This is a genomic window from Micromonospora sp. NPDC049101 (assembly GCF_040648675.1).
Classification (GTDB): domain Bacteria; phylum Actinomycetota; class Actinomycetes; order Mycobacteriales; family Micromonosporaceae; genus Micromonospora.
This window is the reverse complement of record NZ_JBEZED010000023.1, coordinates 55,865-113,535: the sequence shown is the minus strand read 5'-3', so window position 1 is coordinate 113,535 and position 57,671 is coordinate 55,865. Positions and strand designations below refer to the sequence as shown.

49 protein-coding genes, 1 tRNA gene and 4 pseudogenes (2 of these 54 running past the window's edge) are annotated in these 57,671 nt (G+C 70.9%); 26 read left to right on the top strand and 28 right to left on the bottom strand.

The genetic code is table 11. From position 1 onward, the window contains the following. Positions 1-172: the 5' end (the start) of an adenosylcobinamide amidohydrolase gene (locus AB0B57_RS27065; protein ID WP_357075536.1), read on the bottom strand. It extends 491 nt beyond the left edge of the window; only the first 172 of its 663 coding nucleotides appear in the window; the start codon lies at positions 170-172; its stop codon lies beyond the left edge, outside the window. A gap of 143 nt (positions 173-315) precedes the next feature. Between AB0B57_RS27065 and AB0B57_RS27060 the strand changes: the two genes are divergently transcribed. The 3 genes from AB0B57_RS27060 to AB0B57_RS27050 all read left to right on the top strand — a co-directional run bounded on the left by AB0B57_RS27060 (position 316) and on the right by AB0B57_RS27050 (position 4,263). Next, positions 316-993 carry a Crp/Fnr family transcriptional regulator gene (locus AB0B57_RS27060; RefSeq protein WP_110563686.1) on the top strand — a complete coding sequence of 226 codons (678 nt, stop codon included), beginning with the start codon at positions 316-318 and terminating at the stop codon, positions 991-993. Positions 994-1,130: 137 nt separating this feature from the next. Then, positions 1,131-1,874 carry a metallophosphoesterase family protein gene (locus AB0B57_RS27055; RefSeq protein ID WP_357075533.1) on the top strand — a complete coding sequence of 248 codons (744 nt, stop codon included), beginning with the start codon at positions 1,131-1,133 and terminating at the stop codon, positions 1,872-1,874. 208 nt (positions 1,875-2,082) lie between these two features. After that, positions 2,083-4,263 carry a hypothetical protein gene (locus tag AB0B57_RS27050; protein ID WP_357075530.1) on the top strand — a complete coding sequence of 727 codons (2,181 nt, stop codon included), beginning with the start codon at positions 2,083-2,085 and terminating at the stop codon, positions 4,261-4,263. Between the two features lie 106 nt (positions 4,264-4,369). Here the strand turns inward: AB0B57_RS27050 and AB0B57_RS27045 are convergent, their stop codons facing one another. Then, the gene (locus AB0B57_RS27045) at positions 4,370-6,127 is read right to left on the bottom strand and encodes a helix-turn-helix domain-containing protein (protein WP_357075527.1); all 1,758 of its coding nucleotides are present in this window, start codon (positions 6,125-6,127) and stop codon (positions 4,370-4,372) included. A gap of 228 nt (positions 6,128-6,355) precedes the next feature. Here AB0B57_RS27045 and AB0B57_RS27040 point away from each other — a divergent pair, with 228 nt between their 5' ends. From AB0B57_RS27040 to AB0B57_RS27010, 7 genes are read left to right on the top strand one after another with little or no spacing between them, the layout of a single operon-like run. Then, entirely contained in the window at positions 6,356-6,961 is a 606-nt protein-coding gene (locus tag AB0B57_RS27040) for a TetR/AcrR family transcriptional regulator (RefSeq protein ID WP_357075524.1), read from the top strand. A 38-nt stretch (positions 6,962-6,999) separates the two neighbouring features. After that, the gene (locus tag AB0B57_RS27035) at positions 7,000-7,797 is read left to right on the top strand and encodes a TIGR03084 family metal-binding protein (protein ID WP_357075521.1); all 798 of its coding nucleotides are present in this window, start codon (positions 7,000-7,002) and stop codon (positions 7,795-7,797) included. Beyond that, positions 7,794-9,464, top strand: a complete 1,671-nt coding sequence (locus tag AB0B57_RS27030; RefSeq protein ID WP_357075518.1) for an acyclic terpene utilization AtuA family protein — start codon at positions 7,794-7,796, stop codon at positions 9,462-9,464. The genes AB0B57_RS27035 and AB0B57_RS27030 overlap by 4 nt, the downstream gene beginning before the upstream one ends. 25 nt (positions 9,465-9,489) lie before the next feature. Then, positions 9,490-10,737, top strand: coding sequence for an acyl-CoA dehydrogenase family protein (locus tag AB0B57_RS27025; RefSeq protein ID WP_357075515.1), 1,248 nt, complete (start codon positions 9,490-9,492; stop codon positions 10,735-10,737). Continuing rightward, entirely contained in the window at positions 10,734-12,335 is a 1,602-nt protein-coding gene (locus tag AB0B57_RS27020) for a carboxyl transferase domain-containing protein (protein ID WP_357075512.1), read from the top strand. Before AB0B57_RS27025 ends, AB0B57_RS27020 begins: the two co-directional genes overlap by 4 nt. A 12-nt stretch (positions 12,336-12,347) precedes the next feature. After that, on the top strand, positions 12,348-14,318 hold the full coding sequence (locus AB0B57_RS27015) for a biotin carboxylase N-terminal domain-containing protein (RefSeq protein ID WP_357075509.1): 1,971 nt from the start codon (positions 12,348-12,350) through the stop codon (positions 14,316-14,318). Then, entirely contained in the window at positions 14,318-15,508 is a 1,191-nt protein-coding gene (locus AB0B57_RS27010; RefSeq protein ID WP_357075506.1) for an acyl-CoA dehydrogenase, read from the top strand. The genes AB0B57_RS27015 and AB0B57_RS27010 overlap by 1 nt, the downstream gene beginning before the upstream one ends. Before the next feature lie 122 nt (positions 15,509-15,630). Here the strand turns inward: AB0B57_RS27010 and AB0B57_RS27005 are convergent, their stop codons facing one another. From AB0B57_RS27005 to AB0B57_RS26990, 4 genes are read right to left on the bottom strand one after another with little or no spacing between them, the layout of a single operon-like run. Continuing rightward, a complete protein-coding gene (locus AB0B57_RS27005) occupies positions 15,631-16,644 on the bottom strand; it encodes a hypothetical protein (protein ID WP_357075504.1) in 1,014 nt (337 codons plus the stop codon). Then, on the bottom strand, positions 16,641-16,988 hold the full coding sequence (locus AB0B57_RS27000; protein WP_357075501.1) for a PadR family transcriptional regulator: 348 nt from the start codon (positions 16,986-16,988) through the stop codon (positions 16,641-16,643). Before AB0B57_RS27000 ends, AB0B57_RS27005 begins: the two co-directional genes overlap by 4 nt. Positions 16,989-17,037: 49 nt before the next feature. After that, on the bottom strand, positions 17,038-18,228 hold the full coding sequence (locus AB0B57_RS26995) for a hypothetical protein (RefSeq protein ID WP_357075498.1): 1,191 nt from the start codon (positions 18,226-18,228) through the stop codon (positions 17,038-17,040). Continuing rightward, positions 18,225-19,166 carry a transporter substrate-binding domain-containing protein gene (locus tag AB0B57_RS26990; protein WP_357075495.1) on the bottom strand — a complete coding sequence of 314 codons (942 nt, stop codon included), beginning with the start codon at positions 19,164-19,166 and terminating at the stop codon, positions 18,225-18,227. Before AB0B57_RS26990 ends, AB0B57_RS26995 begins: the two co-directional genes overlap by 4 nt. A gap of 158 nt (positions 19,167-19,324) precedes the next feature. Here AB0B57_RS26990 and AB0B57_RS26985 point away from each other — a divergent pair, with 158 nt between their 5' ends. Beyond that, positions 19,325-19,666: a hypothetical protein gene (locus AB0B57_RS26985; RefSeq protein WP_357075492.1), complete on the top strand. Its 342-nt coding sequence runs from the start codon at positions 19,325-19,327 to the stop codon at positions 19,664-19,666. On the opposite strand, the gene AB0B57_RS26980 is transcribed toward AB0B57_RS26985, so the two are convergent. From AB0B57_RS26980 to AB0B57_RS26950, 7 genes are all read right to left on the bottom strand, one after another. After that, positions 19,653-21,149: a serine/threonine-protein kinase gene (locus AB0B57_RS26980; RefSeq protein WP_357075489.1), complete on the bottom strand. Its 1,497-nt coding sequence runs from the start codon at positions 21,147-21,149 to the stop codon at positions 19,653-19,655. The genes AB0B57_RS26985 and AB0B57_RS26980 overlap by 14 nt on opposite strands. 30 nt (positions 21,150-21,179) lie before the next feature. Then, positions 21,180-21,683 (bottom strand): hypothetical protein, encoded by a 504-nt coding sequence (locus AB0B57_RS26975; protein ID WP_357075486.1) that lies wholly within the window; start codon positions 21,681-21,683, stop codon positions 21,180-21,182. Positions 21,684-21,861: 178 nt separating this feature from the next. Beyond that, positions 21,862-25,488: an adenylate/guanylate cyclase domain-containing protein gene (locus AB0B57_RS26970; protein ID WP_357075483.1), complete on the bottom strand. Its 3,627-nt coding sequence runs from the start codon at positions 25,486-25,488 to the stop codon at positions 21,862-21,864. Further along, positions 25,485-26,321 carry an MBL fold metallo-hydrolase gene (locus AB0B57_RS26965; RefSeq protein WP_357075480.1) on the bottom strand — a complete coding sequence of 279 codons (837 nt, stop codon included), beginning with the start codon at positions 26,319-26,321 and terminating at the stop codon, positions 25,485-25,487. The genes AB0B57_RS26970 and AB0B57_RS26965 overlap by 4 nt, the downstream gene beginning before the upstream one ends. Before the next feature lie 115 nt (positions 26,322-26,436). Continuing rightward, positions 26,437-26,898 (bottom strand): RidA family protein, encoded by a 462-nt coding sequence (locus AB0B57_RS26960; protein ID WP_357075477.1) that lies wholly within the window; start codon positions 26,896-26,898, stop codon positions 26,437-26,439. Then, the gene (locus AB0B57_RS26955; protein WP_007466198.1) at positions 26,895-27,050 is read right to left on the bottom strand and encodes a DUF4177 domain-containing protein; all 156 of its coding nucleotides are present in this window, start codon (positions 27,048-27,050) and stop codon (positions 26,895-26,897) included. The genes AB0B57_RS26960 and AB0B57_RS26955 overlap by 4 nt, the downstream gene beginning before the upstream one ends. Positions 27,051-27,096: 46 nt before the next feature. Beyond that, complete coding sequence (locus AB0B57_RS26950) at positions 27,097-27,579, bottom strand: hypothetical protein (RefSeq protein ID WP_357075474.1); 483 nt, start codon at positions 27,577-27,579, stop codon at positions 27,097-27,099. Between the two features lie 691 nt (positions 27,580-28,270). Here AB0B57_RS26950 and AB0B57_RS26945 point away from each other — a divergent pair. The 3 genes and pseudogenes from AB0B57_RS26945 to AB0B57_RS26935 form a co-directional block, all read left to right on the top strand. Next, positions 28,271-28,723: pseudogene (locus tag AB0B57_RS26945) on the top strand (hypothetical protein); the annotation flags it as partial. Between the two features lie 26 nt (positions 28,724-28,749). After that, positions 28,750-29,727: an ArsA-related P-loop ATPase gene (locus tag AB0B57_RS26940; protein ID WP_357075471.1), complete on the top strand. Its 978-nt coding sequence runs from the start codon at positions 28,750-28,752 to the stop codon at positions 29,725-29,727. Positions 29,728-29,781: 54 nt separating this feature from the next. Further along, positions 29,782-30,933 carry an ArsA-related P-loop ATPase gene (locus AB0B57_RS26935; protein ID WP_357075469.1) on the top strand — a complete coding sequence of 384 codons (1,152 nt, stop codon included), beginning with the start codon at positions 29,782-29,784 and terminating at the stop codon, positions 30,931-30,933. Between the two features lie 6 nt (positions 30,934-30,939). On the opposite strand, the gene AB0B57_RS26930 is transcribed toward AB0B57_RS26935, so the two are convergent. After that, positions 30,940-31,260 (bottom strand): WhiB family transcriptional regulator, encoded by a 321-nt coding sequence (locus tag AB0B57_RS26930; RefSeq protein WP_030328078.1) that lies wholly within the window; start codon positions 31,258-31,260, stop codon positions 30,940-30,942. A 407-nt stretch (positions 31,261-31,667) separates the two neighbouring features. Between AB0B57_RS26930 and AB0B57_RS26925 the strand changes: the two genes are divergently transcribed. Continuing rightward, entirely contained in the window at positions 31,668-34,097 is a 2,430-nt protein-coding gene (locus AB0B57_RS26925; RefSeq protein WP_357075466.1) for a transglycosylase domain-containing protein, read from the top strand. A gap of 117 nt (positions 34,098-34,214) precedes the next feature. On the opposite strand, the gene AB0B57_RS26920 is transcribed toward AB0B57_RS26925, so the two are convergent. Then, a complete protein-coding gene (locus AB0B57_RS26920) occupies positions 34,215-34,670 on the bottom strand; it encodes a GatB/YqeY domain-containing protein (protein WP_357075463.1) in 456 nt (151 codons plus the stop codon). Positions 34,671-34,695: 25 nt separating this feature from the next. Between AB0B57_RS26920 and AB0B57_RS26915 the strand changes: the two genes are divergently transcribed. Then, on the top strand, positions 34,696-35,589 hold the full coding sequence (locus AB0B57_RS26915; RefSeq protein ID WP_357075460.1) for a metallophosphoesterase: 894 nt from the start codon (positions 34,696-34,698) through the stop codon (positions 35,587-35,589). Between the two features lie 149 nt (positions 35,590-35,738). Next, a tRNA-Pro gene (locus AB0B57_RS26910) sits at positions 35,739-35,815 on the top strand. A gap of 67 nt (positions 35,816-35,882) precedes the next feature. Here the strand turns inward: AB0B57_RS26910 and AB0B57_RS26905 are convergent. The 3 pseudogenes from AB0B57_RS26905 to AB0B57_RS26895 form a co-directional block, all read right to left on the bottom strand. Then, a pseudogene (locus tag AB0B57_RS26905) lies at positions 35,883-36,266 on the bottom strand (tyrosine-type recombinase/integrase); the annotation flags it as partial. Positions 36,267-36,398: 132 nt separating this feature from the next. Further along, positions 36,399-38,102, bottom strand: a pseudogene (locus AB0B57_RS26900) (P-loop NTPase fold protein); the annotation flags it as partial. A gap of 213 nt (positions 38,103-38,315) precedes the next feature. After that, positions 38,316-39,152, bottom strand: a pseudogene (locus tag AB0B57_RS26895) (serine/threonine-protein kinase); the annotation flags it as partial. A 333-nt stretch (positions 39,153-39,485) separates the two neighbouring features. Between AB0B57_RS26895 and AB0B57_RS26890 the strand changes: the two are divergent. The 6 genes from AB0B57_RS26890 to AB0B57_RS26865 all read left to right on the top strand — a co-directional run bounded on the left by AB0B57_RS26890 (position 39,486) and on the right by AB0B57_RS26865 (position 45,634). Next, positions 39,486-40,535: a hypothetical protein gene (locus tag AB0B57_RS26890; protein WP_357075456.1), complete on the top strand. Its 1,050-nt coding sequence runs from the start codon at positions 39,486-39,488 to the stop codon at positions 40,533-40,535. Between the two features lie 466 nt (positions 40,536-41,001). Continuing rightward, the gene (locus AB0B57_RS26885) at positions 41,002-41,877 is read left to right on the top strand and encodes a GNAT family N-acetyltransferase (RefSeq protein WP_357075453.1); all 876 of its coding nucleotides are present in this window, start codon (positions 41,002-41,004) and stop codon (positions 41,875-41,877) included. Positions 41,878-41,920: 43 nt separating this feature from the next. Continuing rightward, positions 41,921-42,439, top strand: a complete 519-nt coding sequence (locus tag AB0B57_RS26880) for a hypothetical protein (RefSeq protein WP_357075451.1) — start codon at positions 41,921-41,923, stop codon at positions 42,437-42,439. Between the two features lie 234 nt (positions 42,440-42,673). Next, positions 42,674-43,240, top strand: a complete 567-nt coding sequence (locus AB0B57_RS26875) for a SigE family RNA polymerase sigma factor (protein WP_357075448.1) — start codon at positions 42,674-42,676, stop codon at positions 43,238-43,240. Then, on the top strand, positions 43,237-44,700 hold the full coding sequence (locus AB0B57_RS26870) for a hypothetical protein (protein ID WP_357075445.1): 1,464 nt from the start codon (positions 43,237-43,239) through the stop codon (positions 44,698-44,700). The genes AB0B57_RS26875 and AB0B57_RS26870 overlap by 4 nt, the downstream gene beginning before the upstream one ends. A 109-nt stretch (positions 44,701-44,809) precedes the next feature. After that, positions 44,810-45,634 carry a class I SAM-dependent methyltransferase gene (locus AB0B57_RS26865; RefSeq protein WP_357075443.1) on the top strand — a complete coding sequence of 275 codons (825 nt, stop codon included), beginning with the start codon at positions 44,810-44,812 and terminating at the stop codon, positions 45,632-45,634. A 191-nt stretch (positions 45,635-45,825) separates the two neighbouring features. Here the strand turns inward: AB0B57_RS26865 and AB0B57_RS26860 are convergent, their stop codons facing one another. After that, positions 45,826-46,299: a hypothetical protein gene (locus AB0B57_RS26860; protein ID WP_357075440.1), complete on the bottom strand. Its 474-nt coding sequence runs from the start codon at positions 46,297-46,299 to the stop codon at positions 45,826-45,828. Positions 46,300-46,449: 150 nt separating this feature from the next. Here AB0B57_RS26860 and AB0B57_RS26855 point away from each other — a divergent pair, with 150 nt between their 5' ends. Next, positions 46,450-47,733: an MFS transporter gene (locus AB0B57_RS26855; protein WP_357075437.1), complete on the top strand. Its 1,284-nt coding sequence runs from the start codon at positions 46,450-46,452 to the stop codon at positions 47,731-47,733. A 232-nt stretch (positions 47,734-47,965) separates the two neighbouring features. Here AB0B57_RS26855 and AB0B57_RS26850 read toward each other — a convergent pair whose 3' ends face one another. Next, entirely contained in the window at positions 47,966-49,672 is a 1,707-nt protein-coding gene (locus AB0B57_RS26850) for a bifunctional metallophosphatase/5'-nucleotidase (protein ID WP_357075434.1), read from the bottom strand. Between the two features lie 258 nt (positions 49,673-49,930). Here AB0B57_RS26850 and AB0B57_RS26845 point away from each other — a divergent pair, with 258 nt between their 5' ends. After that, entirely contained in the window at positions 49,931-50,728 is a 798-nt protein-coding gene (locus AB0B57_RS26845; protein WP_357075431.1) for an alpha/beta fold hydrolase, read from the top strand. Between the two features lie 55 nt (positions 50,729-50,783). On the opposite strand, the gene AB0B57_RS26840 is transcribed toward AB0B57_RS26845, so the two are convergent. From AB0B57_RS26840 to AB0B57_RS26815, 6 genes are all read right to left on the bottom strand, one after another. Beyond that, entirely contained in the window at positions 50,784-51,443 is a 660-nt protein-coding gene (locus tag AB0B57_RS26840) for a histone deacetylase (RefSeq protein ID WP_357075428.1), read from the bottom strand. Positions 51,444-51,453: 10 nt separating this feature from the next. Beyond that, positions 51,454-52,233, bottom strand: a complete 780-nt coding sequence (locus tag AB0B57_RS26835; protein ID WP_357075425.1) for a phosphodiesterase — start codon at positions 52,231-52,233, stop codon at positions 51,454-51,456. A gap of 88 nt (positions 52,234-52,321) precedes the next feature. After that, positions 52,322-52,822, bottom strand: a complete 501-nt coding sequence (locus tag AB0B57_RS26830; protein ID WP_357075422.1) for a hypothetical protein — start codon at positions 52,820-52,822, stop codon at positions 52,322-52,324. Further along, positions 52,819-53,409, bottom strand: coding sequence for a CDP-alcohol phosphatidyltransferase family protein (locus AB0B57_RS26825; protein WP_357075419.1), 591 nt, complete (start codon positions 53,407-53,409; stop codon positions 52,819-52,821). Before AB0B57_RS26825 ends, AB0B57_RS26830 begins: the two co-directional genes overlap by 4 nt. Beyond that, positions 53,406-53,633: a hypothetical protein gene (locus AB0B57_RS26820; RefSeq protein ID WP_357075416.1), complete on the bottom strand. Its 228-nt coding sequence runs from the start codon at positions 53,631-53,633 to the stop codon at positions 53,406-53,408. The genes AB0B57_RS26825 and AB0B57_RS26820 overlap by 4 nt, the downstream gene beginning before the upstream one ends. Continuing rightward, positions 53,634-53,975: a helix-turn-helix domain-containing protein gene (locus AB0B57_RS26815; RefSeq protein ID WP_357075413.1), complete on the bottom strand. Its 342-nt coding sequence runs from the start codon at positions 53,973-53,975 to the stop codon at positions 53,634-53,636. A gap of 206 nt (positions 53,976-54,181) precedes the next feature. Between AB0B57_RS26815 and AB0B57_RS26810 the strand changes: the two genes are divergently transcribed. Then, positions 54,182-55,591 (top strand): sensor domain-containing diguanylate cyclase, encoded by a 1,410-nt coding sequence (locus AB0B57_RS26810; protein ID WP_357075410.1) that lies wholly within the window; start codon positions 54,182-54,184, stop codon positions 55,589-55,591. Between the two features lie 195 nt (positions 55,592-55,786). On the opposite strand, the gene AB0B57_RS26805 is transcribed toward AB0B57_RS26810, so the two are convergent. Together AB0B57_RS26805 and AB0B57_RS26800 are read right to left on the bottom strand one after the other, a co-directional pair. Further along, positions 55,787-56,848 carry an aspartate-semialdehyde dehydrogenase gene (locus tag AB0B57_RS26805; protein ID WP_357075406.1) on the bottom strand — a complete coding sequence of 354 codons (1,062 nt, stop codon included), beginning with the start codon at positions 56,846-56,848 and terminating at the stop codon, positions 55,787-55,789. A 5-nt stretch (positions 56,849-56,853) separates the two neighbouring features. Beyond that, positions 56,854-57,671, bottom strand: partial view of an aspartate kinase gene (locus AB0B57_RS26800; protein ID WP_357075403.1) — the 3' portion only. The gene runs 448 nt beyond the window's last position; only the last 818 of its 1,266 coding nucleotides appear in the window; its start codon lies off the right edge, out of view; it ends in the stop codon at positions 56,854-56,856.

The window sequence follows — 57,671 nt, the reverse complement described above, 5'->3', positions numbered from 1 at the left end:
CCCGGTCGTACGACATCGACACCGTCGCGTTCAGCACCCAGTGCCGAGCCCCGATCCCCCCGCCGAGCGGGGCACTGCTGACCGCCCGCAGGGGCCCGTCGGCGCGCCAGACGAGCAGCGGCGTGTCCCGCCCGTCCTCGACACGACTGGTCAGAGTTGGCTCGCTTAGCACGTCGGGCAGGTTACGCCCAACGATCAAGATTCCAGGGGCGACCTCGGATTCATGCTCACGTGCGCCTAGACTTGGCGGCGCGCGAGGGGATCAGCGGACGGCGGCCCCGGCCGACGGACGGCACGCGCAACCGGAGGTGCGCGATGGACGAGGTACTGGCCCGCAGCGGGATCTTCCAGGGTGTCGACCCGGAAGCTGCCGAAGCGCTTGCCAAGGAGATGGAGACGATCGAGGTCCGCAAGGGCGAGATCGTTTTCAATGAGGGCGAGCCCGGTGACAGCCTCTATATCCTGCTGTCCGGGAAGATCAAGGTTGGTCGCCGCGCAGCGGACGGCCGACAGAACCTGATCGCGGTGATGGGGCCGTCGGACATGGTCGGTGAGCTGTCGCTCTTCGACCCGGGTCCGCGTACGGCGACCGCCACCGCGGTGACGGACACCCGGCTCGTACGACTGCGCAAGCAGGCGCTGCGGCCGTGGCTGGCCAACCGCCCGGAGATCGCCGAACAACTGCTCCGGGTGCTCGCCCGGCGGCTGCGACGGACGAACGACTCGCTCGCCGACCTGATCTTCACGGACGTGCCGGGTCGGGTCGCCAAGAACCTGCTCCAGATGGCTGGCCGGTTCGGCACCCGCGACGGTGGCGTCCTGCGGGTGACCCACGACCTCACCCAGGAGGAGATCGCCCAGCTCGTCGGCGCCTCCCGGGAGACGGTCAACAAGGCGCTCGCCGACTTCGCCTCGCGCGGCTGGCTGCGACTGGACGGCAAGAGCATCATCATCCTGGACCCGGAGCGCCTGGCCCGGCGCGCCCGCGTCTGATCCGGCGCGCCGGGCTACCACCCCGGCGCCCGTGACGTTCCGGCCCGGCCCGCGGCACGCGGACCGGGCCGGATTTCGCCGTCTGCCCGTAGCGGAATCGCTGGACTCGGCGCAGCGCCAGCAACCAGGGTGAGCGGATGCCGAACCGGGTTGCTGTCCTCTCCGACATCCACGCGGTGCTGCCCGCGCTGGAGGCCGTGCTGGCCGAGCCGGACGTCGCCGCCGCCGATCTGATCGTGCTCACCGGGGACATCGCGGCCGGTCCACAACCGGTCGAGGTGCTGGACCTGCTCGCTGATCTCGGCGACCGGATCTGCTGGGTGGGCGGCAACGCCGACCGGGAACTCGTCGAGGCCCGCGCCGGCCGCCCCGCCTCCATCGAGGTGTCGAACTGGGCCGCCGAACAGCTTCGCGACGACCAGGTGGATCGGCTGGCCGCACTCCCGCTGACGGTGACCCTGGAGATCGACGGCCTGGGCCCGGTGCTCTTCTGCCACGCCACCCCCCGCGACGACGAGGAGGTCGTTCTCGTCGACACCCGGATGGGGCGCTGGGCGGAGGTGTTCGCCGCGGTGCCGGCCGAGGTGACGACAGTGGTCTGCGGCCACACCCACATGCCCTTCACCCGGCTGGTCGACCGACGTCTGGTCGTCAACCCGGGCAGCATCGGCATGCCGTACGGCGGCGCGGGGGCGTACTGGGCGCTGCTCGGACCCGGCGTGCAGCTTCGCCGTACCCGCTTCGACGTCGACGCCGCCTGCGCCCGGGTGGCAGCCGACTCGACCTTCCCGGACGCCGCCGAGTGGGCCGACGAATACCTGCGATCCCGGCACGGTGACGCCGAGGCGCTCGCCGTCTTCGCTCCCCGCGACGGCCGCTGAGGCCGGGTCTGACCCGGCTACCTCTTGCGCCGGACCCTGTCCGGGACTGTCCCGACCTGCGGCCGCTCTTCCCGGACGTGGTGGGGACGGCTGTCATGGAACGAGTGAGCGCCGGCCGCGATGTCGGCGCCCACCGGCCCGGTCGTGATCCGGGCCGGCCGCCCTGGGCGGCGGGTGACCGTGGCAGGCGAAGGTTTGGAGGGCAGTGATGGGTACCACGCGTGCGGGATGCCGTTCCCCGCGGACCGGCTGGCTGTTGGCGCGGTGGGCGGTGGTGGGGCGCGGTTGGCTGGTGCCGCTTGTCGCGGTGGTCGCCGTCGCGGCGAGCCTCATGCTTGTCGCCCCGGCGCCGGCGGCGTCGGCTGCCCCCGGAGAACCGGACGAGCGCCCGGCGGCGGCCAGCCCGACACCGGATCCGGCCGAATCCCGCAACGCGATGTCGCGAGCCCGTCGGATGCTCGCGCAACTCGGTTACGACATCTCGGCCCTGGGCTCACCGACCCCGGACGACCCGAACTACATGAAGAAGATCATCGCGGACCAGGTCATCAACCGGGTCCAGGGGTGGGTGGCGGAGGGCAAGACCGGCTTCAGTCTGAAGGACCTCTACCCCCTGCTCCAAGACGGCGAGGCGGTCTACCGCAAGGCGCAGAAGCGCCTTACGGCCCAGAGGAAGAAGCTTGAGAGAAGCGAACGAAAGCTGAAGAGGCTGACGGAGATCGCGACGGACACCACCCGCTCGCCGAAGCAACGGGCCAAGGCAGCGGCCAAGTTGCCGAAGATGCGGAAGGACGTGGCCAACAACCGTCGCAGCCTCCGCGATGCGACGCCCAGCAAGCCCGACTACGACGGGAACGTCAAACGGCTGCGGAACACGCTCAAGGATCTGGACGGAAAAATCGCCAAGGCCGAGCGGAGGGGTGCTCTGCCGGGCGCCAAGAAGGAGCTGGCGAAGAAGCGCGACGCCGTCCAGAAGGAACTGGCCGAGGCCGAGGCGGAGAAGGCCGACTATGACCGTCGCAGGGGCGACGACGGCGACACCTCCGGCACCACGGCCCGTCGCCCGAAGGGGCCGAACAAGCCACCGACCGGCGCGACCAGGACCGCGCCGAAGGGACTCCAGTCCGCCGGCCCGAAGGTGACGCGTCCATGGTCCTCGGTGCTCGGGCGGCGCGGCCCGCGGGTCGACAGCGGGGCCGGCGAGCTGATCGGCCAGGGCATCGCCGACGAGATCCGCAAGCACGGCCAGGTGGAGGACGAGAAGCTGCTGCACCGCGCCATGGAGGATCCGGCGCTGCGCCAGCGCATCATCGACGACTACCGCGAGTATCCGGAGCGCAGCCCGTGGGAGAAGACCAGGCGTGACTTCGACAGCTCGAAGGGCTTCCGGCAGACCGAGGCCCTGCGGATCGGGCCGGCGCTGATCAAGTACGAGGAGGCCGAGAACATCGCGAAGCGGTCCAGGAACGACCGCAACTACCTCCAGGCCCAGCGGGAATGCGGCGGCTACGACACCTGTGTCACGGATCGCACCCGCAAGCTCCGCGAGCTGAACACCAAGCTCAAGAAGCAGACCGACCGATCCAACAACGACCCCGCCTACCTCCAAGCCCGCAAGGAATGCGGCGGCTACGACACCTGCGTCACCGAACGCACCCGCAAACTCCGCGAGCTGAACACCAAGCTCAAGAAGCAGACCGACCGATCCAACAACGACCCCGCATACCTCCAAGCCCGCAAGGAATGCGGCGGCTACGACACCTGCGTCACCGAACGCACCCGCAAACTCCGCGAACAGAACGCCCGCAACACCAACAACGGACCCAGCACCAAGAAGACCACCACCGGCAACAAGACCACGCCCAAGAAGACCACCACCACCAAGAAGACCGACACCAAGAAGACCACCACCAGCACCAAGCGCGCCAACCAATCCAACAACGACCCCGCCTACCTCCAGGCCCGCAAGGAATGCGGCGGCTACGACACCTGCGTCACCGAACGCACCCGCAAACTCCGCGAACAGAACGCCCGCAACACCAACAACGAGCCCAGCACCAAGAGAACCACCACCGGCAACAAGACCACGCCCAACAAGACCACCACCACCAAAAAGACCGACACCAAGAAGACCACCACCAGCACCAAACGCGCCAACCAATCCAACAACGACCCCGCCTACCTCCAGGCCCGCAAGGAATGCGGCGGCTACGACACCTGCGTCACCGAACGCACCCGCAAACTCCGCGAACAGAACGCCCGCAACACCAACAACGGACCCACCACCAAGAAGACCACCACCGGCAACAAGACCACGCCCAAGAAGACCACCACCACCAAGAAGACCGCGGACACCGACAAGGGCGCCAAGAAGACCGGTGGCAAGTAGGGCGGGAACAGGCGGTCAGGAGCAGCCCATGGTCGTTCTTCGCGGGGCATCGCCTCGACCGACCACGACCACCAACCGGGACGTCCGAGTGGCTGGCCGGAGTGCATCACCTGAAAAGGAATACCTGCATGTTGTCGCTGGAGCACGACACCTGGGCGATGGCCGTGCCCGCGGCCCGGCCGCCGCCGATCGGACCGATGCACCTGTTCGGTGCGGTCGTGGCGTGCAGCCGGTAACCCTGGCCCCCGCTCGCCTGGACCGGTTCGAGGATGAAACGTTGGTCCGGGCGGTTGCAGTAGCTGCGTGGTGCCACCAACTGCCCGTCGACGGTCGACGGTTCGCCGCTCGGGTCGGGGTCGACCTGCAGGCAGCCACCACCTCCGGACGGGTGTGCCCAGTAGATCTGGTACGTGTTCGAGCCGACCTTCCGCAGCTCGCTGGTGGCCGGCTCGGCCTGGGCACAGGAAACGAGCGTCGCCACCTCCGGGCGGTCGTTCCCCGGCTCCGGACCCACGCCCACGCAGTACGACTGCCCGACGGTGGCTGCCGGCATCATCCGGTACTGCCCCGCGGCGGGCAGCGTGGCGGCCGCCTTCGTCTGCGCCGCCTGGGGTGCGCTCGACCTGGGTGCACTCGACCTGGGTGCACTCTGCGCGGGGCTGGTGACCGCCGGCGCGGCGCTGGTCGGGGGCGGGCTCAGGCTCGGGCTCGGGCTGGATGTCGGCGCGCCAGCGTCGGCGGGTGGCAACTGCACGTCGACGTCGAGGCTGGCCGTCGGCTCGGCGAGCACCGGCGGGGGACCGTCCCCGGCGTCGGGATCGCGCAGGGTCCGGATCACGATGCCACCGGCCACCACGATCAGCAGCAGCACCAGTACGCCGAGGAGTGCGCGTGTCGGCCGGCCGAACCGGAAGGCCAGCGGCGGCACGAAGTCCCGCAGCCGCAGTGGCGCGGCGGCAGCGTCGACGTTCGGGGCACGTTTGCGGTGCAACCCCGCCCAGGCGTTGTTGCGCCGGCCCTTCACGGCGGTCGCCAGCGGCCCATCGGCGTACAGCAGGGGACGGACCGGCTGGTCCTCGGTCGGCGTCGACTCGTCGGCGGCCGGCTCGGGCCGCCCGCCCGCCGGGTCGGGCTCGCGGCTCAGGGCGGACTCGTCACCCGGCGAGCGCTCGCCCGCGACAACCGGACTCGGCCCGGCCGCGACCGACCCGTGCGACGCGCCGATGCTCGCCGTGGCGGCGACAAGCCGGTCGGCGGCACCCCGCGCATCCGCGACAGGCTGCCCACCCGCACCCCGCACCCCCGCAACGAGCGCGCCGGCAGCCGCCGTGGCGGCGACGGGCTGCCCACCGGCCGCCGGTTCGCCGGTGCGATCCGCGGTCTCGGCTGCCGGCGGCGTCGGGCCGTCGAGCCCCCAACCGGGTTCCGACGCCAGCTCGGCCGGCAGGGGTGGAACCGCGTCGAGCAACCCCCACGGCGGGCGGACCCTCGGCTCGTCGACGAACGAGTCGGCATCGGCCATGCCCGGGTCGGCGGCGACGGTGACCGGCTCGGGCTGACCGGCGGTGGCCGCGGCAAGCACCTTGCGCGCCGCGACCCAGTGGTCCACCGTGGCCTGATCGCCTCCGCAGGCACGGACGAACGCCGCGACAAGCGTCTCCCTCGGCAGGTGGGCCCGGCCCAGGGCGGTGTTCAGGGTGCTGTGTGGGAGCACGTCGCCGGCGTCCCGCGCCCTCTTCGACACCTGTCGAATGGTCAACCCGGACCACTGCCGCAGCGCGCGCATCTGGGCCACGAACTCGGCAGCCGAACCGGCGGTCGCCGGGTCAGGTGCGGTGCCGTCGGTGTACTGATCGTTCGCCATTGACCGTTCGTCCCCCGCGTCTCTGCCAGCGCGCCCACAGCCATGCGGACCCGATTCAAGCCGATCGTTCGGCGTACCGCTACCTCGTCCGGCTCAAACCAGAACAACCTCCGCAACCAGGACAGTCGCCGCTGACCGCTGTGGCACGGGCGTGTCGGCGACGAGAGGGAACGGCAGCCAGAAAAAGTCAGTCTTGACTGTTTGTTTCGGAGGGCGCAGGCTGTTCCCGTGTCCACCACATCGACGCGTGTCCCTCAGCAGGAGCGCAGCCGGGCCACCCAGGCCCGCCTGCTGGAGGCGACAGTCGACTGCCTGGTCGAGCATGGCTGGTCCGGCACCACCACCACCGTCGTCGCGGCCCGGGCCGGGGTCTCGCGCGGCGCCCAGTTGCACCACTACCCGACCAAGGCCGCGCTGGTGACAGCCGCCGTGGCACATCTCGCCGAGCGCCGGGCCGACGAGTTGCGGGTGGAGGCCGAGGCACTGCCGGCCGGCCCACAGCGGCTGGACCGGGTGATCGACCTGCTCGGCGTGGCGTTCACCGGGCCGCTGTTCGTGGCGGCTCTGGAGCTCTGGGTCGCTGCCCGCACCGATCGCGAACTACGGGACGCCCTGGTGCCGCTGGAGGCCACCGTCGGCCGGGAGATGCATCGGCTCACCGTCACCCTGCTCGGCGTCGACGAGCGCCGCCCCGGGGTCCGAGAGGCGGTGCAGGCCACCCTCGACCTGCTCCGCGGGCTCGGGGTGGCCAACCTGCTCAACGACGACTCGACCCGCCGCACCGCACTGCTGAGCACCTGGAAGCGTCAACTCGCCACCCTGCTCACGCCCTGACCGCTGGCCGCGCCGGCCAAGACCGACCGGAGGCACCCATGGTCGACCAGACCGACCTGCTCGCGGACCTGGCCGCCGAGTCCGCGCAACTGGACAGCCTGGTGGCGCCGCTACCGGCGGTCGACTGGGCCCGACCGACCCTCGCGCCGGGCTGGAGCATCGGGCACCAGATCGCCCACCTCGCCTGGACCGACCAGGTGTCGCTGCTGGCAGCCACCGACCCCGAGGCGTTCCTCGCGACGGTGACGGCCGCGCCGGACGTGACCCGAATGGCCGACGCCGGTGCCGAGGAGTTCCTCGCCCCGCCCGCGGAGCTGCTCGCCCGTTGGCGGGCCGGCCGGACGGCGCTCGCCGACGCGCTGGCCGCCGTCCCGACCGGCGAGAAACTGCAGTGGTTCGGCACCCGGATGTCGGCCACCTCGATGGTGACCGCCCGGATCATGGAGACCTGGGCACATGGTGTGGACGTGGCCGACGCGCTCGGCGTCGTCCGGCCGGCCAGCGACCGGCTCCGGCACGTCGCGCACCTCGGTGTGCGTACCCTCGGGCACGGCTTCGCCGCCCACGGCCGGGACATCCCGACGACGCCGGTCCGGGTCGAGCTGGTCGGGCCCGGCGGCGACATCTGGGCCTGGGGGCCGGCGGACGCCGCCGACCGGCTGAGCGGGCCCGCCCTGGACTTCTGCCTGCTGGTCACCCAGCGCCGACACCGCGCGGACCTCGCCCTGGTCGCCACCGGGCCGGTCGCCGACGAGTGGCTGGACGTGGCGCAGGCGTTCGCCGGGCCGCCGGGTGGCGGCCGGCAGCCGACCGGCCGACACGGAGTGCCGGCATGATCCGGATCGGCAACGCCTCCGGCTTCTACGGCGACCGGTTCACCGCCTGGCGGGAGATGCTCGACGGCGGTGAGCTGGACGTGCTGACCGGTGACTACCTGGCCGAGCTGACCATGCTGATCCTCGCCCGGGACCGGCTGCGCGACCCCGACCTGGGCTACGCGAAGACGTTCCTGCGTCAACTGGAGACGTGCCTCGGCACCGCGCTGGAGCGCGGGGTGCGGATCGTGACGAACGCCGGCGGGTTGAACCCGGCAGGCCTGGCCGCCGCCATCACCGCACTCGCCGCCCGGCTCGGCCTGCCGGCCCGGATCGGGTACGTCGAGGGCGACACCATCCAGCGGCCGGACGCGTTGAGCGCGAACGCCTACCTCGGCGCGTTCGGCATCGCGGCCTGCCTCGACGGCGGGGCGGACGTGGTGGTCACCGGTCGGGTCACCGACGCCTCGCTGGTCGTCGGTCCGGCCATCGCCCGGTACGGGTGGAGCCGCGACGACCTCGACGAGCTGGCCGGGGCGACAGTCGCGGGGCACCTCGTCGAGTGCGGCGCACAGGTCACCGGTGGCAACTTCAGCTTCTTCACGGAGCTGCCCGACGGCGGGCACCGACCCGGATTTCCGATCGCCGAGGTGCACGCCGATGGTTCGACGGTGCTCACCAAGCATGCCGGCACCGGTGGTGCGGTCACCGTGGAGACGGTCACCGCCCAGCTGCTCTACGAGATCGGGGGGCCGGCGTACCTGGGGCCGGACGTGGTGACCCGACTGGACACGGTGACACTGCGCCCCGACGGGCCGGACCGGGTGCGGGTCTCCGGTGTCCGGGGTACGCCGCCGCCGGCCACGCTCAAGGTCGGCGTCAACAACCTCGGCGGTTTCCGCAACTCAATGACGTTCGTCCTCTGCGGGCTCGACATCGAGGCGAAGTCCGCACTGGTCCGGGGGCAGGTCGAGGAGGCGGTGGGCAAGGACGGGTTGGAGTTCACACTGGCCCGGACCGACCACGCCGACGCCGCCGACACCGAGGCCGCCAGCGCGCTGCTGCACGTACACCTGCGCGACGGCGACCGGGGGCGGGCCGGACGGGCCTTCTCGGCCGCCGCGGTGGAGTTGGCGCTAGCCTCCTACCCGGGCTGCACGCTGACCACCCTGCCGGGCGACGCGACACCGTACGGCGTCTTCACCGCCGACGCGGTGCCGCAGACCGCGGTGGCGCACGTCGCGGTACTGCCCGGCGGTGAGCGGGTGCCGATCGCCCCGCCGATCCGCACCGCCGCCGATGCCGCCGCCGCGGACGGGACTGTCCCGTACGGCGCCGCGGCGGTCGATGGTCCGACCCGGCGCGGGGCGCTCGGCGAGGTGGTCGGCGCACGCTCCGGGGACAAGGGTGGGGACGCCAACCTCGGTGTCTGGGCGCGAACCGACGCCGGGTACGCGTGGCTGCGCACCTGGTTGACCGTCGAGCGGTTGGCCACGCTGTTGCCGGAGACCGCGCCGTTGTCGGTGCGGCGCTACGAGTTGCCGAACCTGCGCGCGCTCAACTTCGTGATCGAGGGACTGCTCGGGGCGGGGGTGGCCGCGTCCACCCGCTTCGATCCGCAGGCCAAGGCGCTCGGCGAGCTGCTGCGCGCCCGGATCGTCGACCTACCCGCCGCGGTGGCGCCGTGAACGCGCGGAGTGGGCTGGTCGCGCCGTGAGCATCGTGGACACGCCGGAGCGGCGGCAACTGCGCGAGCTGACCCGCTCGTTCGTGACCCGGGAGGTGCTGCCGCACCTGGACGACTGGGAGCGGGCCGGCGAGGTGCCCCGGGCGCTGCACGCGAGCGCCGCGAAGCTCGGCCTGCTCGGCGTCGGCTTTCCGGAGTCGGTCGGCGGCAGCGGCGGTGACCTGCTCGACTCGATCATCGTGACCGAGGAGGTGATCCGCTCCGGCGGCTCGTCCGGTCTGGTGGCGGCCCTGTTCACGCACGGCATCGCGTTGCCGCACATGGTGGCGGCGGCCGGTGCCCGCTCCGGTGGCTCGCTGGGCGGCCGGCTCGGCGGCACCGCGTCCCCGGGCGACGACGGTCTGATCGAGCGGTACGTGCGGCCCACCCTGGCCGGCACGATGATCGGCGCCCTGGCCATCACCGAGCCGGACGGCGGCTCCGACGTGGCCGGCATCCGCACGACCGCCCGCCGCGACGGCGACCACTACGTGGTGAACGGGTCGAAGGCGTACATCACCAGTGGGCACCGGGCCGACTTCGTCACCACGGCGGTCTGCACCGGCTTTCCCGGCAGCGGCGAGCTGACCCTGCTGGTCATCGACAAGGGGCTGCCCGGGTTCACCGTGGGACGCCGGTTGGAGAAGCTGGGCTGGCACTGCTCGGACACCGCCGAGCTGTCGTTCGTCGACGTGCGGGTGCCGGTCGCCAACCGGATCGGCGCGGAGAACACCGGCTTCCTGGCGATCATGCAGCACTTCGCGGCGGAACGGCTGTCGCTGGCGACCCAGGCGTACGCGACCGCGCAGCGCTGCGTCGAGCTGGCGACGCGCTGGTGCCGGGACCGGGAGACCTTCGGGCGTCCGCTGGCCAGCCGACAGGTGGTCCGGCACCGGTTGGCCGAGATGCACACCCGGGCGGAGGTGGCCCGGTCGTACGTGCACGAGGTGGCCACCCGGGTGGCTCGACCACTCCAGCTCGGCGCGTCTGACGCCGCGCCGCGACCCGGAGCAGTCGCAGGCGAGCCGGTGGTGACCGAGGTGGCGATGGCCAAGAACGTGGCGGTGGCCGCCTGCGACCAGGTCGTCGACCAGGCGTTGCAACTGCACGGTGGCTTCGGCTACCTGCGCGACGCGGAGGTGGAGCGGCACTACCGCGATGCCCGGATCCTCGGCATCGGCGGCGGCACCACCGAGATCATGAACGAGATCATCGCGAAGGGCATGGGCCTGTGAGCATTCTGGACAGCGCGATCGACCCGGCGGCGCCCGGGTACGTGGCGAACCGGACGGCACTGCTGGAACGCCTGGCCGAGCTGGATGCCGCGCTGGACCAGGCGCGAGCCGGCGGTGGCGAGAAGTACGTGGCCCGGCACCACGAACGCGGCAAGCTGCTCCCCCGCGAGCGGATCGAGCTGCTGGTGGACGCGGACAGCCCGTTCCTGGAGTTGTCGCCGGTCGCCGCGTACGGCACCGACTTTCCGGTCGGGGCCAGCGTCGTCACCGGCATCGGGGTGGTCGAGGGCGTGGAGTGTCTGATCGTCGCCAACGACCCGACGGTACGCGGCGGTGCGGTCAACCCGTGGTCCCTCGCCAAGACCCGGCGGGCCGGTGAGATCGCCCTGGCCAATCGGCTGCCGATGGTCAATCTGGTCGAGTCGGCCGGGGCGGACCTGCCCAGCCAGGCGGAGATCTTCATTCCGGGTGGGCGGGTATTCCGCGATCTGACCCGGCTCTCGGCGGCGGGCATCCCCACGGTCAGCGTGGTCTTCGGCAACGCCACGGCCGGTGGCGCGTACGTGCCGGGGATGTCCGACCACGTGATCATGATTCGGGACCGGTCACAGGTCTACCTGGCCGGGCCGCCGCTGGTGCGGATGGCCACCGGTGAGGTCACCGACGACGAGTCGCTGGGTGGGGCCGCGATGCACGCCGGCACGTCCGGGCTGGCCGACTACCTGGCCGAGGACGAGCGGGACGGCATCCGGCTGGCCCGGCGGTGCGTACGTCGGCTCAACTGGCGCAAGCAGGGCCCGTCGCCGCGCACGGCGGTGCCGCAACCACCGAAGTACGACCCGGAGGATCTGCTCGGCATCGTCAGCGCCGACCTGAAGGTGCCGTTCGACCCGCGCGAGGTGCTGGCCCGGATCCTGGACGGCAGCGACTTCGACGAGTTCAAGCCGGCGTACGGGGACGCGTTGGTCACCGGCTGGGGCGAACTGCACGGCTACCCGGTGGGCGTGCTGGCCAACGCCCGGGGGGTGCTGTTCAGCGCGGAGGCGCAGAAGGCGGCCCAGTTCATCCAGCTCGCGAACGCCTCCGACACCCCGTTGGTCTTCCTCCAGAACACCACCGGTTACATGGTCGGCACGGAGTACGAGCAGCGCGGCATCATCAAGCACGGCGCACTGATGATCAATGCGGTGTCCAACTCGACGGTGCCGCACCTGACGGTCAACCTGGGCGCCTCGTACGGGGCCGGCAACTACGGCATGTGCGGCCGGGCGTACGAGCCGAGGTTCCTGTTCACCTGGCCGAACGCGAAGTCGGCGGTGATGGGCCCGGCGCAGCTCGCGGGGGTGCTGTCCATCGTGGCCCGGCAGGCCGCCGCCGCCCGGGGGCGCTCCTTCGACGAGGAGTCCGACACGGCGATGCGGATGATGGTCGAGCAGCAGATCGAGTCGCAGTCCGGCGCGCTCTTCCTGTCCGGCCGGCTCTACGACGACGGGGTGATCGATCCTCGGGACACCCGTACCGTCCTCGGGTTCTGCCTCTCGGCGATCCACAACGGACCGGTGCGGGGCGCCGATGGTTTCGGCGTCTTCCGGATGTGAGGGGTTAAAACTGTGATCACCAGACTTCTCGTCGCCAACCGGGGCGAGATCGCCCGTCGGATCTTTGCCACCTGCCGGACCCTGGGCATCACCACCATCGCGGTGTACTCCGACGCGGACGCCGACGCGCCGTTCGTCGCCGAGGCCGACCTGGCCGTGCACCTGCCCGGGAACACGCCCGCCGAGACGTACCTGGACATGGCGCAGATCCTGCGGGCGGCCCGCCGGTCCGGCGCGGACGCCGTGCACCCCGGCTACGGCTTCCTCGCCGAGAACGCCGAGTTCGCGACGCGGGTCGCCGACCACGCCGGGCTGACCTGGGTCGGCCCGCCGGCCAAGGTGATCGCCGCGATGGGCGACAAGGTGGCCGCCAAGGCGCTGCTCGCCGACGTGGGCGTGCCGATGCTGCCCACCTGGACCGAGACCGACCAGGTCACCGATTACCCGGTGCTGGTCAAGGCCGCCGCGGGTGGCGGCGGCCGGGGCATGCGGGTGGTCCGCGACCCGGACGGGCTCGCCGAGGCCGTCGCTTCCGCGCGCCGCGAGGCGGCTGCGGCGTTCGGCGACGGCACGGTCTTCGTGGAGCGGTACGTCGAGCGCGGCCGGCACGTCGAGGTGCAGATCTTCGGCGACACCCACGGCACGGTGGTGGCCCTCGGGGCGCGCGACTGCTCGATCCAGCGCCGGCACCAGAAGATCGTCGAGGAGGCTCCCGCGGTCCTGGCCCCGGAGCTGCGGGCCCGCCTGCACGAGGCGGCGGTGGCCGCCGGCCGTGCCGTCGACTACGTGGGCGCCGGCACTGTCGAGTTCCTGCTCGCCCCCGACGGACAGTTCCACTTCCTGGAGATGAACACCCGTCTCCAGGTCGAGCACCCGGTCACCGAGGCGGTCACCGGGCTGGACCTGGTCCGGCTGCAACTGCTGGTCGCGGAGGGCGAGCCGCTACCGCTCACGACGACTCCGCCGGCCGACGGCCACGCGATCGAGGTGCGGCTCTGCGCCGAGGACCCGGCCCAGAACTTCCGCCCGGCCACCGGCACCCTGCACCGGTTCGCGATCCCCGGGTTGTCCGGCGAGTTCACGCCGACGAAGGGCCTGCGCCTGGATTCCGGCGTGCTGGACGGCTCGACCGTGAGCGTGCACTACGACTCGATGCTGGCCAAGCTGATCGCGTGGGCGCCGACCCGCGCCGAGGCGGCCCGGGCGTTGGCCGGCGCGCTCGCGCGGGCCGAACTGCACGGCGTGGCCACCAACCGGGATCTGCTGGTGCGGGTGCTGCGCAGCCCGGATTTCGGCGCGCTGGAGGTCGACACCGGCTTCCTCGACCGACATGCGGAGGTCTTCGCCCCACTGCTGCCCGCCGACCTGCTGTCGGTGGCGGCGCTGGCCGCCGCGCTCGCTTCGGCCGCCGCGCGGCGGGCGACCGCCCCCGTGCTCGCCGGGCTCCCCTCGGGTTGGCGCAACGTGCCGGCGTTTCCGCAGGTGGCCCGGTACGCCGACCGGGCCGGGCAGGAGCTCGAGGTTCGCTACCGGTTGGACCGGGATGGCAGCCTCGCCGAGTGGTCGACGGATCCGGCCGGCGAGATCCCGGCCCGGTTGGAGGAGGCCACCCCGGACCGGGTGGTGCTCACCGTGCTGGAGAGCCGCTGGCAGTTGCGCGTACACCGGGTGGGGTCCGAGGTCTTCGTGGACGGCCCGGTGGGGGCGGCGAGCCTGGTCGAACTGCCGCGTCTCCCGCTGCCCACGGCGGAGGTGGCGGCCGGGTCGCTGCTCGCGCCGCTGCCCGGCGCGGTGACCCGGGTGCACGTCGAGGTCGGCCAGCGGGTCGCGGCCGGCGATCCGCTGCTCACCCTGGAAGCGATGAAGCTGGAACATCCCGTGCTCGCCCCGACCGACGGCGTGGTCGCCGAGTTGCCGGTGCCGGCCGGTGGTCAGGTGCGCACGGGTGCCGTGCTGGCCGTTATCGAAGAAGAGGACGCCTGATGACCTTCGACCTCACCCCTGAGCAGGACCAGTTGCGCGACGCCGTGCGGGCGTTGGGCCGCCGCTACGGCCACGGCTACTTCGTCGAGAAGGCGAAGGCCGGCGAACACACCACCGAGCTGTGGGCGGAGGCGGGACGGCTCGGCTACCTGGGGGTCAACATCCCCACCGAGTACGGCGGCGGTGGCGGCGGCATCACCGAGCTGGCCATCGTCTGCGAGGAGTTGGCCGCCGCCGGCTGTCCCCTGCTGCTGCTGGTGGTCTCCCCCGCGATCGCGGGCACCGTGCTCACCCGGCACGGCACCGAGGAGCAGCGCAAGCGGCACCTGCCCGGCCTCGCCGACGGCTCCCAGAAGATCGTCTTCGCGATCACCGAGCCGGAGGCCGGTTCCAACTTCCACCGGCTCGGCACGGTGGCCCGCCGCGACGGCGACGGCTGGCTGCTCAACGGACGCAAGTGCTACATCTCCGGCGTCGACGAGGCCGGCCACGTGCTGGTGGTGGCCCGTGTCGCCGTCGAGGACGGCCCGGCCGGTTCAGGGGACGCCGCTGGGCAGCGGCTGAAGCCGGCGCTGTTCCTCGTGCCGACCGACGCCGCCGGGCTGACCCGCTCCAAGCTGGACATGGAGATCGTGTCCCCGGAGAACCAGTTCCTGCTCTACCTGGACGACGTGCGCGTGCCCGCCGACGCGTTGCTCGGCGAGTCGCTGGACGCCGGCCTGCCGGCGCTCTTCGCCGGGCTCAACCCGGAGCGGATCACGGTGGCCGCGATGGGTGCCGGCACCGGCCGGTACGCCATCGAGCGGGCCAGCGGGTACACCGCCACCCGCAAGGTCTGGGGTGGCCGCAGCATCGGCTCCCACCAGGGCGTGTCACATCCGCTGGCACACGCGGCGGTGCAGGTGGAGCTGGCCCGACTCATGATCCAGAAGGCCGCCACCCTGTACGACGCGGGCCGCGACCTGGAGGCCGGGGTGGCCGGCAACATGGCCAAGTACGCGGCCGGGGAGGCCGCCGCGCTCGCCGTGGACACCGCCGTGCAGGTGCTCGGCGGGGCCGGCATGACCACCGAGTACGGGGTGGCGACCCTGCTCGGCGCGGTCCGGGCCGGCCGGATCGCCCCGGTCAGTCGAGAGATGATCCTCAACTTCGTGGCCCAGCACGTCCTCGGCCAGGACAAGTCCTACTGACGCCGCCGACCGTCCGGCCCGCCCGGTGATCGACTCGGTCTCCTTGAATCCGGGGTGTCCGAGGCCCAACGATGCCCCGACTTCAGGAAAACCGAGTCGATCACCCACCGCCCGTTCCCTGCCTACGCCGGCTCCGAGCGCGGACGCTCGCGGTGGTGCAGGATGGCCACGGTCACCGCGAAGAGCAACGCGGGCATCAGTGCCAGGGTCGACCACTGCGCCCAGGTGAGCGCGTCGAGGACACCGTCGTGGGTGGACCGTTCGAGGTAGGTGCCCGTGGTCCCGAGCCCCACCCGGGTGAGCAGCAGCGTGACGCCCACCGGGACGACGAGCGCGAGCAGGCGCAGTCGGAGCACCGTCGGCGTCGACAGGATGACGAGGGCGAAGAGCAGGTATCCCGCGGTCAGCAGGATCGCCTCGACCCGGCCGACGCCGACCGTGAAGATCCACGTGCCGTAGATGGGCGACGTCGAGTCGTCGGCGCCGGTCAGCATGGCGATGCTCGGAGCACCGACGCTCACCACCGTCGCCGCCGCGAGTGTGCCGAGCCGCCAGCGGGCGAGGACAGCCGTTACGGAACGGGGAGCGCGGAGGGCGAGTGCCAACGGGACCATCGCGGCGAGCACGGCGGGCCAGAGGTTGCGGACCGTCGAATACTGCCCGTATGCCTCGGCGACCCGAACCACCTCGTACGCCGCGCCGCCGACGGCGATCGCAGCCGCCACCCGCCCCCACCCGAGTGCGGCGAACACCGCCACGACGAGCCAGAGCGCCGCCAGGGGACCACCCGGCCAGAGGACGAACGGTTCACCGATCCCGTCCGGATAGCTCTGCGCGTACATGCTGAGGTGCAGCACCGGAACGCGCGCGGCGCGCACGAACAGCAGCAGCGCGGCGATCAGGCCCAGCACCTGCGCCGCGTCCCGCCACGCGTCGACCGACAACCGGGCGCCAACCTGGCGTACGTGCGCCCGAAACGCCCCACCGAGCAGGGCGGACACGTCCCGTGCGGCGGGCCTGCGCTGGCCCGGCGCGGCGTCGTCCAGCAACACCCCGATCATCTCGTCCTCGTACTGCCGCCGGTACGCACGCGGATAGCAGGCCAGCAGCCGCCGGTAGACCTGGTGCAACGTCACGCCGCACCGCCCTCGACGATGAGGCCGGCACGACGCAGCCGCACGCTCGCCGCGTCGGCGTTGCTCCGCAGGCGTGCCGACTCCTCGGCCAGGCGTTGCACCCCGGCGGCGGTGAGTCGGTAGTAGCGGCGCAACCTGGACTGCACCTGCTCCTCGCGCTCGATGTCGACGAGGCCCTCGGTACGCAGCCGGTCCAGCGCCGCGTAGAGGGTGCCGGCGCGCAGGTCGACACGCCCGTCGGAGATCCGGCGGACCTCGTCGAGGATGGCGTATCCGTGCCGTGGGGCGTCGATGAGCGCGGTGAGGATCAGATAGGTCGATTCATGCAGGGAAGCCTTAGCCATCCTCGCAGCATATACAGTCGGACTGTATATGCGGGGACCCTGGACGACATCAGTCCGGGATCCGGCAGGCGGCGTCGATGCGGTGCACCGGGCGGACCCGGCGGCCCATGCCCTCCAGCAGCGAGTCCTCCACGTGGAAGTCGCGGATGCGCAGCCGGTACCGGGGCAACTCCTCCTCGCTCGGGCAGAGCACCTGCGCGCGGACCAGATCGACAGGCACGTACCGCACGCCACCCCGCTCCTGGAGGATCACCATGTTGACGTCGTCGGTGGTGATCACGTGCCCGCGTACGTCCTCGGTGGGTCCGCTCTCCACGCCCACGGTCGTGACCGTCAGCGGCAGCACCGGTGTGCTGATCACCGGCACCGCGGCCCAGACCAGCATGGCCAGCACCGCCACCTCGGTCACCGATGCCAGCGGTCGGATCACCAGACCGGGCAACGGCCCCGCGACGAACAGGGCCAGCAGCGGTGGTACCGCGAGAAGCGCCAGCACCAACAGCTCCCCCTGCCTACCGGCGTCGCGCAGCGTGGGCAGCAGCAGCCAGGCGTACCCGGCGAGCAGCGCGACGATCATGAGCAGCCGGGGCACCACCTGTTCGTGCAGCCGCCCGGGGCGGAGCTGAAACGCGGCCGCGAAGGCCGGCAGCAGCAGCGGCAGGTAGAGCAACGGCCAGGTGATCAGGGCGAGCAGGAAGCTGGCCAGCACCACCCAGGCCGGGGTGAGGTCGGCCCAGCGGGCGAAGAGCGGACGCCGGCGGGTCCCCGGTGGCAGCCGGTCCGCACCGACGGCCAGCACCGCCCCGAGCGCGAAGACGGCGACCATTCCGGTGGAGAGCAGCCGAGCCGCCGTGGTCAGGAAGCCGGCGAGCAGGTTGACCGGCCCGACGTTGGCCACCAGCAGCAGCGTCGTCTGCAGCTCGCCGCCCGCCTCCACCCCGAGGCGGAGCACCGAGAAGATCGCCGGTACGCCCACCAGCGCGGTCCAGAAGGACTGGCTGGCGCGGGCCCGCCGCTCGGCCGGATCCCAACGGACCCGCCCGGGCTCGACCTCGGCGATGACCGGGTCGGCTGGTGCGGCGACCGGCACGCCGACCGGCCAGCCGGCAGGATCGGCACCAGCAGCCGGTACGGCCGCGGCCGTACCGGCGAAGGCCGGCGACACCTCGGCGCCCGGCACGGACGCGCGGGGTGGCGGCACCGGGCCGTCGGCGCCGGTCGCGGTCGGCGCCGTGCTCACGTCGAGGGCGCCTTGTCGTCGAAGTCGACAAGCTTCGGCACCTTCAGCGGCTGGGGCTGGCGTTTCTCCACGTTCAGCCACGGGCCCAGGGTGCGGTTGTACGCGCTCTGCCAGGGGCTCGCCTGCCCGTTGCGGCCCTGCTCGTAGCTCTTCTGCAGGAAGTACGCGACCAGGTCACGCAGGGCGGGGTCGCCGATCGGCACGCCGATGCCCAGCAGCTCGCTGGTGCCGAAGGGCATGTCCACGACCTCGAACTCCTTGGGGTAGGTGGCCAGGAATCCGGCGAGGATCGTCTCGTCCGAGCTGACCGCGTCATAGCGGCCGCCGCGAATGCCGTCGACGCAGTCCTTGACGTCCTTCACCACGAACGTCTTGACCCCGTGCTTCTCCAGCTCGGCCTCGGTGGTGGAACCGCCGCTGGTGCAGACCTTGTAGGCCGGCTCGCGCAGGTCCTCGATGGTGCGGATCTTGTCCTTGAGACGGACTGGCACCATCACCTCCTGCGTGGTCACGAAGTACGGGCCGGCGAAGCTGACAAGCTTTTCGCGCTCCTCGGTCATGGAGAAGCTGGACACCACGAGGTCGACAGTGCCGCCCTGCAACGCCGGGATCCGACTCTCGGTGGCCACCGACACGAACTCCAGCCGCTGCTCGCCCTCGTAGCCGAGGGAGGCGGCGATGTACCTGCCGATCTCGACGTCGAAGCCGACGTGCTGACCGTTGCGCAGGTCGCCCATCAGCGGTTCCTTGGTGGCGACGCCGATGCGCAGCTGTGACTGCCGGTAGATGTGCGACTCACGGATCTTCTGCTGCACGGACGGCAGGTCGGGTTCCCGCCGGCTGTCGCAGCCGGCGGCGGCTGCCAGGGTGAGGGTGAGGGCGACCGCCAGTGTCGTCGCGACCGAGCGGAGCCGGGATCGGGAACTGCGCACGTTCATGGATGACCTCGCTGACGGACCAGCCTGCGGAACACCCAGGGTAGCGACCCAAAGCTTCTGCGTAGCGATGCCGACCGGGCACGTCGGACGGACCGGTCGACCGGCGCGGCGACCGGCTCTCCGGTTGACAGCCGCCGATGTCACGACATGCTGGACGGGTGAGTCGATTGTCCAGGCCCGATGCGCGGACGGTGGCGGTGCTCGCGGCGCTGGGGGCCCTCGCGCCGCTGGCCCTGCTCGTCGTCTGGCGCCGACAGGATCTTCTCGGCGTGGTCCTCGCCCTGCTCTGCGTCCTGCTCACCATGGTCGCCGGGGTCGCCTTCTCCGCTGCCCGGCAGGCCGACGGTCCGGAGCCGGAGGACCGGCCGGCGACCACCGGGCCGGCCGAGCTGATGCCGTACGGGATCGACGCGGACACCCTCGACGCCCTGGACAGTCGGGACGCCCTGCGGGCGGTGCGGGACCGGCGACGCGGGTCGGACGGCGTCAGCGGTCGGTGAGAGTGGGCGCGGCGAGCGCGTCCACGCCCCGCCCGGCCAGGCACCGGTAGGTCCGGTCGATGCTGCCGTCGACCGGCGGGAGCACCTCCAGGTGCCAGCCGCTCGGCTCGGCGATCCCGGTGGTCACCCGGAACGTCGTGGCGCTGCACACCTGTCGCACCGGCGCGGCGGTGACCACGTCGTCGTAGGCGGCGCCGACCAGGGACACCGGCAGGATCCCCTCGGCGTACGTCTCCCAGGTGTGCCGACCGGTGCAGGACAACCGAACCGCCTCGGCGCGGTTGCCGCGAATCCGCATCGGACCGAAGCACTCCAGCTCGGGCAGGCACCGGGCGCCCTCGGGCAGGGCGGTGGGCGTACCGGGGCCGGTCGTGCAGCCCGGCAGCGGCCCGGTCGCCGGTGCGGCGACCTGGCTGACCGTCGGGTTCGGGATGGGCGTCGACCCGTGGTCGGCGAACCAGGCCCCGGCGGTCGCCGAGCCGGCGAGCGCGAGCACGCCGGCACCGCCGAGGAACCAGCGCCGCCAGCGCCTGCCACCGGGGAGCACCCGCTGGGTGTCCTCGATGGGCGGTCGGGGTGCCGGTTTGCTGGCCGCGTACGGGCCGGGGCGGGTCGCGCCACCGCTGACCGGCGCGCCGCTGACCGGGGCCGACGGTGGACCGAGCGGCAGGTTGACGAGCAGGTCGTGCAGTTCGAGGGCGGAGGGCCGCTCGGCCGGGTCGTTGGCCATGCCGGCGCGCAGCACGTCGATCAGCTCGTCCGGGACACCCGGCAGGGCGGGGAGCGGCTGGTTGAACATCTCCAGGACGGTGACCAGGCTCGGGTTGCGCTCGGACTGCCAGCGGGGCGGCCGACCGTGCATCACCGCGTAGAGGGTGGCGCAGAGCGCGTACACGTCGACGGCCGGTGACGGCGGGCTGTGGCTGAACATCTCCGGCGGCGCGTACGCCGGGGTGAGCACCTCCAGGGTCACCGAGGCGTCCCGGTGCTCGGCGAGCACGGCCAGCCCGAAGTCGGCGAGCACCGCCGAGTTGAAGGGCGAGTGCAGGATGTTCGCTGGTTTCACGTCTCGGTGCAGCACCCCGGCCGCGTGCGAGTGGGCCAGCGCATCGGCGATCTTGATGCCGAGGTCACGGGCCTCCACCGGGTCGAGCGGCGAGGTCCGCATCCGTTCGGCGTACGAGCCGTCGCAGAGCTCCATGATCAGGTAGGGGTGCTGGTCGACGGTGACCCCGACGTCGAAGAGGTCCACCACGTGCGGGTGTGACGACATCCGTCCGGCCGCCCGCGCCTCGCGCAGGAAGCGGGCCTGATCCCGCTCGCTGTCCAGCGTCCGGTTCTCCACCTTGACGGCGACCTCGCGACCCACCGAGATCTGGGTGGCCTGGTAGACGGTCGCGTACCCACCTCGGGCAAAGACCCGCAAATCGGTCAGACCTGGCACGATCGGCACCGGCAGGCCGCCGGTCGGAGTGTCGGTCACCGCTCGAAAATACCCAACCCGGCCGGCGACTCAGCGCACCGCGTCCGCCGGAGCGGCACCGGCCGGACCGGTACCCTCCGCGGACCGGGCAACCGTCCCGGCACCGTCGGACGAGACGTCTCCACCGGCCGACGCTCCCCGCCGGGCGTCCAGACGCAGGCCGACGGCGGTGGCCAGGGCTCCCAGGCCCTCCCAGGCCGCCACCCCGAAGAACCCGCCCGGAGCGATGTCGGAGAGCACGGCGATGGTGAAGACGGTGAACGTGACAAGTCGGAAGACCACGGTGAACCGGTAGAACGCCCGCCACTCGGTGATCGTGGCGAGCAGGTAGTAGACCCCCATGTTGAACGCCGCCATCGAGGACGCCACCAGGAACGTGCCGGTGTAGTCACCGACGGCACGCGTCTGGGGGACCTCAAGCCCGAGCATGCGCAACTGCCCCTCCGGCCAGAGCAGCCCGACCGCACCCATCACCAGCGCCAACACGCCGAAGACCGCGATGGTCCAGCCCGCGATGGAACGCGGCAGCTTCATGAAGGGCCTCCCCAGGCACGGCGACGGTCAGCACTGTGGACCGGCACACGGTGGTGACACGCTAGCCCCTCACCCCGACCGCCACATCCCCAGAACCGGCAAAAACCCTGCCCGCACCCCGACACCAGATTGATCAAGAGCTTTCGGTCACCGGCGGGCCACTTTCCGACGAGAAAAGTCAGGCCAGGCGGGCGCGGAGGGCGTTGGCGGCGGCGCGTTCACTGCGCTGCTCGGTCGCGTACGCCAGGCGGACCGCCTCCTCCGCGCAGGACCGGGCCTCCTCCGGGTGACCGCAGGCGGCCAGTGCCTCGGCCAACACGCTGGCCGCGATCACCTGGCTGCGCACGTCCTCGGCCGGCGCGGTGACCGCCCGCCGGGCCCAGTCCAGTGCCTGCTCCCGCTGACCGTGGGCGAGCAGTGCCGCCGCGTACTGGGCCATCGTCTGACGGCGGGAGAAGAGCAGCGAGGGTGCGTTCGCGGCGGCCGTCGCCACCGGGGCGAGCAAACCGACGGCGGTCGCCGAGTCACCGGCGGCCAGGCGGGCCGTCGCCAGCAGCACCCGGGGCGCCACCTGGGCCGGGGCCTGCGGGTTGTGCGGCTCCACGGCCGTCAGCACCGCGCGGGCGACCCGCTCGGCCGTCTCGCAGTCGCCCAGGTCCAACGCCACGAAGCCGCGCAGCGCGCCGGCCATCCCGGTGAGCAGCGGGTGGGAGGTGCGCTCGGCGTACGCGAGGGCGTCGGTGAGCAGGTCCGCCGCGTGCTCCGGCTCGCCCAGCCCACGCGCCACCACCGCCCGGACCACGAGCGCGAACCCGCGCCCCCAGTCGTCGGAGACGGCGGCGAACTCCCGGTACGCCCGACGGGCCTCCCGGTCGGCCTCGGCCAGGTCGCCCAGCTCGGCGGTGGCGAACGCCGCCACCGCACGGAGTGTGCCCACCGCCCACGCCTCACCGACCCGCTCGCCGAAGGGCAGGAACACCTGCGCCATCCGACACGCCTCCCGCAGGCGGCCGGCGAGCAGCCGGGCGAACGCCGTGGTGCCGCGCAGCCAGGCCCGCCCGTACGGGTCCTTCAACTCGGCGAAGAGCCGGGCGGCCCGGCCGAGGACCGCGTCGGTGCCGGCGAAGTCACCCCGGGTGGTGGTCACCCAGGCCAGGTTCTGTAGCGACCAGGCCTGCCCGCGCCGGTCCTGCGCACCGAGGCTGACCTGGTACGAGGCAGCCAGCCGGCTGCTCGCCTGACTCAGCCGCCCGGCCACGAAGTCGGCCATGCCGAGCCGGCGCATCGCCGTCGCCCGCTGCACGGGCAGCCCGCCCGCCGTGGCGACCTGCAACGCCTCGTGCCAGGCGATCATCGCCCGGCCCTGGTCACCGAGGGTCTCCTGGGCCTGCCCCGCGAGCAGCAGGGCACCGACCCGGGTGGCCTCGTCCCCCGCGTTCGCGGCGATCTTCTCCGCGTACGCGAGCGCGTCGGCGACGCGGCCGACCTGGAGCAGCGCCCGTGCGTGCACCACCCGATCGGCCGCCGGCACACCGTCGCGGGCCAGCTCGGTGGCGCGCTCGGCGTACTCGACGGCCAGCACCGGCTCACCGGCGGCCAGTGACCGGCGGGCGGCCCGGCCGAGCGCGGCGACGCCGAGCGGCACCACCGCCCGGGCCGGCGCGTCCGGGCGCAGCTTCACCGCGTCGGCGAGCGTGGCGGCCCGCTCGACGTGCGTGGCCACGAAGTCGTCCCGGGCCTCGTCGGTGAACCCGCCCGGCGCTCCGGTCGCGGCCCCGTCCGTCGGCGCCGCCCAGCGGGCCAACGCGGCGTGCCGCTCGGCCAGCTCCGCCTTGCTCACCCCGGCGTACGCGGCCTCCCGCATCAGCGGGGTCGCGAACGAGTAGCCGGCCCGGGAGCGGTGCAGCATCCGGCGTTGCAGCAGCTCCTCGACCGCTCGGTCGAGCTCCACGGCGACCACTGCCGACGGCCGACCGTCGCGGCCGGCGCGCTGCTCACGCATCGCCTCCAACGCACCGGTCGGCACCGAGTCACCGATCACCGCGGCATCGCGCAGCACCGATCGGGCGTCCGCGGGCAGCGCGTCGATCCGGGCGGCGAGCACGGCGGCGAGGTCGCGGGAGAGCAGCCGACTGCCCAGCGAACCGGGCACCAACCGCCAGCCGGCCACGGCGCTCTGGTCCCGCTCGCCAGCACCGGACCGTTCCGCAGCGGTGCGGACACCGCGCGCCGTCTCGGTGGTGAGCGCCCCGCGTTCGATGAGCAGGGTGACCAGCTCGGCCAGGTAGAAGGGGTTGCCCTGCGCGGTGGCGAGCAGCCGGTCCGCGTCGGCGGGTGGCAGTTTGCCGCCACCGAGATAGCTGGTGAGCAGCCGCGCCGCGTCGGCACCCCGCAGCGGCGGCAGCGAGTGCACCTCGGCGTCCGCGACCCGGGTCAGCGCCCCGGCGGTACGCACCAGCTCGGGGCGGCCCAGCAGCAGCACCAACACCGGGCCGGTGAGCCGGGACAGGGTCAGCCCGAGGGCGCCGATCGTCTCGGCGGTGGCGTCGTGCAGGTCGTCCACCACGATCACCAGCGGCGCCTCCGAGGCGAGCCCACTGAGCAGGTCGGCGACCGCGTTCGGCACCACCTCGGCATCCGCGGCCGGGGTGCCCGAGCCGCCCCACTCGCCGGTGTCGGTGCCCGCGTGCGCCGGGAGTTCGGCGTAGCCGAGCAGGGCGAGCAGTTGCTCGGTGGCGATCGGCGCGGTGTCCGCGGCGGAGCGGGCGAGCCGCTGCCCGAGCCGGCGCAGCCGCTCCTCCACCGCCGGGCGGGTCAGCGCGGTGGACGCGTCGCTGGGCAGACCGACGGCGGCCCGCACCAGGTCGGCCAGGGGCGCGAGCCTCCGCCGCTCCCCGAACGCGGCACAGCGCACCGAGAGCACCCGGGCCCCGGTGTGCGCCGCGTACCGGCCGGCGCCCACGTCGTACCCGGCGGCGAGGCGCTCCACCTCGGCGGCGAACCGGGACTTGCCGATGCCCGCCTCGGCGGTCATCAGCAGCACACGCGGGTCACCCTGGTCGATCACCTCGGCGAGCCGCCCGGCGACCCGACCGATCTCCGTCTCCCGGCCGACGTACGGGGCCTCGTCGCCGAGCCCCGAGCGGGTGCCCGGCGCGTCCAGCAGACCCAGCAGCTCGTACGCCTCGACGGGCTCACGCTTGCCCTTGAGCCGCAGCGGGCGCAGTGCTCGCCAGGAGGACACGTGCCGGGTGGCGGCGGCGGTGCGCCCACCCGCGTAGACCGCGCCGACCGCGGCGGCGTCGGCCAGCCGGGCGGCGGTGTTCACCGTGTCGCCGATGACCGTGTACTCGATCGCGGCCTGGATGCCCGCGATGACGTCGCCGGTGTTCAACCCGACCCGCAGCCCGAGTGGCGCGCCGCCGCCCCGCTCGTCGTCGAGCACCCGGCGGACGGCCCGCTGCATGGACAGGGCGGCACGGACCGCCCGTTCGGCGTCGTCCTCGTGCGCGACCGGCGCACCGAAGACCGCCATGATCCCGTCGCCGGTCAGCTTGTCGACGTGCCCGCCGAAGGTCTTCACGGCTCCGGCGAGGGCGGCGAGCACCCGGTCGGTGACCGCGCCGACGCGTTCCGGGTCGAGATCCTCCGACCAGGAGGTGAACTCGGACAGGTCACCGAAGAGCACGGTGACCACCCGGCGCTCGGCCGCCGGCAACGTCGCGGCGGCCGGCAGCGCGGCACCGCAGTTGTGGCAGAACCGGGCACCGGGAACGGCGACGGTTCCGCACACGGGGCAGGTCACGTGTGCTCCAACCCACTGACCCCGGGCGCGGATTCCCCGGTGCCGACGCCCAGATACTCCAACTGCGCGCGGACCGACCATTCGGCCGCCCACCAGAGCGAACGGTCCACGTCCGCGTAGACCGCCGCCACCACGTCGGCTGGCGTCCGGGCGCCGGCCGCGACGGCCGCGCGGACCTGGTCCAGCCGGGCCCGGCGGTGGGCGAGGTAGAAGTCCGCGGCGGCGGCGCAGTCGGCCAGCGCCGGGCCGTGCCCGGGCAGCGCCGGGATCCCCCGGTACGCGGACAGCAGCTCCAGGCTGCTCAGGTAGTCGCCGAGGTGCCCGTCCGGGTGGGCGACCACGGTGGTGCCCCGGCCGAGGATGGTGTCACCGGTGAGCACCACCCGCTCGTCGCCGTGCTCGACCAGGAAGCAGACCGAGTCGGCGGTGTGCCCCGGAGTCCGCAGCAGACGGATCGTCAGACCGAAGCCGCCGAAGTGCTCGCCCGGCTCGGTCAGCGGCTCGCCGCCGATGGTGTGCGCCGGGTCGGCGGCGAGGACGTGCACGCCGCCGAGCAGCTCACTCAGCCGGGCCGCGCCCTCGGTGTGGTCGGGGTGGCCGTGGGTGATCAGGATCAGCCCGACTGGGCCGTGCTCGGCGATCCGGGTCAGGTGCCCCTCGTCCGCCGGCCCCGGGTCGACCACGATGCCGGACTCGGCCGCCGGGGCGCGCAGCACCCAGGTGTTGGTGCCGTCGAGGGTCATCGGCCCCGGATTCGGTGCCCGCAGCAGTGAAACCCAGCGGGGCAGGTTCTCGGCAAGCGCCGCCACCGCCCCCGTCACGTGCCCGCTCATGGCTGCGATCGTACGACCCCGCCCGCAACACCCCGCGATCTTGCACTTGCGCACCCTGATTCATCCCTGTTCGGGGCTTTCATCCGAGCGGAAAGTGCAAGATCGCGGGGTGGGGTCAGGCGACCTCGACGATGAGTTCGACCTCGACCGGGGCGTCCAGGGGCAGCTCGGCCACCCCGACGGCGCTACGGGCATGGCGGCCGGCCTCGCCGAAGACGGTGCCGAAGAGGTCGGAGGCGCCGTTGATCACCGCGGGTTGGCCGGTGAAGCCGGGCGCGGAGGCCACGAAACCGGTCACCTTGACCACCTTGACCACGTTCTCCAGGCCGACAAGCGAGTCGACCACGGCCAGCCCGTTCAGCGCGCACCGCTGGGCCAGGTCCTTCGCCTGCTCGGCGGAGATCCCGGCGCCGACCTTGCCGGTCGCGAGCAGCTTGCCCTCGGCGAACGGCAGCTGGCCGGAAACGTACACGTGCTGCCCGGACTGCACGGCCGGCACGTAGCTGGCCACCGGCGGCACGACTTCGGGCAGGTCGAGCCCCAGCTCGGCGAGCTTCGCGTGCGGACCGCTGCTCACGCCTTCGGCCGCTTCAGGTAGGCGACCAGCTGGTCCGGGTTCGGTCCGGGGACCACGGCGACGAGCTCCCACCCGTCCTCGCCCCAGTTGTCGAGGATCTGCTTGGTCGCGTGGACCAGCAGCGGGACCGTGGAGTATTCCCACTTCTGCATCGCTGAAGGGCTCCCTCTCGGTGCGGAATCTTGTTGGAGGGACAGCCTACGGTCCGCTGGCCGGGCGAGACGCGGGACGCTGCTCCGGCGCGGCCGGCGCCTCCCCGCAGCGCCCTTCGTGCTCGTACCCCTGGGGGCAGCGGGACCGGTCGGGCAGCAGCAGGTCGCAGAAGACCCGGTGCCGGTTGTTCTGGTCGTCGGCGTTGGACACGGTGGTCTCACCCGCGTCCAGCTCGGGGAGGAAGCCCAGGGACACCGCGACCCGGCCGGCCAGCACGGTCGCCGCCGTCAGGCTCGGCACCCGGATCGGCAGGTGGATGACGAAGCCCGGCTCGTCGTCGTCGCGCGCCCGCTCGGCGAGGTGGCTCGGCGCCCGGGCCACCTCCGCCTGCTCCGGCGTCCGGCGGTACGACCGTTCGTTGACCGGCTGGCCGCCGATCGGCCCGCCGGCCTCGAACAAGGATCCGGGACGGCGCGCCCGGTCGTTGGTCGGGAAATGGGTGCGAGGGATGTTGTCCGCGTCGCGCATGCACTGCCTCCGGTCGTACCGCTCGGATCACTCTTCCGGTCCGGACCCATTCGTCCGTTCCGCCCCCCGCGCCGGGACGAAGGTAGGTCGGTGGCCGCAGCCCCGCCAGCAGGACGCGCCCGAATGGTCACCGACAGTCACATATGCGACACACGGCAGGTAAGAAGCCCGATGGCGGATCCGCGGCCGGTCCCGCCCGGCCGAATCGGTTCGCAACGCGGCGCGGCACGGGAAACACCGCCGCCGTCATCGACCGCTACCCTTCCGGTCGGGCGGTCGCGCAGCGCCCGGCAGCCCGCTCGATCACGCTCGACGCCTCCGGTGGCGGCGGGCGCCGCACCCCTGGGGGAACACGATGACCCAACCGCCCAGCGGCGACCAGGCCGGTCCACCCGCCCTCCCGTCGGCCCAGCCGGACCCCACCGACCGGACCGGCGGCCCGACCGTCCCCGCCCAGCCGGCCCCCGCCGCACCGTCCGGGCAGCTCGCGCTCCCCGCGCCCCCCGCACCGGCCGCGCTTCCCGCCCCACCGACCGTCCCCATCCAGCAGGTCTTCCCCGCGCCGCCCGGTGGGGTCGGCGCCACCGGTACGCCGAGTGGCCCCCCGGCCGCGACGCCGACCCCACCGGGCACCCCGGGCTCGTCGGCCATCCCGCCACCACCGCCGGAGTACCCGCCCTATCCGGGCGCGGCCGAGCCGAAGAAGAAGCGCGGTCTGCTGATCGCGGCGATCGCACTGGTCGTGATCATGGTGCTCTGCGTGGGTGGTGGAGCGTTGGCGTTCCTGACCCTGCGCAACACCGAGACCGGCGAGGGCGCCAAGGAGCCCGCGGTCGCCGTCGACGAGTTCCTCACCGCTGTCTACCGGGATCGCGACGCGACCAAGGCGGCCAACCGGGTGTGCGCCGCCTCCCGCGACGACGGAAAGATCGCCGCGAAGGTCGCCGAGGTGCAGAAGTACGCCTCCGAGTACCAGAACCCGCGTTTCCGGTGGACCACCCCGAAGGTGGACAACCAGACCGGGGACCGGGCCACCGTCTCCACCCGGGTCACCATGACCACCGCCGACGAGAAGGTGGCCGACCAGGACCTGCGCTTCACTGTGGTGCAGAAGACGGGTTGGTGGGTCTGCGAGGTCGCCTGACCATCGGGCGTGGATAGGCTCGTCGCGTGTGTGCAGCTGAGCGGCCGGTCGACCCGGCCGGTACCGGATGGTCGGCCCGCCTCCACGTGGTGACCGGCAAGGGTGGCACCGGCAAGACCAGCGTGGCGGCGGCCCTGGCCCTCGCGCTCGCCGCCGGTGGCCGGCGCACCCTCCTGGTCGAGGTCGAGGGGCGGCAGGGCATCGCCCAACTCTTCGGCATCGACCCGCTGCCGTACGAGGAGCGACACCTTGCCGAGGCACCCGACGGCGGTGAGGTGCGCGCCCTCGCGGTGGACGCCGAGGAGGCGCTGCTCGAATACCTCGACATGTTCTACAAGCTGGGCGCGGCGGGCCGGGCGCTGCGCAAGCTCGGCGCCATCGACTTCGCCACCACCATCGCGCCGGGCCTGCGGGACGTGCTGCTCACCGGCAAGGTCAAGGAGGCCACCACCCGCACCTCCGGGCAGCGTCGCGCGTACGACGCGGTGGTGCTGGACGCCCCGCCGACCGGGCGGATCGGTCGGTTCCTCAACGTGACGGCGGAGACGGCCCGGCTGGCCAAGGTGGGCCCGATCAAGACCCAGAGCGAGGGGGTGGCCGCGCTGTTGCGTTCCCCGATGACCGCGGTCCACGTGGTCACGCTGTTGGAGGAGATGCCGGTACAGGAGACGGTGGACGCGATCGCCGACCTGACCGCACTCGGCTTCGGCACCGGAAAGGTGATCGTCAACGGCACCCGACCGCCGCTGCCCGCCGGCCAGGCGGTCACCGCGGCGGAGCTGCGGCGCGGGCTGGTCGCCGCCGGGCTGCCGGCCGATCGGGACACCGTGGCCGGTCTGCACGACGAGGCACGTGACCAGCTCATCCGGCGCGAACTGGAGGATTCGCTCCGCGCCGACCTGGTGGAGCTGGGGCTGCCGATGATCGAGCTGCCGTTGTTGCCCGACGGGGTGGACCGGGCGGGGCTCGCGGCACTGGCCCAGGCCCTCGTCCGCGCCGATTGACTCACACCTGAGCCCAGCACAGGCGCATGGACCCACGCGGCCCGATACGCTCGATTGGTGCCTTCCGAAGACGCGGCGCCGCAGCTGGACGTCGACCAGATCCTCGCCGACCCGGGCGTACGGATCGTCGTGTGCTGTGGCGCGGGCGGGGTGGGCAAGACGACCACCGCCGCGGCGCTGGCGCTGCGGGCCGCCGAACACCACGGCCGGCGCACGGTGGTGCTCACCATCGACCCGGCCCGCCGGCTGGCCCAGTCGCTGGGCCTGACCGAGCTGGACAACACTCCCCGCCAGGTCAAGGGGATCGACGTCGAGAGCAGCGGCGGCGAGCTGCACGCCATGATGCTGGACATGAAGCGCACCTTCGACGACGTGGTGCTCCAGCACACCGATCCGACGAAGGCCGCGGAGATCTTCGCGAACCCGTTCTACCAGGCGATGAGTTCGACGTTCGCCGGCACGCAGGAATACATGGCGATGGAGAAGCTCGGCCAGCTGCACGCCCGGGGCGAATGGGACCTGATCGTGGTGGACACTCCACCGTCCCGCTCGGCACTTGATTTCCTGGACGCGCCAGCCCGACTCTCCCGCTTCCTCGACGGCCGGATGCTGCGGCTGTTGCTGGCCCCGGCGCGCAGCGGCGGCCGGAGCATGTTCAGCCTGGTCACCGCCTCGTTCGGGATGTTCTCGAAGGTGGTGCAGAAGGTCCTCGGCGCGCAACTGCTCACCGACCTGTCCGGCTTCGTGGCCGCACTGGATTCGATGTTCGGCGGTTTCCGACAGCGCGCCGAGCAGACGTACCGGATCCTGCAGGCAGGGGAGACGGCCTTCCTCCTGGTCGCGGCACCGGAGCCGGACGCGGTCCGGGAGGCCGCCTACTTCGCGGGCCGCCTGCGGGAAGAGCGGATGCCGTTGGCCGGCCTGGTGCTCAACCGGGTGCACCGGCTCGCGGTGCCGGAGCTGGACGCCGAGCAGAGCCGGGTCGCCGCCGAGCGGCTGACCGAGCTGGGTGGGCACGAGGCGACCGCCGACGTGCTGCGGGCGCACGCGGCGCTGGCTCGTCAGGCGGTACGCGAACAGCGGGTCGCCGCGCGGTTCACCGAGGCGTTCCCCGCGGTGCCGACGGTGTCGGTGACGGCGCAGCCCGCCGACGTGCACGACGTCGACGGGCTACGGACGATCGGCGCGGCGATCAGCCGGCCGTGACCGTCGTCAGTTGGCCGCACTGACGAGGATCTTGTCCTTTCCGGCCTTGTCCTTGCTGTTCTTCTTCATCGCGGCCTCGAACATCTTGCGCCAGCTCGTCACCTGCGGGTGTCGACGCAGCAGCGCCCGCCGTTCGCGTTCGGTCATGCCGCCCCACACACCGAACTCGATCCGGTTGTCCAACGCGTCGGCCAGGCACTCGTACCGAACAGGGCAGCTCCGGCAGATCCGCTTCGCCACGTTCTGTTCGGCGCCCTGTACGAACAACGCGTCCGGGTCCCCGTTCTGACACGCCGCCAGCGACGGCCAGTCAGTGATCATGCCCATGTGTACACGTCCCCCCTTGCAGTACCTACCGACCTCGTCGATGCACGCCAGCCGGCAATTCCCCCCGATCGCCCGGCTCGCCTTCCCCAAGGCGGCACGGACGACATGTGGCGCTGTCGCCACCCCCATCATGCTCTGTAGTCGACTGATTACGCAACGTTGTCGACGAAATCCATCATTTCGGACAGTCCCGGCTTCCCGGGCCTTCGACCGCCGGTTACCCCGCCGAGGTCGGCGATAACGCTGCGCCGCCTCCTTCGATCGGAGGAGACTCACGCCAGGTCACCCGCAACCGAGCACCGGGGGTCGTGCGTTTAGCACAACGAGGGCAGCGCGCGCAGGAAATGGGGAAAGAACGCCCCAGCGCCCCTCGTTCCCTACTCGCGTACCCTGTCGAGGTGACCTGGATGCGGAAACGTGACCACAATGTGCTGACCAACGCCGCATCGCTGCTGGTGTGCGGCCTACTGGCCGGTGTGGTGGTCGCTGCGGCGGCCTTCCCCGCGGTGGCGATGTCCGGCCTGGCCGCCAAGGCCGGCGCCGAGACATTCGGCGCCCTGCCCACGGAGCTGACGGTGGCCCGCGCGCCACAGATCAGCTATCTGCTGGCCTCGGACGCCAAGACACCGCTCGCGACGATGTACGACGAGAACCGGCGCGACGTGAAGCTCGCCGACATCTCTCCGTACATGCAGAAGGCGATCATCGCGGCCGAGGACCATGAGTTCTACAAGCACAACGGCGTCGACATCAACGGTGTCGCCCGCGCGTTCGTCAACAACCAGGGCGACGGCGGTCGGCAGGGCGCTTCGACGCTGACCATGCAGTACGTCCGCCTGGCCATCGCGTACTCGGCCACCCACCCGGCCGACGTGGTCGCGGCGACCGAGGACACCAGCGCCCGCAAGCTCCGGGAGATGCGGCTGGCCCTCCAGGTCGACAAGGAATTCTCCAAGGACGAGATCCTCACCCGCTACCTCAACCTCGCCTCGTTCGGCAACGGCGCGTACGGCATCTACGCCGCCAGCCAGGTCTACTTCGGTAAGCCGCCGAGCAAGCTCAAGATCGAGGAGGCGGCGCTGCTGGCCGGCATGGTCAAGGCGCCCACCACGAACGACCCGACCACCGAGACGGGTTACCCGCTCGCCAAGGACCGGCGCGACTACGTCATCCAGAACATGGTCGACATCAAGGCCATCACCCAGCAGGAGGCCGATGCGGCCAAGGCCGTCGAGCTGAAGGTGAAGGACAAGCGCACCCCGAACGGCTGCATCGCCGCGAACGTCAACAGCTGGGGCTTCTTCTGCGACTACTTCTACCGCTGGTGGATGCAGCAGGAGACGTTCGGCTCGACCACCTACGACCGGGAGCGGCGGCTGAAGAGCGGCGGCTACACCGTCGTGACCTCGATCGACGTCCAGGCGCAGAAGGGTGCCGACAAGGCGGTCCGCAAGTCCAAGAGCGAGAAGAGCAAGGAAGCCGCCATGGTCGCGGTGGTCGAGCCCGGCACCGGCCGGGTCCGGGCGCTCGCGGTCAACCGCCAGTTCAAGCTGGACGACCCGAAGAACCCGACGAACAAGATCTCCAGCGATCCGGCGAAGAGCCGGAGGGGCATCCGGGGTAACTACCCGGCGACGGTCAACCCGCTGCTCAGCGGCGGTGACGGCATCACCGGTTACCAGGCCGGCTCGACGTTCAAGATCTTCACCATCTTGGCGGCACTGGAGAAGGGCATCCCGCTCAGCTACAGCTTCAACGCGCCGCAGCAGTTCAAGTCGGAATACATCATCGACCCCAGCAGCAAGGCGGCGTGCCCCGGCACCCACTTCTACTGCCCGACCAACTCCGGTCTGAAGGCCGGCGGCGTCCAGAACATGTGGACCGCGTTCGCCCAGTCGGTCAACACCTACTTCGTCCCGCTCCAGCAGCAGGTCGGCGCGGAGAACGTGATCGACGCCGCCAAGCGGGCCGGCATCCAGTTCCGCACCGATGAGGATCTCCGACTCAGTGGCACCAAGCAGGACGCGCACCAGTGGGGTGCCTTCACCCTCGGTGTCGCGCAGACCACCCCGCTGGACCTGGCCAACGCGTACGCGACCCTGGCGGCCGACGGCAAGTACTGCGAGCCGATCCCGGTGCAGGAGATCCGCGACCCGGACGGCAACAAGCTGGACATCGCCAACCCGCGCTGTGAGAAGCGGTTCAGCACCGACGTGGCCCGAGCCGCCGTGGACGCCGCCCGCTGCCCGGTCGGCGACAACTCCGAGACCAGCAAGTGCGGCAGCAGCCGCACCGCCGGCGGAGTGAAGGGCATCGTCGACGCGCCGGTGGCCGGCAAGACCGGCACCACCGACTCGGAGAAGACCGCCGCCATCGTCGTGATGACCAAGCAGTACTCGGTGGCCGGCATCATGGCCGACCCGGACTGGCCGCAGACGAACGTCCAGATGAAGCACAGCGAAAGGGACGGCATCAACCCGCCGGTCTACGAGACGCTGCGGGACGCCATGAAGAACAAGCCGCGGATCAACTTCGAGCCGCCGGGCCAGAAGATCTCCGAGGGTGACCAGCGCAGCATCCCCGACGTGAAGTGCCAGCCGGTGGACACTGCCAAGTCCCGGATCAAGGGTGCCGGCTTCGAGCCGGTCGTCTCCGAGGCCAAGGTGCCGTCCACCTGCCCGGCCGGCACCGCCGCCGGCACCAGCCCGGACGGGCGCACCATCAAGGGTGGCGTGGTCACCATCCAGGTCAGCAGCGGCGGTGGCGGCGGCACACCGGGCAACCCCGGTGCTGGCGGGCAGCCCGGCGGTCGACCCGGGGGCCGTCCCGGCGGCTGAGTGGACGAGTAGGACACGACGGGCGGGCACCCACCACGGGTGCCCGCCCGTTTCCGTTCGTCCGGACCAGCAGCACCCGCCCCCGCTCCGGGGAACGCCGGCCGGGATGCCGCCGGGTCAGAGGCCGAGCTGTCGGCGTACCTCGGCGGCCACCCGACCACCCTCGGCCTGGCCCGCCACCGCGGCCTGGGCCGCCTTCATGGCCGGGCCCATCTGGGCCTTGCCGGTGAAGCCGCCCGCGGCGAGCGCCCCCGACACCAGCTCGGTCAGCTCGGCGTCGGAGAGCTGCTTGGGCAGGTAGCGGTCCAGCACCTCCCCCTCGGCGCTCTCCTTGGCGGCCTGCTCGGCGCGGCCGGCGTCGGCGAAGGCGGTGGCCGCCTCCCGGCGCTTCTTGGCCTCCTTGGTCAACACCGCGAGCACCTCGTCATCGGAGAGCTCGCGCTTGGCCTTGCCGGCGACCTCGGCGGTGCCGACGGCGGCCAGGGCCATCCGCAGCGTGGAGGTGGTCAGCTCGTCGCGCGCCTTGAGCGCGGAACGCATGTCGGCGGTGAGGCGGTCCTTCAGCGTGCTCATGGACGGTCAAACTACCCTGAACGGCATGCGAAAGCGCACACTATTCCGGCTTGCTGCCGGAACCGCCACGGTCGGCGCGGCCACCCTCGCGTACGCGTCGCTCATCGAGCGCAACATGTTCACCCTGCGGCGGTACGACGTGCCGGTGCTGCCGGCCGACGCGGAACCGCTGCGCGTGCTGCACCTGTCGGACCTGCACATGATGCCCGACCAGGCGCGTAAGCAGCGCTGGGTGGCGTCGCTGGCCGCCCTGGACCCCGACCTGGTGGTGGTGACCGGCGACAACATGGCCCACCCGGGCGCGGTCCCCGGAGTGCTGCGGGCCCTGCAACCGCTGCTGGACTATCCGGGCGCGTTCGTGTTCGGCTCCAACGACTACACCGGGCCGGTGCTGAAGAACCCCTTCACCTACTTCCTGCCCGACCGGGAGTACACCGAGGGCGTCGAGCTGCCCTACGAGGAGCTGCGCCAGGTGTTCACCGGCGCCGGCTGGGCCGATCTCAACAACGCCCGGACCACGCTGAAGGCCGGCGGCCGGCAGCTCGACCTGGTCGGCGTGGACGACCCGCACATCGACCGGGACGACTACCCCACCGTTGCCGGGGCGGTCTCGTCCTCGGCCGACCTGTCCATCGCGCTGACGCACTCCCCCGAGCCACGGGTGCTCGACCAGATGGCCGCCGACGGCTTCGGGCTGCTGCTCGCCGGGCACACCCACGGCGGTCAGGTCTGCGTACCGGGGTACGGGGCGCTGGTGACCAACTGCGGCCTGCCCCGCTCGATGGCGCGCGGTCTGCACCGCTGGCCTGGCTCGGACTCGTGGCTGCACGTCTCCGCCGGCCTCGGCACCCACCCGACCGCCCCGATCCGCTTCGCCTGCCCCCCGGAGGCCAGCATCCTCACCCTCATCCCCCGCTGACCGCCCCCAGGGCCGGCGCAAGATCTACACAACGCGGTCTGCCGTGCGGCAGCAACGTCGCCGAAGTTGTGCGGATCTTGGGGGTCCGGGCGGCGGGGGTACCGAGTTTGACCATCCGGGCGGGTGGGCTACTATTTGTCGGCACGCCTCGGGGTGTGGCGCAGCTTGGTAGCGCGCTTCGTTCGGGACGAAGAGGTCGTCGGTTCGAATCCGGCCACCCCGACCAGAGGCCAGAGGGCACATCCGATCCATGGATGTGCCCTCTAGTGCTTCCTGGGTGACCAACTGAGTGACTACGCCTCGCCGATCGGCGCGAAGATGCGGTCCATGACCGCCGCGCCCTGGAGCACCACCGGCCGGAGCTGGTGACGGTAGACCAGCTCGGTAACGGTGATGCCGGAATGCCCGCGCAGGTCGGCGATGTCCTCCAGGCTTACCCCGCTGTCAGACAGCAACGACACGAAGCTGTGCCGCAGCTCACGAGTTGTCCACGCAGCCGGATCGAGGCCGGCCAGGGTGACGGCCCTGCGGACGTTGGCCGCATCAAGGGCAGTGCCGACAGTTGAGGCGAAGACCAGCCCGAGCGGCTGCCAGTCCTTGCCGGCAGTCTTGCGCTCCTGGCGGTGGCGGTGATGAGTCAGCGCGGTAACGCACCGGGTAGGTAGTGCCCGGCTCCGTCACCACGAACTCATTGTGCATGGCGCATGAGACGTTCAACGCACCCACCCCGTGCTTGGCTCTCCCCAGAGAGAGGTCAGAGCGCAGGCCAGGCCGCCGCGGCCAAAGCGGGCTGCTGCTCGGCGTACTTCCTAAAGCAGAGCATCGGCCAACTTGCCCACCTCTAAGCCCTCTGGCTCCAGCAGGACTTTCCGGAGACCCTTGGTTGCTTTTCGATGCTCAGCACTATTCAGACCGAGATCGCTGACGCCTTTGTCCCACTGTATTTGATCACTTGCACCCTCGGCCAGAGTGAGGAGCCCGCACTTACCGTTTTTTACAGTTGAGAGCAGACGCACCGTTGCCGGCCACCGCGTCAATATTTCAGCGAAGACCACCAGGCTCTTAGCTACCTCGACGCACTCTGCCAACTTCGCGTGACTTCCAGTCCGGAGCCACAATCTAAGGTAGAACTGCCAGACGGTCAGAAGCCTCTTCGTCTCACGCCCCGAGGTATCGTCGTACCGAGCCAATCTCTGCCGGATATAAGATCTGACCTCGGGGTGGCGCTCCAACGCCATCACGCTTACGTCTTCGATACGCGACATAGCCGTACTCACGGAGGGCCGCGCCCGAAAGTCAGAACCTGACCTTGTGCCGTCAATCTCGCTTTGAGCGCCTTGGCCCGCATCGCCGCTTCGACCACGAGAATTTCCCTGGATAGGGCCAAGGAGATCGATCAGGTAAATATCCAGCATTTCGCTTCTAACTCGCGGCAGGACGACTGGGAGGTGGGTGAGCTTGCGGAGGAAACTCCAACCCGCACTCGGATCGTCACCGAACCGCGTAACGCTGTCGCCCCTTCGGCTGTAGAACTCATCAAGCTGTCCCGCCACGATCGCCTGGTCAAGCCCGATAACGATGCGACACCCACCGAGCGCCCCAGAAGTGAATAAGTTGATCGCCTGTAGGACTTCGACTGACCCTTCTGGCCCGCATCTGTCCAAGTCGTCAATGAAAAGAACTAGCTCACGACCAGCATCATTCAACAGATCCAATACGACTTTGACATCGTGCTGCACAAGATAGAGACTTCCGGACTGCGCCCAATGCAAGGGGTCGCTCAGGACCTGCCCTGCGGATTTTTCGATCATTCCATTCCCAAGAACCGGACCCGTGAACATCTCCTCAGGCAGAAAGGCCGACGCTCTACCGAAGAAATAGCGCAGCCCGCTATGAATTGCCCCGACAAGGAGAATCAATAGCGGCAGCAGCCAAGCCCAGCGGCTGGCCGCAGCACCCCACAGCCGCCACGTGCTTTCTGGGCGCATTAACTGCACCACGAGTGGGACCAAAAGGCCGAAGATGGAAATTTTCAGAAGCGGTGAGGCGACTCCATTCCACAGAGCCCGCCGCAGTCGCGTTGTGTCGAGCCGCTCCGCGTTGCGCGCGAACCAGAATCTACGCTGAGCGTTGCTACTTGGCAAGATCGATGGGACGACCGCCTGGGTTATCACTTTGGCCAGGCTGGCCCAAACCTGCTCACTAGTCTGATGAGCCCACGGTTCGAACAGTGCGGTGACGGGTGGTGGATTCATCGCCAACTCATCGTCGACGCCCGCTCTAGTGCCTACTGGCCACGGCGCAGCGTTTGGGGTTCTCCAGACGCCGAGAAGCCTGTGCGCTCCCGCTGGTGTCAAACGGGCAGATCTCTTTGCTTCAAGCATTCGGAGCCAGCGTGACCGACTGCGACTAGTGGCGTATTCCCATTCCGCAGACCTCTGATCTATCCGTTGTTTCACCAAATGCATGACCGTAGTCTTTCCAGAACCCCAAGGACCATCCACCGTGACTACTTGAGGCCCGCTTCCAGAATCATCTGGAGTAACTAGGGGATTCGGATGAAATATCTCGGCCAGCACATCGACAATCGGCTCCCTGCCGAGCAAGTCTTGGTCGGCAGGCGAATCGGTGAAACCTCTGGTAGATACGCCCGGCCGATCGATGGATATCGGGCCCGCCGGTAGATCAGTCCGGTCCGGCTCTTCCCAACGATACCCATGCCGTGGCGGAGAGAGCTGAGTTGCCTCCAGCCCGCCTGCAATTGACCGAAGGGTCGGTTCAACTTCAACCGCAGTTAGCCTGCGTTTGTAGTTGCGATCCAAGAGCCCGCTAAGCAGCGGCTGAAGAGGGCCAGCACGACGCATTGGGTCCGGGGGCTCCGTTGCAAGCGCGCTAAGAGTCGCCATGGCATTCGCACGCGCATAGGGCGATTGCCCCTCTACGGCTGCGTAAAGTGTTGCACCCAGCGACCACAGGTCAGTGCTGGTGGTAGATACGCCCGACCTTGCACGCTCGGGGGCAACAAATTGGGGCGAACCCAGAACTGTACCTGGACCAGTCATCGCCTCATCCCCGTTCTCGAATGTAGCGAGCCCGAAGTCAGTCAGGACTACCCGGCCATCATCGGCGACGAGTACGTTATGCGGCTTAACATCACGGTGCAACACTCCAGCGGCATGCGCTGCCCGCAGCGCCGCGAGAACTGCTAAACCAACCCGGGCCGTCCGTTCAGGGCTCAACGGGCCATCGGCGGACAGAATTTGCTGCAACGAACGCGACGGTACGTATTCCATAACAATCCACGGACTACCACGATCGAACACAACATCATAAGTCCGGATGATGTTGGGGTGAGCGAGTCTCGCGGCAGTGCGCGCCTCACGCAGAGTGCGTAGACTCAACTGTTCTCGCTCAGCCTTCGCTAGCCAACTAGGAGGTATGACTTCCTTGGCTGCTATGTCGCGTTGCAGCAGTTCATCGCGAGCGAGCCAAACTCGACCCATTCCGCCAGTCCCGACAAGGTCCAGCAGGCGGTAGCGCCCCGCAATGAGCATCTGTTGCATCAAGGTCCTTAAGGGACTCGCAGGTGCCGAGGGACGCCATCTTCGGCTTCTGACATCGACATACACGATATCTGCTGCCCACAAGTACCACGTCGGCGGCTAGCTCCGCCCCCGGGAGCCGGGTTCGTGCCGGTCGAGGTTGGGTCAACTGCGCCACTGTGGCGGTGTCCGTCGGGGGTGCGGTCCGCGACACAAACGCCGACTCCGTCTGTTCCGGCAGCGTCCGAACGTGCGTCAAGGTCTGCTTGACGTCACGGGCCGGGCGGCGGCCCGCTCCCCGAAGGGCGGGTCGGCGGCAGACAGTGAGGCGGAGGAGGCGCTACGTTGGTTGACATGCCGGTCGATCAGGACGTTCTTCGTCGCCTTGCGTTCATCCGCTACCTACATACTCTCGGCATCGAACAGGCGCGCTTGCCGGTGCCCTTATCGTCAGCGAGCCTTCTTATGCTGCATGACGCCGTGGAGGGTTTTTTGATCCTGGCCACGGACCGTCTTGGAGCAAAGGCTTCTCCAAATTTCGAGAAGTACTGGGAGACGTTGAGCCCGCACCTGCCGGATGGTGTCGACCTTGCTGTCCAACAGGGTATGAAGCGCTTGAACAAAGCCCGCGTCAACCTCAAGCACTACGATGCTCGCCCCGACCCTGCAACCATCGACATGGCAGTGGCCGACACGGCCACGTTCATGGCGGCGAACACCATTTTGGTCTTTGGCGTCGACTACGACACTGTTTCGATGGCGGACGTGATCAGTCAAGCCCCAGTTCGTGATCTGGTACGAAAGGCTGAGGCAGCGAGCGAGGCTGGCGACCAAACAGCAGCGATGATAGTTTTGGTCGATGCGCTGAATGATCTCTTCGACCCGCATTCGCCAAAGCCGTGGGGCCTTGCTACGTCACCACTCATGTTTGGCAGAAAGATCGATCGTGCAATGTCCGAGGGCCTGATCGAGAGGATGTTGCGGCCGCTCGCGACTGACCGGTTTGGCGCTGGGAGGGACGCGTCAACCTTAGCGGCTCAAATCGCCCAAGTGACTGAGGTTTCAAAGACGCTGCAAGATGCGATGCGGATGGTTTCGCTCGGACTGGATTTCGCTGAGTACCAGAGGTTCCGTAGCTTGACCCCGACGAGGTCTGTGTTTGGGGACATGCGACGGGAGTACAAGGCTCCACGCGGCTACGCCCCGACCCGTGACGACTTCACGTTCTGCCACCAATTTGTGGTGACCGCATCTCTGCGACTGGCGGCTGCGGAGGCGAATCTCGCTCAACCGGCGTGGATCCCGACCGACAAGCCAGTGTGGCAGGTCGAGTACGAGACCGTCGCTGAAATGCGGGAGGCTGAGGACGATGGGACTGTTACGGCTGCGTCTGCCACTGCATAGCCGCAGGCACCTGGGTGGCCAACTGGGTGACGACGGACGCGAGCAAGGACGGACGCCGGTGGACGCTGACGGACCGTTGGGACAGGTCAAACGGGATGTTTGCTCAGCTCATCGGCGGTTGATGGTTCCTTCGGGACGAAGAGGTCGTCGGTTCGAATCCGGCCCCCGACCAGAGGCCAGAAGGCCAGGTGAGATCGCCTCTCACCTGGCCTTCTGTCATTCCTCCCGGCGCTCTTCCCATCGACCCAGGCCGGCACCTAATCTGCTCGTGCCCATGACCCGCGCCACCTCGTTGACCGGTACGCCGCCCGACACAGCCAGGTCGCGTACGAGTGCCGCAGATCCTGGAACCGAAGCCCGCCCCGGGCCATGCGTGAGACGCGAGCCCTCGCTTCGCTAGCCTCTGCACGTGTTCTCCTACCGCGCTATCGCCCCCGCGGACCTTGACCGCGTGACCCCGTGGATCGTGACCGAGCCTGTTGGGTGGATCCCCGCCGACCGTTACCTGGCCGACCTGGCCGAGGACATGTACCGGCCGGAGTGGACATGGATCGCCGAGCGCGCCGGCGAGGTCGTGGGACGGGCACTGTGGTGGGGGCCGAAGGGCAGCCCGCATCCGGTCGCGCTCGACTGCCTCGACGTGGATCCAGCCGTGGGCGACCGTGTCGCCGTCGCCGCCGCGCTGGTCAGGGCCGCGCTGGCCGGGTTCCCGGAGCCGGTGCAGTACATGATCGAGGTCACCGTTGGCTGGCGTGACGATCCGGTCACCTTGGCGGCCGTCAAGTGGCGGCGGGCGTCGGCGCATGCGGCGGGCCTCACCCGCGAGGTGGAGCGGCTGCAGTTCGAGTGGGCACCCGCCGACGGGGTGCCCGGCGCGGCCGGCAGGTTGCGGTTCACCGAGGCATCCGACGAGGAGTTCCTCGGGTTGTTCAGGAGAATCGCCGAGGGCAGCCTGGATGCCCAGACCCGTGCGGACCTGGCCGCCAAGGGTGTGGACGCGACCGCGCGCGAAGAGATGGACTTCTATCTCAGGGCGCCGGGCAAGCGGGAGTGGTGGCGGATCGCCTACACGCGCGAGGGCGAGGTGGCGGGCATGGCGATTCCCTCCGCGACCCCGTACAACGTGAACGTCGGCTATCTCGGGGTGGTGCCGGAGTTCCGCGGGCGCGGCTACGTGGACGAGGTGCTCGCCGAGATCACCCGCCTGCACGCGACCAACGGGGAGTCGCGCATCACCGCCACCACCGACATGGGTAATGCGCCTATGGCGGCCGCTTTCGCTCGCGCCGGATACCGCAACACGGGGGTCCGGATCAACTTGTCCAACGACGTCCAGCCCTAGACGAGCATCGCGCCCCAGCGCCCAGCGGCGTACCGTGCTGCCGGTGTCCGACCAGCCGGCGCCGAAGCCCAGCCGCAAGGCCACTGTCGCTCTCGTCCTGGCCAGCCTGAGCCTCGTGCTGTCTTTGGTCACGTGTGGATTCGTGGCCGTGACCGGGCTTGAGGATCTTGATGATTCGCTTCAGTCGCCGCCGCGGCCAGCGAGTGCGTCGGAGGTCGAAGCCTTCGCCCACGTGACCTTCCCGCCTGGCACGGTGCTCCTCTCGGCCGCCCAGAGCAACGGACTGGAGACCTACCTGTCGGCGAGGTTCCGAATCCCTCGCGCGGCCCTCGACACCTTCCTGACCGACGGAGATTTCGCCGCCGGGTTGACCCCCGGGCTACGCGTCGTCACCAAGCAGGACGACGTCGGCGGAGGAGACACCTGGCACCCGGAGACGGCTGTGCGGGTCTCCGGAATCAGCGAAGAGGCACCGGGGCCCAACGGCACCTACCGTCGCCTGCTGGTGGACCTCGACAGGGAGGACACCGTGACGGTCTTCCTCCACGCGAGCAAGCCCTGACAGCCGAGGCTCACGCCGACGGCTGACGGCTCGCGCCCCACGTCCACGCATCACCGTGGACGTGCGGGTGTCGGCCGGCCAGCCAGCCGCCGGCGCTCATCCCGGGCGGTCGACAGTGCGCCGCCCGCGTCGAGTGCCGTGAGGTGCTGGAATTTCACGACGTGTCCGCGGCCGGCCTTCAACCTATCGACCCTCGACGGAGTCGTGATGGGTAACCAACCAAGGCGGGGGCTGATGGCAGTTGACGACGAGCATTTCCGAGAGTTCGTCGAGACGCGCTACATGGATCTCCTGCGCGTGGCGTACCACCTCACCGGGTCGGCGCAGGATGCCGAGGATCTGGTGCAGTCGGCGCTGGTGAAGGTGATGCGTCGGTGGCGTCGGGTCGACGACCCGATGGCGTACCTGCGACGGGTCATGATCAACCACCACATCAGCAGTTGGCGCCGCCACCGGGTGCACGAGGTGGTGACGTCGATCCTGCCGGACCGGTCCACCCGGGACATGACGGAGGCGGTGACCGAACGACACGCCCTGTACGAGGCGATGCGGGAGCTGACGCCCCGCACCCGGGCCGTGATCGTGCTCCGGTACGTGGTCGATCTGCCGGAGGTGGCGGTCGCCGCCGCCCTGGGCTGCTCGGTGGGGTCGGTCAAGAGCCGGGCGTCGAGAGGTCTGGCACGCCTGCGTCTGGCACTGGCGTCGGACGCGTCGTCGCCGGCAGAGGTGCCGACGACGGCCTCAGCGGCGGCCGATCCAGTACCGACCGGGACGACGACGATGACGGGGGCAACACCATGACTGTCGACGAGGAACTGGGCCGGGCCCTGGCCGAGCTGGGCAGGACCCTGACCCCGCAGCCGGATCCGTACGGTCGAGCCAGGGCGCGTTACCGACGGGACCGGCAGCGCCGCCGCAATGGGCTGGCCCTCGCTCTGGTGGTCTGCCTGGGCGGAGCGGCCTTCGCGATCGCCGACCCGGGCCGAACCACCCAACCGCCACCGGCAGCCGCGACCGAGTCCATCGCACCCGCGCTGGCCTGGTCGGACAAACTCCTCCAGTCGCCACCGCGCGGCGTCGTCGGCCAGGACAGCGGCTATGTCCGCCAGCTCTCCGAACTCCTGTTGGCCGCGCAGCGCCGGGGAGGCTTTCCCCGGGTGACGTTGCCGTTGAACGTGCTGGACACGCCGACCACGGTGAAGGTGCTGTTCGTCGACGACATCGGCGGCCGGCGGATCGCGCTCGCGGCCTTCGTCCGTGACCGGCCCGAGCCGGCCACCGACTGGTCGGGCCCCTCCGTGTGGCTGGTCGCCGACGAGGGTGCCGACGCCGACAAGCTGGCCAGCCCCGCCGCCGTACACAGCTTCGGCGACGGCCTGCAACCCTACGAGAGCCTCGCCCTGGACGCCCCAACGTCCATCCACGTGGCGATCGCACCCGCCGGGTGTGTCTTCCTCACCTCACCGTTGCCCAACGGCAGGGCGTTCCGGTGGACCCCGGAGCCGACCGGGTCCTACCTGATCCGTACCCCGCAGACCCAGCGGCCCGAGTGGTGGCGGGTCGACTGCGGCGCGGTGACGCGCAAGACAACCCCGGGTCCGGGTTCGCTGGCGCCCGAGCCGATCACCGACGCGCAGTTCGCGACCGCGATGTCCCGCGTACGCGGCGCTGTCCCGGAGCGGCGCGCCCGACCGCTGCTGTCGTCGTACGCCAAGTCGGAGGGGTACCGACTGACCGCCCTGCCGAGCGCGGTCTGGGGCGGGCAGGTCGCCGGCCTCCCCGCCCGCGCCGCCGGCGGATCGCCGGGCGCCGACGGGCACTCGTTGTACAGCGGCAAGGCGACGGTCCTGGCTGCTCCCGCGGCCGGCGGCGGCTGGGCCGGCGAGGTGACGATCGACCTCGATCAGCCACGGCCCGACGGCGTGGTCGGCACCAGCGCCACCTTCACCGTCCCGACGGACCCGACCGACCCCGCGAGCATCCTGGTTGTGTCGATCGGCAACGACGTCGGCGGCGGCGAGGGCGAGCGGTCCCTGCTGGTGGTGACGCCGGCGGCAGCCACCCAGGTACGAGTGGTGCAGGACGGGCGCGCGCGGACGACTGCGGTCAGCGGCTGCGGGGTGGTGTTGACCGTGCCCCACTCCGTGCCGGGCCTCGTCGTCGAGGCGCTCGACGCGTCCGGCCGGACGCTCGCCACCGGTCAGGTGGCCCGAGAGGGTGCGCCGTCGACACTTGAGACGGACACCTGGAACCAGGACTGAGCGTGCCCTGCCTGCCGAAACCACCGCCAACATAGGTACTTCTGCCGATCCCCCGAGGCGGTCAGCCACCTAGTGTCGGCTGCACCACTACCGTCTGAGGGGGACGCAGATGACCACCGCACTCGACTTCGACGCCGTGAAGACACGCCAGCAGGTGACCTGGGCCAGCGGCGACTACGGTGCGGTCGCCGCCCTCATCCATCCGATCTCCGAGTCGCTGGTGACGGCGGCCGACCTGTCGGCCGGTGCCCTCGTGCTGGACGTGGCGACCGGCTCCGGCAACGCCGCCATCGCCGCCGCCCGCTGCGGCTGCGTCGTGACCGGCGTCGACTACGTACCCGGGCTGTTGGAACGGGGTCGTCAGCGGGCGGCGGCGGAGCGGCTCCCGGTCGCCTTCGTGACCGGCGACGCGGAGCACCTGGCGCATCCCGACGGGACCTTCGACGCGGTGCTCTCCGTCGTCGGCGTGATGTTCGCCCCGGACCAGCAGCGGGCGGCTGCCGAGCTGGTCCGGGTCTGCCGCCCAGGCGGCACGGTGGCGCTGGCCTCGTGGACGCCCCAGGGATTCATCGGCGAGTTGTTCCGCACGGTGGCGCGGCACGTGCCGCCACCGCCGGGGCTACGCGCGCCCGTCGAGTGGGGCGACGAGGCCCGGGTCCGCGAGTTGCTCGGCGGGGCCGTGGGCGACCTGCGGACGGTACGCCGGGAGTTCGTCTTCCGCTTCGGCACACCCGAGGAGTTCGCCGACTTCTTCCGGGCCAACTACGGGCCGACGTTGAAGGCGTTCGAGGCGCTGCCCGAGGAACGGCGACCGCAACTGCACGCCGACCTGGTCAAGCTGGCGCGTACGCACAACCGAGCCACCGACGGCACGGTACGGATCCCGGCGGAGTATCTGGAGGTCGTGGCGCACCGGCTCGCCGACTCGGCCTGACGCCACCCCGCCACCGCTTCGATGACGCCGAACCGACCGAGGCGGCTGGGCCTTGGCCGCGCGACGTACGGCGGTCAGCCGACACCGAGGTCAGGGCCCTCGGCCGCCGGACGCACCACAGGCAGGTGGGGGGCCTCGGCCGCCGGACGCACGGCGGGCGGCCGCGACGCTGAGGCGGCCGCCTCCGCCGGTCAGTCCTGTCGTTCGGTGCGCTCGATCTCGGCGAACGCGGCCGCCAGGTAGTCGTTCAACGGCACGCTTGTCGTTGCCAACAGGTCGGCCACCAGGAGCGGGGCGTGCCGGGCCAGCGCCGACGCGTCCGGAGGCGACTCGTCGCTCTCGGGGTCGTACACGCCGAGGGCGCCGGCCAGCAGGACGAGCACCACGTGCGGGTCCACGTCCGAACGCCACCGCGCCGCGCCCTGCACGCAGCGGGTCAGCACCTGACGGATGTCGTCGCCGGTCAGCCCCTCCGGATGACTCTCCTCGAGCAGCAATCGGACCACCGCGCCGAGCACCAGGCCGGAACGCTCGTCGGCGGCAAGGTCACCGATCGCCTCCTCGTACGCCTGACCGTCGCGTGCCTGGGCGGCGGCGACGGCCGCGGTGGCGGTCACCGCGATGGCGCGGGCGGGAGCGGGCAGATGTCGCCAGGTGCCGGTCATCGGGCCAGCATCGCAGACCCGGCGGACACCGACGGACGCCACCAAACCGAATGGATCATCGTGGGATTGGTCACCTGACGCCTCCGGCGACGGCTGGGCGCGGCCAAAACGGTTCGCGTGCTGTCACACCTGGCGAACAGAATGCCGGACATGCTGCGTCGTGCCCTGCCCCGCCGAACGGAAGCCCGCCGGATCCTGCTCGGCACCCTGCTGTCGGCGATCGGGCGCGGTCTGACCCTGCCGTTCCTGTTCATCTACCTGACCGACGTACGTGGGCTCACCGACGCCCGCGCCGGGCTGGTGATCGGCTGGTACGGCGTGGTCACCCTGGCGTTGTCGCCGCTGGGCGGGACGCTCATCGACCGGATCGGCGCCCGCCGGGTGGTGGTGCCCTGCCTGCTGATCGAGGCGGTCGGCACCGGCTCGCTCGCACTGGTCCACTCGACCGGTTCGGCCCTGCTGGTGATGACGGTGATCGCCATCGGCAGCTCGGCGATCTGGTCCGGGCAGAACACGATCCTCGCGTCGTTGACCGACGACGGCGAGCGGCAACGCGTCTTCGGGCTGAACTTCGCCCTGCTCAATCTCGGTATCGGCATCGGTGGCATGACCTCCGGCGCGATCGTCGACACCGCCCGGCCGGGCACCTTCCAGGCGATCTACCTACTGGACGCGGTGACCTACCTACTGCCGGCGCTGATCCTGCTCACCCTGCCCGGCGTGGGTCACCGACTCGGCAGCCGTCGCGGCGTCGACGAACCATCACCCGGCGGCTACCTGACCGTGCTCCGCGACCGCCCGTTCCGACGGCTGGTGATCTTCGGATTGGTCCTCACCACCTGCGGCTACGCGCAGGTCGAGGTGGGCTTCGCCGCGTACGCGGTGCGAGTGGTCGAGGTGAACCCCCGGGTCGTGGCCTGGGCGCTCGCGGCCAACACCCTGATGATCGTGCTCGCGCAACTGCTGGTGATCCGCCGGATCGAGGGGCGCAGCCGCACCCGGGCGCTCGCCGTGGTGGGGGCGGTGTTCGCCGCCGCCTGGCTGGTCCTCGGCGCGGCCGGCCTGGTCACCCGCGAAAGTGCCCTGCTCGCCGCCGTGTGCGTGGTGGCCTGCTCGGCGATCTTCGGCTTCGGCGAGACGATGCTGTCGCCGGTGATGCCCGCGCTGACCAACGCGCTGGCCACGGACGAGCTACGCGGTCGGTACAACGCGATGAGCTCGATGATCTTCGGAATCAGCGGCGTGATCGGCCCGGTGACAGCCGGCCCACTCATCGGCGCCGCCGACGGCAGAGTCTGGGTGGCGACGGTGGTCGGCGGTTGCCTGGTCGCCTCGCTGGTCGCGCTCTCCCTGCGCCGGCTCCTCAGCGCCGAACAGGACGGCCTCGCGACCACCGCCCCGGCATCCCCCGCCCCCGCCCCCACCCCAGTCTGACCTCGAACACCCCCGCGTCTCGGCGCCCCGGCGCCCCGGCGGGCGCGGTGCGGGCGCGGGCACGAGCACCGCACGAGCACGGGCACGGGCACCGCACGAGCACGGGCACCGCACGAGCACGGGCACCACACGAGCACGGGCACCGCACGAACGCGGGCACCGCAGACAACGTCGAGAACGGGTCGGGCCCCGGAGCGGGTGCTCCGGGGCCCGATGATCGCGGGGTCGGCCGTCAGGCGGCGGGAACCTCGGCGGTGGTGCGGATGCGGTCCAGCGTCGGTGCGGCGACCGGCGACTGGGCGGTCAGGTACGCCACGAACGCGTCCAGGTCGATCTGGCCGGTGACCTGGTTGGTCCCGCCGGTGAGGGCGCTGAAGCCGTCGCCTCCGCCGGCCAGGAAGTTGTTCACCGTCACCCGGTAGGTGGCGGCGGTGTCGACGGCGGTCCCGCCGAGGGTGAGGCTGCCCCGGACCACACGGGTGCCGGCGCACGGGTCGGCCACCGTGCCGGTGGTGCCGTTCGGGTCGACCACATAGCCCACGGTCGACGACGGGTACAGCGTGCGGTTGGTGACGAACTGCTGTTCCAGGACGCAGTAGAGCTGTGCGCCGGTCAGGTCCAGTGTCACCAGGTTGTTGGTGAACGGCTGCACCGTGAACGCCTCCTCGTAGGTGACCGGGCCGGCGTCGAGGTCGGCCCGGACCCCGCCGGGGTTCATGAAGGCGGCGACCGCGCCCTCTTCGTCGTCGGTGGCGGCGAGTTGGGCGTCGGCGATCAGGTTGCCCAGTGGGGATTCGCCCAGACTCGTACCGAAGAGGGTTTCCTGGCTCCGGGTGATCGCCTGGCTGGTCACGCCGACCTGGCGGCCGGCGACCGGGCCGAGCACCGTCTTGTAGTGGTTGATCAGTGCGGTCTGCTTCGGGTCCTTGGCCACGTCGCGGGTGACCACGACGTTGTTCGCGGCGGCGGAGACGACGTCACCGGACCGGCGGTCGATCTTGAGGTCGATGTCGGTGACCAGGCGACCGAACGAGCTGGCGCTGGTGACCAGCTTGCCGTTGATGTCGCAGTTGTACGCCTGGTGGGTGTGCCCGCTGACCACCACGTCGATCGACGGGTCCATCCGGTTGGCGATGTCCACGATGGGCCCGGTCATGCCGACGCAGTCGTTGATGCCACCGGTCGCCGCCTGGGTGCCGCCCTCGTGCAGCAGCACGACGATCGCCTGTACGCCCTTGCGGCGCAGCTCACGAGCGTACCGGTTGGCGGTGTCCGCCTCGTCGGCGAAGGTGAGGCCGGCGACGCCCTGCTGGCTCACGATCTGCGGAGTGCCCTCCAGGGTCATCCCGATGAAGCCGACCTTGACGCCCTGCACCCTGTGGATCGCGTACGGTGCCAGCAGCGGCTTGCCGGTGGCGGTCTTGAATGCGTTCGCGGACAGGTACTTGAAGCCGGCGCCCCGGTAGGGGGTGCCGTCGGCGCAGCCGTCCACCGGGTGGCAGCCGCCGTTCTGGATTCGCAGCAGCTCGGCGGCGCCCTCGTCGAACTCGTGGTTGCCGACGCTGGCGTAGTCCAGCCCGGCCATGCTCAGCGCCTCGATTGTCGGCTCGTCGTGGAACGCGGCGGAGAGCAGCGGGGACGCGCCGATCAGGTCGCCGGCGGCGACGGTGATGGTGTTCTTCTTCTTGGCGGCGGCGCGCAGCTCGGCCAGGTGGGTCGCCAGGTATTCGACGCCGCCCGCGGTCTGCCCGGCGATGGTGCCACTGGACCCGGTCGGCGGTTCGAGGTTGCCGTGGAAGTCGTTGAGGGCCAGCAGGGTGACGTCGACTGGCTTCGGTCGTGCGTCGGCCTGCTCAGGGCTGGTGGCGACCGCACCGAACGCGGCCACCGCGAGCGCGGTCAGGCCAACAGCGGCCCGTCGCATCCCGGTTATGTACATGGATCTCCTTGTGAGAATCGGTGCCCGCGGGGCCCGGCCGCTGGGTCGACCGGGCCGCCGCGCGACACCGTCGTAAGGGTCGCGGTTGGCGGCGGTTAGGGGATGGCCGCCTGCCCCGACAGCCTCTCATCCGGACGCCGCCGGGTCGACCCGGAGCTGCGGGTACGCCTGCGACAGGCGGTTACCGCGGTCTGGCAGACATCGTCGTACCCAGGGTCTAGAAAGGACGGGATGGTGAGCGCGGACGGAGGCAGCATCGTGAGCGAGACGACACCGACGGTGGAGCAGGTGCGATCGGCGGACGGCACGCCCATCGCGTTCGAACGGTCCGGCACCGGGCCCGCGATCGTCCTGGTCGGCGGCGCGTTCAGTGATCGTGGTGCGACTCGCGAGCTGGCCGCGGCGTTGGCACCGGATTTCACCGCTTTCGGCTATGACCGCCGAGGGCGGGGCTTCAGCGGCGACACCGCGCCCTACGAGATCGGTCGCGAGATCGACGACCTGGCGGCCCTGATCGCGGCGGCCGGTGGCTCCGCCGCCGTCTACGGGATCTCCTCCGGCGCGGTGCTGTCCGCCCTCGCCACCGCGCAGGGCCTTCCGGTGACCAGGTTGGCCCTGTTCGAGCCACCGTTCCAGGTCGGTCCGCACGTGGGCGTCTGGAGGGATCTCACCGCGCGCCTCATCGAGCTGATCGCCGCCGACGACAGGGACGGCGCGGTGCAGCTCTTCCTCAGCGACTCGGTGGGGCTGCCGGCGGAGGAGATCACCAGGATGCGGTCGCAACAGATGTGGGGCGGGCTTACCGCAATCGCGCACACCCTGGTGTACGACTCGATCGTCACCGCCGGGGGGCGACTGCCGGCCGACCGGCTGGCGGCCATCACCGTGCCGACGCTCACCGTGCACAGCACCGGCAGTCCACAGTGGCTGCGGGACGCGAGTGGGGCCGCGGCCGAGGCGGTTCCGGGCGGCCGGTCCATCAGCCTCGACGGTGGCTACCACGACGTGCCGCCGGCAACGCTGGCTCCCGCGCTGCGCGAGTTCCTGCTCGGTTGACGGCCACCGACCCAACGGGCCAACCGACCCAACGGGTCAGCCCGCGGCCAACGGGTCAGCCGGCGGCCAACGCCTCGGTGACCAGGGCGGCGACGGCGTCGGGCGGCCAAGCATCGGCCACACCGGGTCGGGCGGCCAGATAGCTGGTGATCCGCTCGGCTGGCCAGCCGTGTGCCTCACGCAGACCGCGGGCGATCATGCCGAGGTAGCTGGGCGCGGGTGGCCGGCACCGCACGGCCGACGCCCCCTCGGGCGCGGTGAAGGTGAGCAGGGGGACGCCGCCGTGGCTGCCGGGGCAGACCAACGTCTCGTACCGCCCGGGGCCGAGTGTCGCCCGCCCGCTGGCGACGGCCACCTCGATCGCGGCGTCGGTCGCGGGGATCAGGTCCGGGACCAGGTCGGCGGCACCCGCCGGGCGGTACATCTCCTGGGCGGCGATGTCGGCGAACTGCTCCCTGGTGACCAGGTAGGCGCGGGCCGCGGCCTGGCCTGGCAGGTGCGGATCGTAGAAGGCCATGCCTCCGGTCCAGGCGCGGGACTCGCCGGCGAAGTAGATCCCGCCGGGCAGCGACACCGGGACCGACCGGCTCGGTGGGCGCCGGTCGCGGCAGCCCGGGTACGTCCGCCTCCCACCGGGCGGGCAGCCGCCACCGATGTACCACGCCAGGCGGGCGGCGTGCATGTTCGAGCCGTACGCGACGTACCAGAGCACCACGACGGCGTCCTCAGGACGTGCAGGTCTGACCGGCCGAGTGGCTCACCTGCACGGTGTGTGTCACGCAGCCACCCGCCTCGACCAGGTGCAGCAGGAAGGCGGTTGGCTCCTCGACCCAACCGATCTGGTCGTCGGCGCTCATGGTGAGCGTGGCCTGCCTCCACGTGCTGGGTGCCACGGTGAGCACCGTGCCCGCGTACCCGGTGGTGACCGGGCGGTGCAGGTGGCCGGCGGCTACCCGGACGACGTGCGGGTGTCGCCTGATCACCTCGGCGAGCGCGTCACCGTCGGCGAGGCGGATGGTGTCGGCCACGGGGATGCCGACCGCGACGGGCGGGTGGTGCAGGCAGAGCACGGCGGGCACCTCGGGTCGCCCGGCCAGCACCCCGTCGAGCCAGCCGAGCTGTTCCTCGCCGAGTTGGCCGCCGTCGCTGCCGGCGACGAGCGAGTCGAGCACCACGACAGTCGCCGCCTCGTGGTCGACGTGGTAATAGGCGGAGAAGCCGCCGCCGAGCCACGGTGTGCCCCCGAAGGCGTCGAGCAGTGCCTCACGGTCGTCGTGGTTGCCGGGGGCCAGGTAGACCGGCAGCGGGAACCGGCCGATCAGCTCGCGCAGCGCCTCGTACTCGTCCGGCCGGCCGTGATCGACCAGGTCACCGGTGATCACCACGCAGTCGGGGCGGGGCCGCAACGCCAGCACCCGGCCGAGCGCACGGTGCAGCCCGGCGGCCGGCGCGGCGGCGAGCAGACCGGTGGTCAAATGGGGATCACTGAGCTGAGCGATGAGCATGGGCGGCTCGCCTCCTCGGTGTCGAGGGCTTCACGCTATCGCCGGGGCGCGCAGTTGCGGGGGTGACCAGATCGGCCCTGGCACCGTTTCAGTAGCCGGCGAGCTGCGGGGCCAGCGCGATCGTGACGAAGCGGATCGCCCGGCCCAGCAGGCACGTCAGGGCGAAGGCGGCCGGGCGCATGGGTGTGCGTCCCAGGTAGACGCTGGCGGCCAGCAGCGGTGGAAGGCCGGTGACGGCGCTGACCAGGAGCATGCCGTTGGACTGGCGGGGGCGTTCCAGCACCTCGACGAGTCGCGCTCCGGCCGCCTTCGGACGCGCCAACATCGTGCCCAGTCGGCCCGGTTGCCGCGGCGCGGTGGTCGGACGTCCGCTGAGCCGCTGTCGCAGCCACGTCGAACGGATCGCGCCGCGCGCACCGAGGAAGATCAGGACCTTGCCGACGGTCTGACCGGCAGCGGCGGCCACGCCGAGCGCCACGGGCGGCGTGCTTGTCGTCGTCACGGCCGCGATCAGGTACGGCTCGGCCGGGGTGAACGGCAGGAAGGCCGACAGCAGCCCGACGGCCGCAGCCATCAGGACGGCGATCATGGCCGGGTGGGTGGAAGGCCCGCCGGGAGCCTGGCGGCGCAGATCAACGAGACGACCTTCACCGCGGCGACCGCGAGGGCGAACGTGACGGCCACGGCCATCGGCGCGAAGATCGCCAGCAGCACCACCGCGGCGGTGTTCAGCGCCTTCGCCGGGGGAGACCAGTTCCACAGGTAGATGCGGTGGTCGACGCTGGCGAAGTAGTTCGGGCTGAGCAGTGGCCACCGCAGGAACATCAGGCTCAGCAACTGGTCGATGACCATGAACTGGACCAGGAACACCGCGATCGGCAGGGCCGTGGCCGGCCGCAGCACGATCAGCGCGGCGGCACAGGCCGACGTGCAGGCACGGTCCGCGACGATGTCGAAGACCGCTCCGGTACGCGTCTCCTGGCCCAGCGCCCGCGCGGCGACACCGTCGAGGATGTCGCCGATCCAGTAGACCAGGTAGGCGGCGATCAGCAGGTGCGCGCTGCGGTGACTCAGCGCCGCCACGGCGAGCCCGACGGCACCGGCCGTGCGTACGGCGGTGATGGCGTTGGGGACGTTGAGCAGCGTGACCGGCGGGCTGAGGCTGAGGGTGGTCATTCGGCGTCCTTGAGGATGCGTTGCATGTCCGCGGTGCGCCGGTTCAGGTCGGTCAACTGCGCGCTCACGTCGGCGAGCAGGCGCTGCGTCTCGGCGGCCTGCTCGGCGTACTGCCGCTGGAGCTCGCCCGCCAGCGCGGTTCGTGTGCGGACGCCCGCATACCAGACACCCGAGATGATCAGGGCGGCGACGACGACGAGGAAGACCGAGGCGGTGACGTCCATCTAACTGTGTCCATTCGGTACGGCATCGCCGTCTCCGGCGGTGCTCAGGGTCGTGGCGGCGGCCGCCACCACGTTGGGCGTGAGGTGCAACGAGAACGGCGTCGTCTCGTAGTACTTGAGTGCCTTGCCGTCTTCGGACAACTCCAGGTGCGCGGTGACCAGCCCGGCCTTCTCCAGCTTCTTCAGGTGCACCTGCAGCAGTGCGCGGCTGATGCCCAGATCGCGGGCGAGCTGTGAGACGTAGACACGTCCGCCGGTCAGTGCGGCGAGCACCCGCAGTCGGTGCGGGCTGGCCAGCGCGGCGAGGACCTCGACCAGCCGATCACCGCTCAGCTCACCCATAGCTCACCTTGGCTCATGCCAACTATTATTGGCAGGCGCAAGCGGAATCGTCAACTGCCACGCCCGATGACACCGCCCACAGGCTGTGTCCACAGCCTGTGGATAGCACGTGTGTACGAAGCCCGGCCGTCCCCGCCGCCGTGAGTACGCTTGATCGCGCGGCTCGGCGCCGGCCGGGCCCCTCCCCTACCTGGAACGACGTGCGAGTGGATCATCAGCGAGTCATCCGTGACGTCACCGTCCACCTCCCGATGGCGTCGAGCGTGGCGGAAGCCTGTCGGTGGACGGTCACCGCGCTGTCCCGTCACACCCCCGCGACCATCTCCGTGCTGCTCGCGGTCCACGACCGCCTGCGCTGCGTCGCGGCGACCGGGGCGTGGCAGGTCTTCGCGACCGTGCCGGCACGAAGCGGCATCGTCGGGCGGGTGTACGCCACCGGCAGCCCCGCCGTCGTTGCGGACGTGACAGTCGACCCGGACTACCTTCCGGTACGCCCGGACGTGACCGCCGAGCTGTGCGTACCGGTGCTGGACCCGGCGGGCCGGGCGATCGGCGTGCTCGACCTGCAGTGGAGTGAGCCAGCCGACCTGGAGCTGTGGCGCGAGACGACGCAGCGGCTGGCCGACCGGCTCGGCGCGCGGATCGCCGCACTCGGCGGCCCACCCGAGGAGAGCCGCAGCGAGAAGCTGCTCCGGCACACCGCCGCACTCGCCACCGCGCTCACCGAGGCCGAGCTGATGGGCGCGGCGGCCCGCGCCGCCCGGGAGGTCTCCACCCTCTCCACCGCGGTGTTCCTGCTCGCCGACCAGCTCAGCCCATCCCCGGTGACGCCGAACGACCTGGAGACCCGGATCCGCGCCGAGCTGACCGAGGCCGGTCCGGCCGCCCTGGACCGGATGGTCGACCGGGCACACCGGTACGGCGCCGGATACACGCTGGGCGAGGCGGGGCATCCGCCGACCGAGGACTACCGGCCGCTGACCCGGGCGGGGGTGCAGACGCTTGTCGCCGTACCGGTCGGGCCGCCGGAGGCCGGCGGGGTGCTGCTGGTCGCCGACGAACGCGCCCTGCGCCCGGACCCGACCACGGTCAGCCTGATGGAACTGCTCGCCGGGCAGGCCTGGACCAACCTCGACCGGCTCCGCACGCTGGCCCGACTACGGGAGCAGGCCAGCTCCGACCCGCTGACCGGGTTGCGGCACACCGGCCCGTTCGGGCAGCGGATCGCGGCGGCGACGCCGGGGCGTACGGCGCTGCTGGCGATCGACGTGGACGGCTTCAAGATCGTCAACGACACGTACGGGCACCAGGCCGGCGACCGGGTGCTTGTCGGGTTGGCCCGCGCGCTGGAGGAGGCGCTCCGGCACGGCGACGAGCTGTACCGGATCGGCGGTGACGAGTTCGTCGCGGTGATCGAGGTGAGCCGCCCCGAGGAGGCGGTCCGGATCGCCGAACGGCTGACCGAGGCGGCCCGACGCATCGGCCGCACGATCAGCGTGGGCGTCGCACTACCCCACCCCGGCGAAACGCCCGACCGCACTCTGAAGAGAGCCGACCAGGCCCTGTACGCGGTAAAACGCCAGGGCCGAGACGGAGTCCTCCTCTCCGCAGCCTGACCCACCCCACACCCCCCCGCCCCCGACCCCCGCCGGCGTCGATCAAGGAGTTGTGGTGCCCCGCAAAAGGCTTAGAGCTGGATAATTCACCCACCACAACTCCATGATCGACCGCGATGGCGGGACGCGAGGCGCGAGGCGGGGCGCGGACCGCGATGGCGGGGCGCGGGCGCGGGCGGGCAGGGCGGGGCGGGGTTAGGGGGTTCTTAGCTCTTTGGCTAGGAGTTCTGCTATTTGGGCTGTGTTGAGGGCTGCGCCCTTGCGGAGGTTGTCGCCGGTGACGAAGAAGTCGAGGGCGCGGGGGTCGTCCAGCGCGCGGCGGATCCGGCCGACCCAGGACGGGTCGGTGCCGACCGCGTCGATCGGCATCGGGAACTCCCCGGCGGCGGGGTCGTCGACCAGGATCACCCCTGGCGCGTTGCGCAGTGCCTCGCGGGCGCCCTCGGCGTCGACCTCGGTGCCGAAGACGGCGTGCACGGCCACCGAGTGGGCGGTGACCACCGGCACCCGGACGCAGGTGGCGGACACCTTGAGGTCGGGCAGACCGAGGATCTTCCGCGACTCGTTGCGAATCTTCATCTCCTCCGACGACCAGCCGTCGTCGGCTGCTGAGCCGGCCCAGGGCACCACGTTGAGCGCCAGTGGAGCCGGGAACGGGCCGAGGTCGTCGCCGACCGCCTGGCGGACGTCGCCGGTGCGCGATCCGAGCGCGCGGTCCCCGGCAACCTTGGTGAGCTGGTCGTGCAGGATGTCCACGCCGGCCTGGCCGGCACCGGAGACCGCCTGGTAGGAGGCGAGCACCAGCTCCCGCAGGCCGTACTCGCGGTGCAGGGGCGCCACGGCGACGATCATCGCGAGGGTGGTGCAGTTGGCGTTCGCGATGATGCCCCGGGGCCGCTCGCGGACCTGCTCGGGGTTGATCTCCGGAACGACGAGCGGGACGGCCCGGTCCATCCGGAACGCGCCGGAGTTGTCGACGGCGATCGCGCCGCGGGCGACGGCGATCGGCGCCCACTCGGCGGAGACCTCGTCGGGCACGTCGAACATCGCCACGTGGACCCCGTCGAACGCCTCCGGGGTCAGCGCCTGGACGACGACGTCCTCACCTCGGCAGCGCACCCGCTTTCCGACCGAGCGTTCGGAGGCGAGGAGCCGGATCTCACCCCAGACGTTGCGGCGCCCGGAGAGCAGCTCGCACATGACGGTACCGACGGCACCTGTCGCTCCGACCACGGCGAGGGTGGGCAGCGCCGACATCGGCGCTACCTACCTGTCCCCGCGTAGACCACGGCTTCGGTATCGCCGCCCAGCTCGAACGCGTCGTGGATGGCGCGGACGGCGGCGTCGAGGTCGGTGTCCCGGCAGACCACGGAGACCCGGATCTCGGAGGTGGAGATCATCTCGATGTTGACCCCGGCGGCACCGAGCGCGGCGAAGAAGCCGGCGGCCACACCGGGGTGCGAGCGCATGCCGGCGCCGATCAGGGAGACCTTGCCGACGTGGTCGTCGTAGAGCAGGCCCTTGAACTTGACCGGCTCCTGGATCTTGCTGAGCGCGGCCATCGCGGTCGGACCGTCGGCCTTGGGCAGGGTGAACGAGATGTCCGTCCGGCCGGTGCCCTCGGTGGAGACGTTCTGCACGATCATGTCGATGTTGATCTCGGCACCGGCGACGGTGTCGAAGATCCGCGCGGCGGCACCCGGCTCGTCGGGCACCCCGACGATCGTGATCTTGGCCTCGCTGCGGTCGTGTGCGACCCCGGTGATCAGTGCCTGCTCCACGGAAGGGTCCTCCATCGATCCGGTGACCATCGTGCCGGTGTTGGTCGAGTATGACGAACGGACGTGGATCGGCAACCCCGCCCGCCGGGCATACTCCACGCTACGCAGGTGCAGCACCTTCGCGCCGCACGCGGCCAGCTCCAGCGTCTCCTCGTAGGTGATCTGCCGGATGTGTCGGGCGTTGGGCACGATCCGTGGGTCGGCGGTGAAGATGCCGTCCACGTCGGTGTAGATCTCGCACACGTCGGCGTGCAGGGCCGCGGCGAGCGCCACGGCGGTGGTGTCCGAGCCGCCCCGGC

Coding starts and splice junctions, on each gene's coding strand:
- AB0B57_RS26890 (WP_357075456.1), top strand. CDS start 39,486: ATGCCGGTCGATCAGGACGTTCTTCGTCGCCTTGCGTTCATCCGCTAC.
- AB0B57_RS27045 (WP_357075527.1), bottom strand. CDS start 6,127: ATGGCGAACGATCAGTACACCGACGGCACCGCACCTGACCCGGCGACC.
- AB0B57_RS26855 (WP_357075437.1), top strand. CDS start 46,450: ATGCTGCGTCGTGCCCTGCCCCGCCGAACGGAAGCCCGCCGGATCCTG.
- AB0B57_RS26920 (WP_357075463.1), bottom strand. CDS start 34,670: ATGAGCACGCTGAAGGACCGCCTCACCGCCGACATGCGTTCCGCGCTC.
- AB0B57_RS26820 (WP_357075416.1), bottom strand. CDS start 53,633: ATGGACGTCACCGCCTCGGTCTTCCTCGTCGTCGTCGCCGCCCTGATC.
- AB0B57_RS26850 (WP_357075434.1), bottom strand. CDS start 49,672: ATGTACATAACCGGGATGCGACGGGCCGCTGTTGGCCTGACCGCGCTC.
- AB0B57_RS26870 (WP_357075445.1), top strand. CDS start 43,237: ATGACTGTCGACGAGGAACTGGGCCGGGCCCTGGCCGAGCTGGGCAGG.
- AB0B57_RS26835 (WP_357075425.1), bottom strand. CDS start 52,233: ATGCTCATCGCTCAGCTCAGTGATCCCCATTTGACCACCGGTCTGCTC.
- AB0B57_RS26825 (WP_357075419.1), bottom strand. CDS start 53,409: ATGACCACCCTCAGCCTCAGCCCGCCGGTCACGCTGCTCAACGTCCCC.
- AB0B57_RS26930 (WP_030328078.1), bottom strand. CDS start 31,260: ATGGGCATGATCACTGACTGGCCGTCGCTGGCGGCGTGTCAGAACGGG.
- AB0B57_RS26915 (WP_357075460.1), top strand. CDS start 34,696: ATGCGAAAGCGCACACTATTCCGGCTTGCTGCCGGAACCGCCACGGTC.
- AB0B57_RS26830 (WP_357075422.1), bottom strand. CDS start 52,822: ATGATCGCCGTCCTGATGGCTGCGGCCGTCGGGCTGCTGTCGGCCTTC.
- AB0B57_RS26965 (WP_357075480.1), bottom strand. CDS start 26,321: ATGAGCGGGCACGTGACGGGGGCGGTGGCGGCGCTTGCCGAGAACCTG.
- AB0B57_RS26875 (WP_357075448.1), top strand. CDS start 42,674: ATGGCAGTTGACGACGAGCATTTCCGAGAGTTCGTCGAGACGCGCTAC.
- AB0B57_RS27055 (WP_357075533.1), top strand. CDS start 1,131: ATGCCGAACCGGGTTGCTGTCCTCTCCGACATCCACGCGGTGCTGCCC.
- AB0B57_RS27050 (WP_357075530.1), top strand. CDS start 2,083: ATGGGTACCACGCGTGCGGGATGCCGTTCCCCGCGGACCGGCTGGCTG.
- AB0B57_RS27035 (WP_357075521.1), top strand. CDS start 7,000: ATGGTCGACCAGACCGACCTGCTCGCGGACCTGGCCGCCGAGTCCGCG.
- AB0B57_RS26925 (WP_357075466.1), top strand. CDS start 31,668: ATGCGGAAACGTGACCACAATGTGCTGACCAACGCCGCATCGCTGCTG.
- AB0B57_RS27030 (WP_357075518.1), top strand. CDS start 7,794: ATGATCCGGATCGGCAACGCCTCCGGCTTCTACGGCGACCGGTTCACC.
- AB0B57_RS26815 (WP_357075413.1), bottom strand. CDS start 53,975: ATGGGTGAGCTGAGCGGTGATCGGCTGGTCGAGGTCCTCGCCGCGCTG.
- AB0B57_RS26950 (WP_357075474.1), bottom strand. CDS start 27,579: ATGCGCGACGCGGACAACATCCCTCGCACCCATTTCCCGACCAACGAC.
- AB0B57_RS27060 (WP_110563686.1), top strand. CDS start 316: ATGGACGAGGTACTGGCCCGCAGCGGGATCTTCCAGGGTGTCGACCCG.
- AB0B57_RS26865 (WP_357075443.1), top strand. CDS start 44,810: ATGACCACCGCACTCGACTTCGACGCCGTGAAGACACGCCAGCAGGTG.
- AB0B57_RS26805 (WP_357075406.1), bottom strand. CDS start 56,848: ATGTCGGCGCTGCCCACCCTCGCCGTGGTCGGAGCGACAGGTGCCGTC.
- AB0B57_RS27010 (WP_357075506.1), top strand. CDS start 14,318: ATGACCTTCGACCTCACCCCTGAGCAGGACCAGTTGCGCGACGCCGTG.
- AB0B57_RS26990 (WP_357075495.1), bottom strand. CDS start 19,166: ATGAACGTGCGCAGTTCCCGATCCCGGCTCCGCTCGGTCGCGACGACA.
- AB0B57_RS26975 (WP_357075486.1), bottom strand. CDS start 21,683: ATGAAGCTGCCGCGTTCCATCGCGGGCTGGACCATCGCGGTCTTCGGC.
- AB0B57_RS26955 (WP_007466198.1), bottom strand. CDS start 27,050: ATGCAGAAGTGGGAATACTCCACGGTCCCGCTGCTGGTCCACGCGACC.
- AB0B57_RS26860 (WP_357075440.1), bottom strand. CDS start 46,299: ATGACCGGCACCTGGCGACATCTGCCCGCTCCCGCCCGCGCCATCGCG.
- AB0B57_RS27000 (WP_357075501.1), bottom strand. CDS start 16,988: ATGGCTAAGGCTTCCCTGCATGAATCGACCTATCTGATCCTCACCGCG.